The sequence below is a fragment of the Acetobacter sp. DmW_125128 genome (assembly GCF_008704325.1).
GTDB lineage: Bacteria > Pseudomonadota > Alphaproteobacteria > Acetobacterales > Acetobacteraceae > Acetobacter > Acetobacter oryzifermentans.
In genome coordinates, this window is record NZ_VHOP01000008.1 from 56,882 (window position 1) to 114,552 (window position 57,671).

General features: G+C 56.1%; 49 protein-coding genes and 1 tRNA gene (1 of these 50 cut by a window edge). 22 read left to right on the top strand and 28 right to left on the bottom strand.

Annotated features, from left to right (window positions below; genetic code table 11):
• Positions 1-23 carry the beginning of a DNA-directed RNA polymerase subunit omega gene (gene rpoZ, locus FKW19_RS03225; protein ID WP_003622533.1) on the bottom strand. It extends 349 nt beyond the left edge of the window, so 23 of the gene's 372 nt are visible here — the first part of the coding sequence; its start codon is at positions 21-23; the stop codon falls past the left edge of the window.
• A gap of 90 nt (positions 24-113) precedes the next feature.
• Positions 114-626, bottom strand: a complete 513-nt coding sequence (gene folK / locus FKW19_RS03230; protein WP_089178697.1) for a 2-amino-4-hydroxy-6-hydroxymethyldihydropteridine diphosphokinase — start codon at positions 624-626, stop codon at positions 114-116.
• Between the two features lie 157 nt (positions 627-783).
• Between folK and FKW19_RS03235 the strand changes: the two genes are divergently transcribed.
• From FKW19_RS03235 to FKW19_RS03245, 3 genes are all read left to right on the top strand, one after another.
• Entirely contained in the window at positions 784-1,407 is a 624-nt protein-coding gene (locus FKW19_RS03235; protein ID WP_006116363.1) for an NYN domain-containing protein, read from the top strand.
• Between the two features lie 160 nt (positions 1,408-1,567).
• A complete protein-coding gene (locus FKW19_RS03240) occupies positions 1,568-2,254 on the top strand; it encodes a carbonic anhydrase (RefSeq protein WP_006116364.1) in 687 nt (228 codons plus the stop codon).
• A complete protein-coding gene (locus FKW19_RS03245; RefSeq protein WP_089178696.1) occupies positions 2,187-3,152 on the top strand; it encodes an endonuclease/exonuclease/phosphatase family protein in 966 nt (321 codons plus the stop codon). Before FKW19_RS03240 ends, FKW19_RS03245 begins: the two co-directional genes overlap by 68 nt.
• A 73-nt stretch (positions 3,153-3,225) precedes the next feature.
• Here the strand turns inward: FKW19_RS03245 and FKW19_RS03250 are convergent, their stop codons facing one another.
• The 10 genes from FKW19_RS03250 to FKW19_RS03295 all read right to left on the bottom strand — a co-directional run bounded on the left by FKW19_RS03250 (position 3,226) and on the right by FKW19_RS03295 (position 15,544).
• Positions 3,226-4,548 (bottom strand): DEAD/DEAH box helicase, encoded by a 1,323-nt coding sequence (locus FKW19_RS03250; protein ID WP_035354133.1) that lies wholly within the window; start codon positions 4,546-4,548, stop codon positions 3,226-3,228.
• A gap of 456 nt (positions 4,549-5,004) precedes the next feature.
• Entirely contained in the window at positions 5,005-5,610 is a 606-nt protein-coding gene (metW, locus tag FKW19_RS03255; RefSeq protein WP_035354136.1) for a methionine biosynthesis protein MetW, read from the bottom strand.
• Positions 5,610-6,785 carry a homoserine O-acetyltransferase gene (locus FKW19_RS03260; RefSeq protein ID WP_035354139.1) on the bottom strand — a complete coding sequence of 392 codons (1,176 nt, stop codon included), beginning with the start codon at positions 6,783-6,785 and terminating at the stop codon, positions 5,610-5,612. The genes metW and FKW19_RS03260 overlap by 1 nt, the downstream gene beginning before the upstream one ends.
• Positions 6,786-6,911: 126 nt before the next feature.
• A complete protein-coding gene (gene lepA, locus FKW19_RS03265) occupies positions 6,912-8,717 on the bottom strand; it encodes a translation elongation factor 4 (RefSeq protein WP_012812615.1) in 1,806 nt (601 codons plus the stop codon).
• 125 nt (positions 8,718-8,842) lie between these two features.
• Entirely contained in the window at positions 8,843-9,487 is a 645-nt protein-coding gene (locus tag FKW19_RS03270) for a helix-turn-helix transcriptional regulator (protein ID WP_006117151.1), read from the bottom strand.
• The gene (locus tag FKW19_RS03275; RefSeq protein WP_089178695.1) at positions 9,484-9,738 is read right to left on the bottom strand and encodes a hypothetical protein; all 255 of its coding nucleotides are present in this window, start codon (positions 9,736-9,738) and stop codon (positions 9,484-9,486) included. Before FKW19_RS03275 ends, FKW19_RS03270 begins: the two co-directional genes overlap by 4 nt.
• A gap of 110 nt (positions 9,739-9,848) precedes the next feature.
• Entirely contained in the window at positions 9,849-12,263 is a 2,415-nt protein-coding gene (locus FKW19_RS03280; protein WP_089178694.1) for a membrane-bound PQQ-dependent dehydrogenase, glucose/quinate/shikimate family, read from the bottom strand.
• 204 nt (positions 12,264-12,467) lie between these two features.
• A complete protein-coding gene (locus FKW19_RS03285; protein ID WP_089178693.1) occupies positions 12,468-13,574 on the bottom strand; it encodes an energy transducer TonB in 1,107 nt (368 codons plus the stop codon).
• Positions 13,575-13,654: 80 nt separating this feature from the next.
• Positions 13,655-15,100, bottom strand: a complete 1,446-nt coding sequence (gene glnA, locus FKW19_RS03290; protein ID WP_003622499.1) for a type I glutamate--ammonia ligase — start codon at positions 15,098-15,100, stop codon at positions 13,655-13,657.
• Positions 15,101-15,205: 105 nt separating this feature from the next.
• Complete coding sequence (locus tag FKW19_RS03295; protein ID WP_003622497.1) at positions 15,206-15,544, bottom strand: P-II family nitrogen regulator; 339 nt, start codon at positions 15,542-15,544, stop codon at positions 15,206-15,208.
• A 238-nt stretch (positions 15,545-15,782) separates the two neighbouring features.
• On the opposite strand from FKW19_RS03295, the gene FKW19_RS03300 reads away from it, so the two are divergent.
• Together FKW19_RS03300 and FKW19_RS03305 are read left to right on the top strand one after the other, a co-directional pair.
• Entirely contained in the window at positions 15,783-16,958 is a 1,176-nt protein-coding gene (locus FKW19_RS03300; RefSeq protein ID WP_089178692.1) for an aminotransferase, read from the top strand.
• A gap of 72 nt (positions 16,959-17,030) precedes the next feature.
• Positions 17,031-17,106 (top strand) — tRNA-His (locus tag FKW19_RS03305).
• Positions 17,107-17,318: 212 nt separating this feature from the next.
• Here FKW19_RS03305 and FKW19_RS03310 read toward each other — a convergent pair.
• A complete protein-coding gene (locus FKW19_RS03310) occupies positions 17,319-19,436 on the bottom strand; it encodes a hypothetical protein (RefSeq protein WP_089178691.1) in 2,118 nt (705 codons plus the stop codon).
• A gap of 384 nt (positions 19,437-19,820) precedes the next feature.
• On the opposite strand from FKW19_RS03310, the gene FKW19_RS03320 reads away from it, so the two are divergent.
• The 4 genes from FKW19_RS03320 to FKW19_RS03330 all read left to right on the top strand — a co-directional run bounded on the left by FKW19_RS03320 (position 19,821) and on the right by FKW19_RS03330 (position 23,681).
• Positions 19,821-21,041: an NADP-dependent isocitrate dehydrogenase gene (locus FKW19_RS03320; protein WP_063353682.1), complete on the top strand. Its 1,221-nt coding sequence runs from the start codon at positions 19,821-19,823 to the stop codon at positions 21,039-21,041.
• 164 nt (positions 21,042-21,205) lie between these two features.
• The gene (locus tag FKW19_RS03325; RefSeq protein WP_006117144.1) at positions 21,206-22,222 is read left to right on the top strand and encodes an NAD(P)/FAD-dependent oxidoreductase; all 1,017 of its coding nucleotides are present in this window, start codon (positions 21,206-21,208) and stop codon (positions 22,220-22,222) included.
• Positions 22,223-22,243: 21 nt separating this feature from the next.
• On the top strand, positions 22,244-22,414 hold the full coding sequence (locus tag FKW19_RS15340; protein WP_166442465.1) for a hypothetical protein: 171 nt from the start codon (positions 22,244-22,246) through the stop codon (positions 22,412-22,414).
• 10 nt (positions 22,415-22,424) lie between these two features.
• The gene (locus tag FKW19_RS03330) at positions 22,425-23,681 is read left to right on the top strand and encodes a D-amino acid dehydrogenase (protein ID WP_089178690.1); all 1,257 of its coding nucleotides are present in this window, start codon (positions 22,425-22,427) and stop codon (positions 23,679-23,681) included.
• A gap of 257 nt (positions 23,682-23,938) precedes the next feature.
• Here FKW19_RS03330 and FKW19_RS03335 read toward each other — a convergent pair whose 3' ends face one another.
• Together FKW19_RS03335 and typA are read right to left on the bottom strand one after the other, a co-directional pair.
• On the bottom strand, positions 23,939-24,247 hold the full coding sequence (locus tag FKW19_RS03335; protein WP_063353680.1) for a hypothetical protein: 309 nt from the start codon (positions 24,245-24,247) through the stop codon (positions 23,939-23,941).
• A 353-nt stretch (positions 24,248-24,600) separates the two neighbouring features.
• Positions 24,601-26,418, bottom strand: coding sequence for a translational GTPase TypA (gene typA, locus FKW19_RS03340; RefSeq protein ID WP_035354155.1), 1,818 nt, complete (start codon positions 26,416-26,418; stop codon positions 24,601-24,603).
• Between the two features lie 141 nt (positions 26,419-26,559).
• Between typA and FKW19_RS03345 the strand changes: the two genes are divergently transcribed.
• Both FKW19_RS03345 and FKW19_RS03350 read left to right on the top strand, forming a co-directional pair.
• Entirely contained in the window at positions 26,560-27,060 is a 501-nt protein-coding gene (locus tag FKW19_RS03345; protein ID WP_081461462.1) for a hypothetical protein, read from the top strand.
• Between the two features lie 64 nt (positions 27,061-27,124).
• Positions 27,125-28,285 carry an MFS transporter gene (locus FKW19_RS03350; RefSeq protein WP_089178689.1) on the top strand — a complete coding sequence of 387 codons (1,161 nt, stop codon included), beginning with the start codon at positions 27,125-27,127 and terminating at the stop codon, positions 28,283-28,285.
• A gap of 13 nt (positions 28,286-28,298) precedes the next feature.
• Here the strand turns inward: FKW19_RS03350 and FKW19_RS03355 are convergent, their stop codons facing one another.
• The 4 genes from FKW19_RS03355 to FKW19_RS03370 form a co-directional block, all read right to left on the bottom strand.
• The gene (locus FKW19_RS03355) at positions 28,299-29,513 is read right to left on the bottom strand and encodes an SMP-30/gluconolactonase/LRE family protein (RefSeq protein ID WP_035354156.1); all 1,215 of its coding nucleotides are present in this window, start codon (positions 29,511-29,513) and stop codon (positions 28,299-28,301) included.
• Positions 29,514-29,656: 143 nt separating this feature from the next.
• Positions 29,657-31,117, bottom strand: coding sequence for a pyruvate kinase (gene pyk, locus FKW19_RS03360; protein WP_006117137.1), 1,461 nt, complete (start codon positions 31,115-31,117; stop codon positions 29,657-29,659).
• 32 nt (positions 31,118-31,149) lie between these two features.
• Complete coding sequence (locus FKW19_RS03365; RefSeq protein WP_089179889.1) at positions 31,150-32,151, bottom strand: SH3 domain-containing protein; 1,002 nt, start codon at positions 32,149-32,151, stop codon at positions 31,150-31,152.
• A gap of 279 nt (positions 32,152-32,430) precedes the next feature.
• Positions 32,431-33,243, bottom strand: a complete 813-nt coding sequence (locus tag FKW19_RS03370) for a molybdopterin-synthase adenylyltransferase MoeB (RefSeq protein ID WP_006117135.1) — start codon at positions 33,241-33,243, stop codon at positions 32,431-32,433.
• Positions 33,244-33,436: 193 nt separating this feature from the next.
• Here FKW19_RS03370 and FKW19_RS03375 point away from each other — a divergent pair, with 193 nt between their 5' ends.
• Positions 33,437-34,048, top strand: coding sequence for a DUF2939 domain-containing protein (locus FKW19_RS03375; protein ID WP_089178688.1), 612 nt, complete (start codon positions 33,437-33,439; stop codon positions 34,046-34,048).
• A 124-nt stretch (positions 34,049-34,172) separates the two neighbouring features.
• Here the strand turns inward: FKW19_RS03375 and FKW19_RS03380 are convergent, their stop codons facing one another.
• Positions 34,173-34,403: a DUF3126 family protein gene (locus tag FKW19_RS03380; RefSeq protein ID WP_006117133.1), complete on the bottom strand. Its 231-nt coding sequence runs from the start codon at positions 34,401-34,403 to the stop codon at positions 34,173-34,175.
• A 231-nt stretch (positions 34,404-34,634) separates the two neighbouring features.
• On the opposite strand from FKW19_RS03380, the gene FKW19_RS03385 reads away from it, so the two are divergent.
• The 3 genes from FKW19_RS03385 to FKW19_RS03395 all read left to right on the top strand — a co-directional run bounded on the left by FKW19_RS03385 (position 34,635) and on the right by FKW19_RS03395 (position 39,392).
• Positions 34,635-35,135, top strand: a complete 501-nt coding sequence (locus FKW19_RS03385) for a hypothetical protein (RefSeq protein ID WP_238331325.1) — start codon at positions 34,635-34,637, stop codon at positions 35,133-35,135.
• Positions 35,136-35,381: 246 nt separating this feature from the next.
• The gene (locus FKW19_RS03390; RefSeq protein ID WP_089178686.1) at positions 35,382-37,244 is read left to right on the top strand and encodes an alginate export family protein; all 1,863 of its coding nucleotides are present in this window, start codon (positions 35,382-35,384) and stop codon (positions 37,242-37,244) included.
• Positions 37,245-37,421: 177 nt separating this feature from the next.
• The gene (locus FKW19_RS03395) at positions 37,422-39,392 is read left to right on the top strand and encodes an OPT family oligopeptide transporter (RefSeq protein WP_089178685.1); all 1,971 of its coding nucleotides are present in this window, start codon (positions 37,422-37,424) and stop codon (positions 39,390-39,392) included.
• Positions 39,393-39,559: 167 nt separating this feature from the next.
• Here the strand turns inward: FKW19_RS03395 and FKW19_RS03400 are convergent, their stop codons facing one another.
• Both FKW19_RS03400 and FKW19_RS03405 read right to left on the bottom strand, forming a co-directional pair.
• Positions 39,560-41,884, bottom strand: coding sequence for a hypothetical protein (locus tag FKW19_RS03400; RefSeq protein WP_089178684.1), 2,325 nt, complete (start codon positions 41,882-41,884; stop codon positions 39,560-39,562).
• 59 nt (positions 41,885-41,943) lie between these two features.
• Positions 41,944-42,759 (bottom strand): universal stress protein, encoded by an 816-nt coding sequence (locus tag FKW19_RS03405; RefSeq protein ID WP_006117128.1) that lies wholly within the window; start codon positions 42,757-42,759, stop codon positions 41,944-41,946.
• A gap of 248 nt (positions 42,760-43,007) precedes the next feature.
• On the opposite strand from FKW19_RS03405, the gene FKW19_RS03410 reads away from it, so the two are divergent.
• On the top strand, positions 43,008-43,805 hold the full coding sequence (locus FKW19_RS03410) for an alpha/beta fold hydrolase (RefSeq protein ID WP_089179888.1): 798 nt from the start codon (positions 43,008-43,010) through the stop codon (positions 43,803-43,805).
• Between the two features lie 13 nt (positions 43,806-43,818).
• Here the strand turns inward: FKW19_RS03410 and FKW19_RS03415 are convergent, their stop codons facing one another.
• The gene (locus tag FKW19_RS03415; RefSeq protein ID WP_089178683.1) at positions 43,819-45,477 is read right to left on the bottom strand and encodes an NAD(P)/FAD-dependent oxidoreductase; all 1,659 of its coding nucleotides are present in this window, start codon (positions 45,475-45,477) and stop codon (positions 43,819-43,821) included.
• 205 nt (positions 45,478-45,682) lie between these two features.
• Between FKW19_RS03415 and FKW19_RS03420 the strand changes: the two genes are divergently transcribed.
• From FKW19_RS03420 to FKW19_RS03445, 6 genes are all read left to right on the top strand, one after another.
• Positions 45,683-46,870 carry a cation diffusion facilitator family transporter gene (locus FKW19_RS03420; RefSeq protein ID WP_089178682.1) on the top strand — a complete coding sequence of 396 codons (1,188 nt, stop codon included), beginning with the start codon at positions 45,683-45,685 and terminating at the stop codon, positions 46,868-46,870.
• Positions 46,871-46,929: 59 nt separating this feature from the next.
• A complete protein-coding gene (locus FKW19_RS03425) occupies positions 46,930-47,895 on the top strand; it encodes a cation diffusion facilitator family transporter (protein ID WP_089178681.1) in 966 nt (321 codons plus the stop codon).
• A 124-nt stretch (positions 47,896-48,019) separates the two neighbouring features.
• Positions 48,020-49,429, top strand: a complete 1,410-nt coding sequence (locus tag FKW19_RS03430; RefSeq protein WP_050793164.1) for a chloride channel protein — start codon at positions 48,020-48,022, stop codon at positions 49,427-49,429.
• Positions 49,430-49,516: 87 nt separating this feature from the next.
• Entirely contained in the window at positions 49,517-50,521 is a 1,005-nt protein-coding gene (locus tag FKW19_RS03435; RefSeq protein ID WP_063353668.1) for a GTP-binding protein, read from the top strand.
• Entirely contained in the window at positions 50,518-51,573 is a 1,056-nt protein-coding gene (locus FKW19_RS03440) for a WD40 repeat domain-containing protein (protein ID WP_089178680.1), read from the top strand. Before FKW19_RS03435 ends, FKW19_RS03440 begins: the two co-directional genes overlap by 4 nt.
• Before the next feature lie 134 nt (positions 51,574-51,707).
• Positions 51,708-52,991 (top strand): NAD(P)/FAD-dependent oxidoreductase, encoded by a 1,284-nt coding sequence (locus FKW19_RS03445; protein WP_063353666.1) that lies wholly within the window; start codon positions 51,708-51,710, stop codon positions 52,989-52,991.
• Positions 52,992-53,245: 254 nt separating this feature from the next.
• Here the strand turns inward: FKW19_RS03445 and FKW19_RS15345 are convergent, their stop codons facing one another.
• The 5 genes from FKW19_RS15345 to FKW19_RS03470 all read right to left on the bottom strand — a co-directional run bounded on the left by FKW19_RS15345 (position 53,246) and on the right by FKW19_RS03470 (position 57,463).
• Positions 53,246-53,422 carry a hypothetical protein gene (locus tag FKW19_RS15345; protein WP_162870722.1) on the bottom strand — a complete coding sequence of 59 codons (177 nt, stop codon included), beginning with the start codon at positions 53,420-53,422 and terminating at the stop codon, positions 53,246-53,248.
• Positions 53,423-53,463: 41 nt separating this feature from the next.
• Positions 53,464-54,018: an Hsp20/alpha crystallin family protein gene (locus tag FKW19_RS03455; RefSeq protein WP_170315330.1), complete on the bottom strand. Its 555-nt coding sequence runs from the start codon at positions 54,016-54,018 to the stop codon at positions 53,464-53,466.
• A 203-nt stretch (positions 54,019-54,221) separates the two neighbouring features.
• On the bottom strand, positions 54,222-55,388 hold the full coding sequence (locus FKW19_RS03460; RefSeq protein WP_089178679.1) for an acetoin dehydrogenase dihydrolipoyllysine-residue acetyltransferase subunit: 1,167 nt from the start codon (positions 55,386-55,388) through the stop codon (positions 54,222-54,224).
• A gap of 3 nt (positions 55,389-55,391) precedes the next feature.
• Positions 55,392-56,420 carry an alpha-ketoacid dehydrogenase subunit beta gene (locus FKW19_RS03465; RefSeq protein ID WP_063353664.1) on the bottom strand — a complete coding sequence of 343 codons (1,029 nt, stop codon included), beginning with the start codon at positions 56,418-56,420 and terminating at the stop codon, positions 55,392-55,394.
• Between the two features lie 47 nt (positions 56,421-56,467).
• Complete coding sequence (locus tag FKW19_RS03470) at positions 56,468-57,463, bottom strand: thiamine pyrophosphate-dependent dehydrogenase E1 component subunit alpha (RefSeq protein WP_035354178.1); 996 nt, start codon at positions 57,461-57,463, stop codon at positions 56,468-56,470.
• Between the last annotated feature and the right edge of the window lie 208 nt (positions 57,464-57,671).

Consider the following 57,671-nt stretch of genomic DNA (forward strand, 5'->3'; position numbering starts at 1 on the left):
TCTTCAACGGTGACGCGGGCCATTGCGGAGAGCCTCCAGACAAGTTTCAGCTTATAGATGCTTACAGGAACAGAAAGAGTATATTACCGCATCCGCCCCGCCTACGGAAGAGTTTATTCTTTTACGGGCTGTATTTCCTGCCCCGCAACGCCTTGCAGCAGGGCATCCAGCCCCTTGCCGGTTACGGGGTCTTTCCACTCTGGCGCCACATCATGCAAGGGGTACAGCACAAAAGCGCGCTGGGTAGCTCGGGGGTGGGGCAACATAAGGCGCGGTGTGTTAATTTGCAGAGTGTCTATGGAAATAATATCCAGATCAAGCGTGCGCGCAGCATTTGGCACGGAACGTACGCGCCCCAACCGCGTTTCCACCCCCTGAAGCGCATCAAGCAGAGCCAGAGGCTCCAGCGTGGTGCGGCAACGCACAACCCCATTAACGTAAGGAGGTTGCCCAGATGGAGGCACAGGCGCACTTTCATACCAGCGGGAAACAGCTTCAACTTCTAGTTGGGGCAGATTTTTCAAGGCCTGCACGGCTTGCTCACACGTCTGGCGGGCGCTTAAGCGCAAATGCGGAAGATTCGCACCTATCGCTATCAGCACTGATCTGGTATTCATTTCCGGCATCGTTATAAACCCGTTCCGCAGCGGCTAATTCTGCCACATTTTATGGATATAGTTACCAAATGATCTTACCATTCTTTCTATCAAAACCGAAAAGACCCCAGACCATTTAATAGTAACGCCCAAAACAGCACACCAAAGTATTTAGAGGAAACCAACTATGAACCTTCAGAAAACCGAAAAGACCTGCCTTTTCATTGATGGCTCCAGCCTGTATTCTACATCCCGTAGTCTTGGTTTTGATGTGGACTATAAAAAGCTGTTGGATTTCTTTGCCGCCAAAACGCATATTATCCGCGCTTATTATTATGCCGCCATTTTGGACACAGAAGATTACTCCCCCCTTAAGCCACTTACAGACTGGCTCTCCTATAACGGGTATTTTCTTGTTACCAAGCCTGCGCGGGAATTTACCGATTCTACCGGCAAGCGCCGCGTAAAAGGCAATATGGACATAGAAATTGCCGTGGATATGCTGGAAATGGCCCCACATATCGACCACGCCATTCTGTTTAGCGGTGATTCCGATTTCCGCCGTGTGGTGGAAGCCGTGCAGCGGCAGGGCACGCGGGTTTCTGTTGTATCCTCCATGCGCTCCACCCCACCGTTGATTGGGGATGATTTGCGCCGGCAGGCAGACCAGTTTCTGGAGCTTTCCGCTCTGGCAGGCAACTTTACCCGTAGGCAGACAGAAAACCCCCGCCCCGTGCGCACCAATGCCCCGCCCGTGCGCCACCCGGCAGACCAAATGAGCGAACCGGATGAAGATGATCCGCTAAGCTAAGCGCGCAACACGCAAAATGCCACCTTCCAACAGAGGGTGGCATTTTTTTTCATCTGCGTGCAAAACTCTTAAGGTTGTCTTGCCGTTATTTAACCGTCACCATTGTTGAAGCCCTTTGTTTCAAGGGTGAACCGACATAATAATTTGCCGGAGTTTTTATATGCCCTCATGTTCTGAAGCCAGAAGCAGCCTTCTTTCCCTGCTGCGTGGGGTTGAGCACTTCAACACCGAAATTTTTCCTGCCAAAAAAGAACTGTTTACCAATCTGGCAAAAGGGCAAGCCCCGGAAGCTTTGTTTATTGCATGCGCAGATAGCCGCATTAACCCCAACCTTATCACCCAGACAGGGCCGGGTGATCTGTTTATTTTGCGCAATATTGGCAACCTTGTACCTGCATATGGTGAAATGCTGGGTGGTGTGTCCTCCGCAGTGGAATACGCTGTTCTGGGCCTTGGGGTTTCTACCATTATTGTGTGCGGCCATTCTGATTGCGGCGCCATGAAGGCCCTGCTGGAACCAGAAAAAAACGGGCTGGATAAAATGCCCACCGTGCGCAAATGGCTGCGCAATGCAGAAGCCGCCCGTGCGGCCACCCTGCACACCTTTACGGGCGAAGATGTTGGCCCCGCCACCGTGCGTTCTGTTGCAGAACAAAACGTGCTGTTGCAGTTGGCCCATTTGCGCACGCACCCTGCGGTAGCTGCTGGGCTGGCAAAGGGCACACTGTTCCTGCAAGGGTGGTTTTATGATATCGGCTCCGGTGAAATTACGGTGCTGGATGAACAAACACGCAAAAGCCTGCCGATTAAAGCCGTTATTACACAGATGGAAGAAAAAGCCGCCTAAAAGCCCTGCTCTTTTCTTTTGTGGTTTTGTAATTGCTGCGTGTTGCCTGTGTTTTACTTCGGCAACCGCAGCAGATACACTTAAACTCAGCACATGGAATCTGGACTGGCTGCTTGATCCGGCTCACCCCGGCTATGCACAGGCCCCGCCAGATATCCCCCACCGCACCCCTGCTGATATTTCCAGCCTTGCCAGCTATGCCACCCATTTGCATGCCGATGTTGTGGCCTTGCAGGAAATAGAAAGCCCCGCCAGTGCCGGGCAGCTTTTTCCATTGGCGCGTTATCATCTCTCCATCAGTCAAGACCATGTATTGCAACACACGGCGCTGGCTGTGCGTGCGGATATTCCGTTTGAGCAAAACCCGGATGTTACAGCGCTGGATACCTATGCAACAGCCCCGGCCACCCACCATCATTTACGCAGTGGGCTAGATATTACGCTGCACCAGAACGGGCAAACCCTGCGTATTCTGGTTGTGCATCTTAAAGCCGGATGCCCGGATAATCTGCCCCATGCTACACGCCCCACCTGCGCAACCCTTTGGCAGCAATTTGCCGTGCTGGATGATTGGGTAGCCACACGCACCCAACATCATGAAGCCTTTGCCATTATGGGAGATTTCAACCGCCACCTTACGGTGCATGACCCACTATTTCTCACGCTTTTACGCATTGCACCGCTAGATTTGGTAACGGCAGGCACAGCAAGCCCCTGCCAAAACGGCAGCTACTTTATAGATCATATTATTCTGGGCGGAGCCGCACGGGCATGGAAAATACCAAACTCCCTACGTGTAACTCCTTTGGCAGAAGAAGCCGGTCAAACACTCTCTGACCACTGCCCCGTTTCCATCACGCTGCAATTGCCGTCCGCCAAAGGGCAGCCGCAGCCATAGCGCCCGGAAACAAAAAAAGCTGCCGCACCCAAAGATGCGGCAGCCTTATTTTACAAGCTATCAGCCTGAAATATTACATGCGGCCAGCAGGCGCACCGGAACGGCCACCATTACGAGCACCACCACCGGAACGACGCGGGCCACCACGGCCACCACCCGGAGCCCCCCCACGAGGCGCACCGCCACCGCGCGGGCCGCCACGGCCTCGGCCACCGCCACCCAGAACAGGCGGACGCATGGTGGAAGCTTCTGCTTCATCAGAGTGCCAAGGATGATCCCGAACCACCGGCACGGTTTTGCCAATGGTGCGTTCAATATCGCGCAGCCAAGCCCGCTGTTCTGCATCACAGAAGGAAACAGCCCAGCCATCACGCCCGGCACGTGCTGTACGACCAATGCGGTGCACGTAGCTTTCCGGCACGTTTGGCAGATCGTAATTAAACACGTGGCTGACATCGTCCACATCAATACCGCGGGCGGCAATATCCGTTGCCACCAGCACTTTAACAGAACCAGAACGGAAGCCCTTCATGGCCCGCTCACGCGCACCCTGAGACTTGTTGCCGTGAATGGCTTCTGCCACCACGTTGTTCTTGTTCAAAAATTCTGCAACCTTGTTGGCTTCATGCTTCATGAGCGTGAACACCACAGCGCGAGAAACCTTGGGTGATTCCACCATGTTCAGCAGCGCATCGCGCTTATCACCCGCGCCATTTACAAACATGACGGCCTGCTGAATACGATCCACCGTGCTGGAAGGCGGCGCCACTTCAACGCGGGCCGGATCATTCAGCAAAGATGCTGCCAGATCTTCAATGCTGCGCGGCATGGTGGCGGAGAACAGAAGCGTCTGGCGCTGTTCTGGCACAAAGGTCATGATACGGCGGATATCGCGCACAAACCCCATATCCAGCATGCGGTCTGCTTCATCCAGCACCAGAATTTCCAGACCAGACAGATCAATAAAGCCTTGGCCCATCAGATCAAGCAGACGGCCCGGCGCTGCCACCAGCACATCTACGCCACGGCGCATGGCTTCAACCTGTCGGCCCTGCCCCACGCCACCAAACACCACGGCCTGCGTAAACTTCATATGGCGTGCGTAAGCTTTAAAGCTATCGCTAATCTGGGCCACAAGCTCACGCGTAGGCGCCAGCACCAAAACGCGCGGCTGTTTGGGCGTGTTTGCACGTGGGTTTTTAATCAGATGTTCCAAAATAGGCAGCGCAAAAGATGCAGTTTTGCCTGTGCCTGTCTGGGCCAGGCCCAGCAGATCACGCCCCTGCAACAGATAGGGGATGGAACGTTCCTGAATAGGAGTGGGTGTATCATAACCCTGCTCTGCCAATGCCTTCAGCAGTGGTGGAGCAAGAGCAAGATCGGAAAATTTAGTCATCAGGGCCAACCTTATTTGTGCAGCCTGAAAACGAGATCGAGAGACCGCACCCTTTTCAGTTATGCACTGTATGTTTTGTGGCGCACACGGAACATTTTTGCACCGGCTTGTAGCTGAGCGCCCACAAAATTTTGAACACATCAAGATCCATAAAGGAAATTTTTGAACTGCGTTCGTTCCTTATAAACCTTGTAAAGCTGTATATAAGGGGACTTCCCAAACCTCGCAAGGCTTCCGTACCATATTAGTCCTAAAATGATGTTCGTGTAATGTTGAGGAATTTTTAGAAATCGGGTGAAAAATCGTTATAACATTGCGGCATTTGAAAGTTTATTGCAGATATCTTAAAGGTATTTTTGAAATATTCCTATTTAGGAAATTCCGGAAGATCTTCACAAAAAAGGCATAAATCTAACATTATTTTTAGGCAACTTATTGGCAGCAAGCCTTCAAACCTTAGTCATTTCGGCGCCGGAGCAGGAAAAGAGCTTGCTCGCCAAACAGGTTTGCCATTCGGATAGAGCGCCGCCACGGGGCACGCTCCCCTTCCTCATCCACAGCCATCCATTGCTCTACAATGTAGCCATCCTGCTTACACAGTTCTAGAAAATCCCGGATGGTACAGGGGTGGATGTTTGGGGTTTCATACCACGGTGTGTGCCACACAGATGTCATGGGCATGCGGCCGCTCAGCAGCAGTTTAAGCCGCAACTGCCAATGCCCAAAATTGGGAAATGAGACAATAGCGTGCCGCCCAATACGCAACATTTGCCGCAGCACTTCCCGCGGGCGCGCAACAGCCTGCAAGGTGCGTTGCAGCACCACATAATCAAACGCGTGGTGCGGATAATGCGCCAGATCGTGGTCGGCATCCCCATGCACCACGGGCAGCCCATGTGCGACAGACTTGGTAACAAGCTCCATGTTCAGCTCAATACCGCGCGCATCACACCCACGGTAGCGGAACAGATGGTCAATAAGCGTACCATCTCCGCTGCCAATATCCAGCACACGGGTGCCGGGGGCTATCATTTCGGCAATAAGCCGCTGGTCAAGGCGCATCAGGCAAGCCCCGCATGTTCGGCCACACCACACAGAAAACCACGTACCGTGCGGTCAAAATCCGGTTCTTCCAGCAAAAAGGCATCGTGCCCTTTGTCTGTTTCTATTTCTACAAACGAGACATTGGCCGCCGCCCGGTTGAGCGCACGCACCAGCGTACGGGCAGCCGATGTGGGAAACAACCAATCGGACGAGAACGACACCACACAAAACCGCACCGGCGTACCCGCAAAAGCGTGTGTAAGTTCGCCATCATGGTCTGCGGCAATATCAAACCAATCCATCGCACGGGTAATGCTGAGGTAGGAGTTGGCATCAAACCGCCGCACAAAGGTAGAACCCTGATAACGCAGGTAGGATTCCACCTCAAAAATATCGCTGAACATGGAAACAGGGCCTTCTGGCCCCTGCCCACCAACAGGCCCGCGCCGCATACGGCGGCCAAATTTGCGCGTTAAGGCTTCTTCCGAAAGATAGGTGATATGGCCCATCATGCGGGCCACAGCCAAACCACGGGCAGGCACAACATCATCCGCCCAATAGCGGCCACCGCGCCAGTCTGGGTCTGCTATAATAGCCTGCCGCCCCACCTCGTTAAACGCAATGTTCTGGGCGGAATGGAAGGGTGCTGTAGCAATGGGCATGGCTGCCAGCATCATCTGTGGGTAGGTCACTGTCCATTCCAGCACCTGCATGCCACCCATGGAACCGCCAATAACGGCAAACAGTTTTTCTATGCCCAAAGCCCGCACAAGTTTGTGCTGCGCGCGCACCATATCGCGGATGGTAATGGGCGGAAACGCCGTACCCCAAAGCTCCGTGCCATTGCCTTGGGCATCTGTGCGGGTAGAGCGCGGGCCGGTGCTGCCCATGCAGCCCCCCAGCACGTTGGAGCAGATAACAAAAAACCTGTTGGTATCAATAGGCTTTCCCGGCCCAACCATCCGGCTCCACCAACCGGGTTTGCCCGTAAGCGGGTGTTCTTCCGCTACGTACTGATCCCCCGTAAAGGCATGGCAGATCAGGATGGCGTTATCCCGCTTTTCTGAAAGCGTGCCATAGGTGCGGTAGGCAATATCAACAGGGGCAAGGGTAACGCCGCAATCCAGCCCCAGCCCTTCGGCAAACCGGACATGCTGCTGTTCACCAATGGCCAAGGGTGTTGTGCTGTTCATAAAAACGCCGAATGCTCCAAACAATCCCCTCCGGCATACGGACGTTTACAGGACAAGGCAAGTCCGGTTTCCAACGGCCCTGCCCTGTTACGCCCGATGTGCTGGAAAGTTCCGCCCGGTTCTGTTTCAGTGTTCCATTTTAAGCGCAGCCAAGAAGGCGCTTTGCGGAATTTCCACCTTACCAAACTGCCGCATGCGCTTTTTACCTTCCTTCTGCTTTTCCAGAAGTTTGCGCTTACGGGAGATATCACCACCATAACACTTGGCCGTTACATCCTTGGAAAGTGCGCCAATGGTTTCACGCGCAATCACCTTACTGCCAATAGCGGCCTGAATGGCGATTTTAAACAACTGGCGGGGGATAAGATCCTTCAAGCGTGCGCAAATCGAACGCCCGCGAGATTCCGCCGCCGTGCGGTGCGCAATAAAGGACAGTGCATCCACTGGCTCCTGATTAACCAGAATGGAAATACGCACGAGGTCACTCTCCTCATACCCATCCATCTGGTAATCAAAGCTGGCGTAGCCACGGGTAAGAGATTTCAGGCGGTCATAGAAATCAAACACCACTTCGTTCAGTGGCAGGCGATACACCGCCATCGCACGGCTGCCCACATAGGTCAGATCTACCTGCACGCCGCGCCGTTCTGTGCACAGCGTGAGCACCGCGCCCAGATATTCATCCGGCACCATGATGGTGGCTTTAATCCACGGTTCCTCAATGGTTTCAATCAGAGAGGAATCGGGCATATCCGCCGGGTTGTGCAGTTCTTCCCGCTCACCATTGGTGCGGGTGATTTTGTATACCACGGAAGGCGCTGTTGCGATGAGATCCAGATCGAATTCGCGCGACAGACGTTCCTGAATGATTTCCAGATGCAACAGGCCAAGGAAGCCACAACGGAACCCAAAACCAAGGGCTGCGGATGTTTCGGCCTCATAGTGGAAGGAGGCATCGTTCAGGCGCAGCTTGGCAAGGCTATCGCGCAGTTTTTCAAAGTCATCGGCCACAACGGGGTAGAGGCCACACCACACCACGGGAATGGAGGGTTTGAACCCCGGCAAGGGCTTTTCTGCCGGGCGGCGATCATCTGTAATGGTATCACCCACATTACAGTCTGCCACGGTTTTAATAGCCGCGTTGATAAAGCCCATTTCACCCGGACCAAGGCTTTCAACACTGGTCATGCGCGGGGCAAACACGCCCACCTGATCCACCTGATGCACAGCGCCGGAGGACATCATGCGCACTTTCATACCGCGCTTGAGCCGCCCTTCCTTAATACGCACCAGCACGATCACACCCAGATACGGGTCGTACCAGCTATCAATCAGCATGGCCTGCAAGGGCTTTTCCGCATCACCTGTTGGAGGTGGCAGGCGGGTTACAACGGCTTCCAGCACGCCTTCAATATTCAGGCCGGTTTTGGCAGAAATTTCCACCGCATCATCAGCCGGAATACCAATAACTTCTTCAATCTGGGCCTTTACGCGCTCAGGCTCTGCTGCGGGCAGATCCACCTTGTTGAGCACGGGCACAATTTCGTGGTTGGCATCAATGGCCTGATACACGTTGGCCAGTGTTTGCGCTTCCACCCCCTGAGAGGCATCCACCACCAGCAAAGAACCTTCGCACGCCGCCAAAGACCGGCTGACTTCGTAAGCAAAGTCCACGTGTCCGGGGGTATCCATCAGGTTCAGCACATAGGTGTTGCCATCCTTGGCCGGATAGGTCAGCCGGACGGTTTGCGCCTTAATGGTAATGCCACGCTCACGCTCCAGATCCATGTTGTCCAGAACCTGATTGGTCATTTCACGCGCGGTTAGGGCACCGCACGCCTGAATCAGGCGGTCAGCCAGAGTGGATTTCCCATGATCGATATGTGCGATGATGGAAAAATTGCGGATGAGCGAAAGGGGTGTATCGGTCATGCTGCTCCTTTAAGCGAAACGGAAAGAAAAGTCAGCCGCTTCCGCACGGGCTTGGGCCATTATCAGATAAATTTTTTCCCTATTGCGCACACTGCCGCATTTGGCACCAGCCCGCAGCCTGTTTTTTAGCCAGATATCAGCACAATACGGTGCAGCCATACGCCAGCAGCGGCCGCGGGCACAGGTTGCAAGGCGCTGCGCCCAAAGGGCTGAATGGCCCGCACAGGTTTTTCTTGCAAAATGCCCACCACCGGGGCTTGCCCTGCGCGTATCAGCACCACGCGGTCTGCCCCACGCGGGTGCAAGGCAGGTTGCACCACCAAGGAACAACCCAGCCGCAATATGGGTTCCATGCCTTCCGTATCTACCCGCAACATATAGGCCGAAGATGACGGCAGGCTGAAAAATGTTTCCTCCTGCTCCCACAACCCTCCGGCGGGCAGGCCTGCACGGTCCAGCACGCCGCCCTGATCCAACCATGAAAGTGGCAAGCTGCGCATAAAGCATGGTGCCGGAGTTTTTGCCCCATCTGGTTGTTCATACCCCCAGAGATGGGCCTCAAACTGAGCGAGGGAAACACGCAATACATCCAGCGCACGCAGCAGGCTTGGCAGCGCAGGCCAGCGCCACACGCCATGCCCCGTATGGCGGCGCGAGGGGTTAAAGGTCGTGGCATCCAGCCCCGCCGCCCGCGCCAAGCCAGAGGGCGTAAGCCCTCGCTCCTGCGCCAGCGTATCCAGTGCGTGCCATATGCGCTCTGCCGGTATCATGGTTTTTTGGTGTGGAGCCTTTCCTGCTTCAGCACATCGCTGGCGTGGCGGGCTGTGCCTTCATCGGTAATAAAAAAACGCCCCTGTGCATTCTGCTGCGCAAGGCCCTTACCAGCCAGACGTGTCAGGCAGGGATCATCCTTCATGCCAGTTGGGCGGCCTGCTTCCCCCGCAAGGCAAAGCCTGTGCAGTGCAGCGCGGCAACATGTTTCAAGGTAGGGTTCGTTCCACATGAATGCAGGATCACGCATCCCGCACGCGGCGGCAAGAGGATGTTTTCATGCAAAGCCGCCCCCCCAAACACAAAGCGGGCACACGCATGATACGTGTACCCGCCAAAGCCTGCCCAAACAAAGCAGAGTTAGTGTTTTACCTGCGCATCTGGCAGCGCATAGGCCACCACGTAATCCCCCAGCTTGGTGCCAAAGGAACCGTGGCCGCCATCTACCGAGAGCACATATTGATGGCCGTTTTCTTCATACGTCATGGGGGTGGATTGCCCCCCTGCTGGCAAACGATCCTGCCAGAGCTGCTGGCCTGTCGTCACATCATAGGCGCGGATATACATATCCAGCGTGGATGTCAGAAACGCTACACCACCTGCGGTAATGATTGGCCCACCCAATGAGGGCACCCCAACACGAAAGGCCAGTGGCACGGGGGAGCTATCACGCGTGGTGCCATTGCGGTGCTTCCACAACACCGTGTTGGTGCGCAAATCCAACCCTGCCACATAGCCCCAACCCGGCTGTTTGCACGGAATACCAATGGGGGACAGGAATGGGTGCAAATCCACCCCAAATGGTGTGCCATATTGTGGCTGCAAACCAGCCTCTCCACCAGAAGGGCCTGCATTCTGCGGCGGCTCTGCCGGGTTATTTGGCCCACGCGGCACAAGCCTAGAAACAAACGGCACGGCAATGGGGTTGGTAAACGCTACCTCCCGTACCGGATCTACCGCCAAGCCGCCCCATTCAAACATGCCCAGATTACCGGGGAACACCAGCGTACCCTGCGTGGAAGGCGGCGTGAATGGCCCCTCATACCGCAGGCGTTTGAACATGATACGGCAAGCCAGTTGATCAAACATGGTTGCGCCCCACATATCCGCATCCGTGAGGTTGTTTTTGGGGCGGAATGTAAGTGCGGAGAACGGCTGGGTAGGAGAAAGGTGATCCCCCGGAGCAGCCCCCTGCGGCACAGGCATTTCTGGCGCGGGCACCAGCAAATGGCCATTGCGCCGATCCAGCACAAAAATATTGCCTGTTTTGGCGGGTGCATACAATGCGGGCACAACGGCGCCATCGGCCTGTTTTATGTCTACAAGGCTGGGTTGAGATGGCACATCCATGTCCCACAGATCATGATGCACTGTCTGGTAAAACCATATTTTGCGCCCGGTATCTGCATCCAACGCCAGAATGCCAGAGGCATAACGTTCCTGATCTGGCGTGCGGTGGCCACCCCAGATATCCGGCGTGGCAACACCCGTGGGAATGTAAATCTGGTTCAGCCACGCATCATAGGCCGACGTAATCCATGAATTGGGAGAATTGGCCACATAATGATGGGTGGCGGAGGGCAGTTCATTGGGGTTCGGGTTGCCCGGATCAAACGCCCATATCAGCTTGCCGCTATACAGATCATACCCACGCGTAACGCCTGAAGGTTCGTGCGTGGAGTAGTTATCTGTAACTGCGCCAGAAATAATAGCTACCTTGGAGGTAATAACCGGCGGGGATGTGGGCTCGTAAAACCCCGGCGTGCGCATGGGCATGCCATCTGTAAGATCCAGCGCGCCATCACGCCCAAAACCACGGCACAGGGCGCCGGTATCGGCATTTAGGGCAAACAGGCGACCATCATTGGTGGGCAGGAAAATACGGTGTGCGCAATCATCCGCCACGGCAACATCGTGGGCCTGTTCTTCCGCCACCGGCGTTTCTGCGTAAGACACGCCACGGCATGTCATGTGCTGATAAGAGGCGTTGTAGGTAATTTTGGGGTCAAAATGCCAGCGCTCATGCCCGGTGGCGGCATCTACAGCAAACAGGATCTGGTGTGGTGAGCACAGATACAGCGTATCGCGCACCTTTATGGGCGTGGCTTCATCTGTAATTTCTCCCGGATCATCCGGGCGCTTCAGATCATGCGTGCGGAACACCCATGCCACTTTCAGATCCCGCACATTGCTGGCTGTAATCTGAGAAAGTGGGGAGTATCTGTCCCCCGCCTGCGTGCGGCCATAAGCGGGCCAATCTGCTGCGGGCACAACCGTATTATCCCCCGGCAATGGAGAGGATGAGGCCTGCACACCAGCCCGAGGCAAAACACCCGCAACATCCTGCGGGTCTTGCGTAAGGGCATAGCCATACACACCGGCCCCGGCCACAACACCGGCCAGCAAGGGCGCGCTGTTCCAGCCAGAAGACGGCAACAATCGAGAAGAAACAAAAGGCAACACAAGCCACAACCCCAGTGGCAACAGCACATCACCACGCGGGGCCAAGGCCCAGAAATCAAACCCGGCTTCCCCAACAGACCATACAAGGGTGGCCGCAACCAGCACCGCGTAAAGCCACAGAGCCTCGCGCCGCCGCCGCCATAGCAGCACCGCCGTAGCCAGCAGCACAACGCCGCACACCACGTAAAAACAGGAGCCGCCCAGCAGGGCCAGCCAGATGCCCCCACCTGCAAGAAAAACGCCTAATATTGCAAAAACTGCTGCGGTAATCCGCAATACAATATCGGGCCGGTGACTATTTGTTTGTATCATGTTGCCTATTTTCTGCCCTGCACACGTTCACATCCAAATTTTTCTGCACAAGAAAAACCGTTTCAGAATAATCAATACAACAGCGCGGCATTGCATCCCAAGAAAATACTGTAAAACACACAAAAAACCGCCTGCATTTTTATAAAACACAGGCGGTTACAGAAGTTTCCACTTCAATACTTTTGGGCTTGATACTTGGACGTATCAGTCCAGCTTAAAGCGCACAGTAAACACATGGCCTTTAACACCATCTGCAACATTGTTACCCGAAAGAGCAAAACGCACCTGCTGCAAATATGTTAGCGCACTTTTTGTAAAATTTGCGCCGCCCATGGTTTTAAGCACCACGCAGTTGGTGGGAGCACCTGCCGCCGTAATATCGCACCGCGCCATCACGCGGCCTTCCAGATTTTTGTTTTCTTCCGCTGCCGGGTAAACGGGGGCTGCCGTGTTGATACGGTTAAGCCGCACAGTTTTATCTACGGCAGACATGGCGTTGATAACGGCGTATTCGTCCTTATCTTCCGTGGTATGACGCCAGTTGTACAAGGTTTCCAAACTTCTGGATAAACCTTCTGTGCCATAATTGAGTGTATAAGCTGCTTGGCCCGGCACCTTAACTTTCACGCTCAACCGAGGTGCCTTGGCAATCTCCTGTGCCGTGGCAATTGGCAGAAAGATACCGAACACTTTTTGCGGCGTGTCATTCGCAAACACCAAGGGAAAATTATAGTGCTGCTTGTTTGGCGTATCTGCCTGTAACTGCACAGAAACACCCGCTGTTGGCTGGTTTTTGGGCCACTGCAAGCCAAGCAGGAACCGGCTATATGTTTGGGAATTGAAGGAAAGCGCCGCAGTATCTGCCAGATCCGCCCCTGTAAGCACATACATGCTCATTACCACCAGGCCATTACTTTGCCCATTTGCCGTCAACAGCGGTTGCGTAGGTGCGGGTGCAGGGCGCGAGTAAATAAAGCACGCCTGTAGCGTCTTGGCGTTTTTCAGGCTTTTGGCAATATAATCCTTATCATCCTGCTGAAGCGGCAGTTGCACAGCCAGCTTGCGAATATCCTGCGCACAGTAAACCTCGCCCCATGAGGGAGACAGCGAAGTAACATTGAGCAAGGAAGGCTTATCTGCCGAAAGCGCAGGATTACCTGCACCAGAAGCTGTTGCAGATGCCGGGGGCTGCACCGGCGCAATGGCTTGCGGCGCAGTAGCAACATGCCCACCGGGCACAGAACCAGAAGTTGCACACCCCGCCAGACACAAAAGCCCGAGCGCAGAAAAAATGCGTGTTTTCAATACCATTCAGCAATCCAATACAAAAAAGCGCGGCCCCTAAGGAGCCGCGCCTTTTATTTCCGATATCTTCCCTAAAGGAAAGAAAATCAGACGGAGTAATACATTTCAAATTCAACCGGATGCGGTGTGTGTTCGAAACGGTACACATCATCCCATTTCAGGGTGATGTAGCTTTCGATCTGATCTTTGGTGAACACGCCACCAGCCAGCAGGAACTCATGATCCGCAGCCAGAGCTTCCAGAGCTTCACGCAGGGAGCCTGCAACTGTCGGAATCTGCTTCAGTTCTTCCGGCGGCAGGTCATACAGATCCTTGTCCATGGCATCGCCCGGATGGATCTTGTTTTTAATGCCGTCCATACCAGCCATCAGCATGGCAGCGAATGCCAGATACGGGTTGGCTGTGGGGTCTGGAAAGCGCACTTCAACGCGCTTGGCTTTGGGGCTTGTTGCGTACGGAATACGGCACGAAGCAGAACGGTTGCGGGCGGAATATGCCAGCAGCACAGGTGCTTCAAAGCCCGGAATCAGGCGCTTGTAGGAGTTGGTGGATGGGTTGGTGAAGGCGTTCAGCGCCTTGGCGTGCTTGATAATGCCGCCAATGTAATACAGGGCTGTATCGGACAGATCTGCATAACCATTGCCAGCAAATGTGGGCTTGCCGTCTTTCCAGATGGACTGGTGAACGTGCATGCCAGAGCCGTTATCACCATAGATAGGCTTGGGCATGAATGTTGCTGTCTTGCCGTAGGAATTGGCAACATTGTGCACACAGTATTTGTAGATCTGCATGAAGTCTGCTGCGCGCACCAGCGTTTCAAACTTGGTGCCAAGTTCGTGCTGAGACTGCGCCACTTCATGGTGGTGCTTTTCAATCGCCAGACCCATTTCGCCCATGGCTGCCAGCATTTCTGCGCGCAGATCGCTTTCGCTATCCACTGGCGGCACGGGGAAGTAACCACCCTTCACACCCGGACGGTGGCCCATGTTGCCTTCAGGATATTCCTTCAGGGATGCATCGGGGCCTTCAATGCTGTCGAGCTGGTATTTGCCATAGTTCGGGCCGGTGCCAAACAGCACGTTATCGAAAATGAAGAATTCAGCTTCCGGACCAAAAAATGCCGTATCACCCAAACCGGAGGACTTGAGGTACTGCTCAGCCAGCTTGGCGGTGGAGCGCGGATCGCGGTTGTAAGGCTGCCCGGTGGAAGGTTCAATAATATCGCAGAACAGGATCAGCTGCGGACGAGCAGAGAACGGGTCCATCACTGCGGATGTCGGATCCGGCAGCAGAACCATGTCGCTTTCGTTAATGGCTTTCCACCCGCCGATGGAAGATCCATCAAACATGAAGCCATCGGTAAAGCTATCTTCCTCGATGGTGCTGACATACTGGCATGTATGATGCCACTTGCCCTTTGGGTCCGTAAAACGCAGATCCACCAGTTCCACAGAGTGTTCCTGAATCAGATCAAAAACCTTGGCAATTGCAGCAGCCTTGCTGTCACCCGCCGGAGCTGTTTTCTTTACCATGCTCTCTTCACCTAAGCTTTGTCAGCATGCCGCACTTTGCGGGCACGCGGTCTGCGGGAATAATGTACGCGCATCTTAGCGCCCCATACCTACGCATGGAGCGTGTTAGATTGCGTCTTCCCCTCGTTCTCCGGTACGGATTCGCACCACGTCATCCACCGGACTCACGAAAATCTTGCCATCGCCAATGCGGCCTGTGCGGGCCGCTGCGGAAATGGCTTCTACCGCCCGCTCCACCATGGAAGCAGGGCAGACAACTTCAATCTTCATCTTGGGCAGGAAATCAACAATGTATTCCGCGCCGCGATAAAGCTCCGTATGCCCCTTTTGCCGACCGAAACCCTTGGCTTCGATTACGGTAATACCCTGCAATCCAAGCTCATGAAGGGCTTCTTTCACCTCATCCAGCTTGAAGGGCTTGATTATGGCCTCGATCTTCTTCATCGCGCGTCGTCAACACACCATTGTTGTGCCCGTATTTTGGGCCTGTCCGTTCATGATGCCACCCTGCCCCTATAGGCAGAAGGCACCCCATACCGTTACACTTGCACGGCTTGCCCGTGCGGGCAATCAGGCAGATGCAAATTTGTATCGATAAAGCACCAAATCAACTGTTTACGCCAAATGTTTCGGTATCGCGTCTTATTCGCCTCTTTCCGCCAGCGGGGCAAGGAACTTTGTAATGACAAAATTGCTTAACAGGCAGATTGCAAACCAGCCTGTCACTATTTTTACGCTTATGTCCGAGCTGGCGCGCAAGCATAACGCCATCAATCTTGGGCAGGGTTTTCCTGATACGGAAGGCCCGCAAGACATGGTGCAACTGGCCGCAAATGCCTTACTGGATGGGCGCAACCAGTATGCGCCCCTTACAGGCCTGCCAGAACTGCGCGCCGCCGTTGCGGATGCCTCCGCCCGATTCCAGAACATTTCTGTAAATGCCGAATCGGAAGTGGTGGTGACATCTGGCGCTACCGAGGCCCTGGCGGCATCCTTTATGGCGCTGATAGAACCGGGCGATGAAGTGGTGCTGATAGAACCACTTTACGATACCTACCTGCCTGTTGTGCGCCAGCTTGGCGGCATTCCGCGCCTTGTACGGCTGGAAGCGCCAGATTGGGCGCTCCCGCAAGAGGCCTTAAAAAACGCCTTTAGCCCCCGCACCAAAGCCATTGTGCTAAACACCCCCATGAACCCCACCGGCAAGGTGTTTAACGCTGAGGAGCTGGCCTTTATTGCCGACCTTATGCGCCAGCACGATACCTACGCCATTTGCGATGAGGTGTATGAGCACCTTGTGTTTGATGTGCCGCATCTCTCGCTCATGGCCCTACCGGGCATGCGCGAGCGGTGCATTCGTATTGGCAGCGCAGGCAAAAGCTTTTCCTTTACCGGGTGGAAGGTGGGTTACGTTACCGCCCCTGCCCCGCTGGCTGCGGTGGTGGCCAAAGCGCACCAGAACCTTGTGTTTGCCACAGCCCCCAACCTGCAACGTGCCGTGGCCTTTGGGCTGAACAAGGATACCGCCTACTTTACCCAACTGGCGCAGGAGATGGATACAAAACGCCAGATCCTTTCTGCCGGGCTGGCGCGGGTGGGCTTTGGCGTGCTGCCCTGCCAAGGCAGCTACTTTGTGATGGCGGATATTACCCCGCTGGCAAACGGGTTGGATGACATGGCCTTCAGCCGCCTGCTCACAGAACAGGCCGGTGTCACCACCATTCCCGCCTCTGCTTTTTATGATGCGCAAAGTGGCACGCCCCCGCGCAACCTGATTCGCTTTGCCTTTTGCAAGCGTGAGGAGGTGCTGATTGAGGCTGTGGCCCGTCTGGAACAATGGAAAAGCCGCCAGAGCTGATTTTTCTATATAAAAACGCCAGAAGTGATTGACGAACGACGCAGTTTTCTCTAAACGTCCGCTTGCTGTGCGGCGGACGTAGCTCAGCTGGTAGAGCGCCGGTTTGTGGTACCGGTGGTCGCGGGTTCAAGCCCCGTCGTTCGCCCCAGCATTTTTCCCTTGAAACTTAAAATACCTTACGCACAGCCCCGCATACTGCGTGCACGCTTCCGCCTTATGCTTGCATCTGCGCAACTACCCTGCTGGCTTGCACCTGCTACAACCGGCTGAAGGTTCTGCCGCAGATATTTCCTTGCAATTAAACCCCGAACAAAAAAGCCGATCAGACCAAGCTGACCGGCTTTTGCCAAAACACCCTAATTAAGCGTTGTCCTGCATAAACTGGCGCAGGTCTTGCTCCGAAACCGCGCCATCGTGTTCTAACAGTGCATCCTTGCCGCCTACATGGTGTGGCATCACCATTAGGGGCGTGCCCTCATCCATGAAGCGTATCCGCAAGTCATTCCAACGTGGTGCAACAAAGCGAGAATAAGCCTGTGCCAGCGCGCACTGGTCAATACACCAGTTGCTTGGATTTTCCGGGCTATATGTCCGCTGAACATAATTGTGCAGATACCGCCCGATCTGGGGCAGAAGTTCCGTTTCCCCAAAATAGGACAGGCCCGCCCCAAAACCCCACGGTTCTCCGGCTATCTGTTTGCCTTCATGATTATACGCATACAGCCGGAACCCGTAATCCGAACCGGATTTGAGTTCCTGCCACAAAGCAGGGAAATCGTGCGGGAAGTAGCCATCACAATCCGCTGTCAGCACTGGGCAATGCCACTGGCCCACAATATGCGGCAGCATAAGGTAACGGATGCACGTATAGGCGGCCTTGTTCGCATGGTTAAGCTGCCCATGCGTGAAGGAGACATCCATCCCTCTGTCTTTTTCCGAGAAAAAGGCCACCAGATCCCGTATCAAGGTCAACTGCTCATCCGTTGCCCGATCCACCCCTAAACAAAGGCGGAAGCGCCCCTGTTCTGGATGAGCCTGACACACCCGCATTAAAGACATGACAAGCTTGGGCACAAAGCGGAAATACGCACTATCGCACCCAAAAACCAAACAGGCATCTGGGGCATCTGCCTCTGCCCGACCGGGCGCCACACTGGAATGCCAGCTCCAGCCCGCAATGCCCAACTGGTCTGTTACCTGTTGTTCATGCAGGTTATATGCGGCGGCTTCCGGCAGCCATGTGTAAACACCGCAATTGTAATCAACAGCCTTGATACCGGAATCTTTGGAAAGCTTGCGGGCCGTAACGTAATGTGGGTCTGCGCTGGCCCGATCCTGATTGAGCCATGCGTAATGGCCTGCCACAACTTGGTTCCAGTATTGCGCCCTGTTCTGGGCCTGATCGGCCTGTACCAGTTGCAGCCGCTCTTCCTGCGTGCTGGCAGAAGCCACTTGCTCAAACTGATATGAATACGCCTGCCGCACATCTTCTGCCCGCAGCATAGAAGCAGGCAAAGGCACCATTAAAAAGTTAAAGGCGGGGTCAAACTCTTCTGTATCCGGCAGTTCCTTCAAGGCAGAAGGCAGCAAAAGCAACGCAGCCTCTCCCTGTGCTGTCCGCTGTACCAGATGTGTGAGCTGTTCGGGTATGGGGGCATCACCAAACCGGCCTTTCAGCGCCAGATTGGCTAAATCTGCGGCCTGCTGGGTCTCACCTTCCCGCAATGCCAGAATAGCGGAAAAGAGATATAAATCTGGCCGGAAATCCTGCAACGCGGCACACAATACCGCCGTGCGCGCCAAACCGAATTGCCCAATTTTGGCGCAATTTTTTGCCAGATCCAACAAACAGCCTGCATCTTCTGGGGCTACAAGCAAACGTTGGCGGGCGGCCTGTGCGGCTTGCACAAATGGGCTTTCACCCATTGCCTTTATCTGCGCCGCCAACGCCACCATAAAGGTTTTTTGCACAGGCAATGGGCTTGGTTGCAGAACACTTTCCGGTTCCCGCCCATCGGAAATAATAATGGCATCACCTTTTTCACGCAGGAAAAGCGTACGCAAATCCCAATTATGCTCGCCAAGGCACAGCTTGAAATAAGAAAACGAAACCCGCTCGGCGGTCTGCTTGCCCGCAATAAGCCATTTCCCCTGCGCCAAACGGGCCAGCAATGGCACATGCTGGCTGAGCACTGGTGCAAAACGCTCCCAATTCTGGTTGTGGGGCACCCAACCCAACAGGCCATCTGGTTGGTTCCACATAAACTGCGTACCATTTTTTAAACTTACCAGACCTTTTGCTTCGCCACTTTGTTCAACCTGAGGCCGGATATCTGCAAACCCAAGCAGGCTGTTTCCATCAGCCGATAACTGAACCACGTTCCACTGCGGAGAAACGGCCTGTGCAACCGGAATACCCATAAGATAAAAATCACGATGTGCCAGAATGTGCCCGTGAAATGATATAAAAGAAAACATGCCTCAGCTTACCCCGGCTGCCCGTTCCATATGCGGAATCATGATTTTGGCTGACACTTGCATACAGGCGGCCAGCCATTTTCCTTAATGATGCACATAGTTAGCATAACATCTCCCGCGCGGGCACCTCTTGAGCGGTATGGGATAATCCGCCATCCCAACCCTGACATGTTTGTGATAACAGGGCCTACCCCGCAAAAAACAAAGATTTTTGCCCGCGCATAAGCGCCATTGCGCCTGATAGCGGCAGTTCTGTCCTGATCGTGAACAGCGCTGTGTTGCATCCCCGCTTATGGTCTCAATTCGCGCACTGCATGATGCCTATGCGTATTCCGCATCTGCGCGCAACGAATGCAAGACACTCTTCGAATCGGATGCAGTATTATGGCTAAAATCAAGGTCAAGAACCCGGTGGTGGAAATGGACGGGGATGAAATGACCCGTATCATCTGGCACTTCATTCGTGAGCGCCTGATTCTGCCCTATCTGGATATTGACCTGAAATATTACGATCTGGGCATAGAAAACCGCGATGCCACGGATGACAAGGTAACAGTAGAAGCCGCAGAAGCCACCAAGCGCTACGGCGTGGCCGTAAAATGCGCCACCATCACCCCGGATGAAGCACGGGTGAAGGAATTTGGGCTGAAAAAAATGTGGCGTTCACCCAACGGCACCATCCGCAACATTCTGGATGGCACCATCTTCCGTGAACCCATTATCTGCTCCAACGTACCGCGCCTTGTGCCGCACTGGACAAAGCCAATCGTGATCGGCCGCCATGCCTATGGGGATATCTATCGCGCTGCGGAAACCAAAATTCCCGGCCCAGGCAAGGTGACGCTCAACTACATTCCCGAAGATGGCGGTGCGCCCATTACGCTGGATGTGCATGACTTCAAAGGCCCCGGTGTGGCGCTGGGCATGCACAATACCCGCGCCTCTATTGAAGGGTTTGCCCGTGCCTCTCTCGCTTATGGGCGAGACCGCAAGCTGCCAGTGTATCTGTCCACCAAAAACACCATCCTGAAAGCCTATGATGGCATGTTCAAGGATGTGTTTCAGGAAGTGTACGAAAAGGAATTCAAGGCCGAGTTTGAAAAGTTGGGCCTCACCTACGAACACCGCCTGATTGATGACATGGTGGCCAGCGCCCTTAAATGGCCGGGCGGTTATGTATGGGCCTGCAAAAACTACGATGGCGATGTGGAAAGTGACATTGTGGCACAAGGCTTTGGCAGCCTTGGGCTGATGACATCCGTGCTGCTGAACCCCACGGGCGATGTGGTGGAATCCGAAGCCGCGCATGGCACCGTAACGCGCCATTACCGTGAGCACCAGAAAGGCAAGCCCACCAGCACCAACCCCATTGCCTCCATTTTTGCATGGACACGCGGGTTAGCTTATCGCGGCCGCTTTGATGATACGCCAGACGTTGTGCACTTTGCCGATACGCTGGAAAAAGTGTGCGTGGATACGGTTGAAGGCGGGCAGATGACCAAGGATCTGGCACTGTTGGTTGGCAACGGCACCAAATGGCTGGACACGCAGCCTTTCCTTGATGTGCTGGATGAAAAACTCAAGCAGGCTTTAACCAAAGGCTAAGCTTTCTGCCGCACATCTTTATTGTTTTGTCATGTCTGCGTACCCCGAAGCAATTTTTTGCTTCGGGGTGTTGCTTATTCTAGGCCATTGCGCACCAGCCCGTGCTGGCGCAAAACAGAAACTGTATTTTAATGTAACCAGATAAGGGAGCATCACGCCACGCCATGACTGATACGCCAGCAGAAACAGACGTAGCCATAATTGGCGCTGGCCCAGCCGGGCTTTTTGCCGCTTTTCAGTGCGCCATGCTGCGGCTGAACTGTGTATTGATTGATGTGCTGCCAGAAGTAGGCGGCCAATGCGCGGCCCTGTATCCGGAAAAGCCAATTTACGATATTCCCGCCTGCCCCGCTGTAGAAGGCGCGCAGCTTATTGCCCGGCTGGAAGAACAGATTGCCCCGTTTAACATCCCACGCCTGCTAAAACACCGGGTAGAAAGCCTTACAGGCAACCGGGGCAACTTTACACTGGGTACCAACCAAGGCACCACGCTAAAAGCCAAGGCCATTATTATTGCCGCTGGTGCGGGGGCATTTGGCCCCAACCGTCCGCCGCTGGATGGTTTGGAAGCGTTTGAAGATACCGGGGCCGTGCAATATTATGTACGCCGCAAAGCCGATTTTGCAGGCCGCCGTATTGTTATTGCAGGCGGCGGCGATTCCGCGCTGGATTGGGCGCTTTCCTTAAAAGACAACGCCGAAAAGCTCTACCTCGTGCATCGGCGGGACAGGTTCCGTGGTGCGCCAGAAAGCCTGCGCCAGTTGGAAGAGGCTGTAGCTGCCGGGCAGATTGAAAAGGTTGTGCCCTATCAACTTCATGCCCTGCACGGCCAGAATGGCGCGCTAAAAGGTGTAGAAGTAGCAGACCTAGATGGAGCCACCCGTATGCTGGAAGCCGATGTGCTGCTGCCTTTCTTTGGGCTGGCAACAGATCTGGGGCCTGTGGCGCGGTGGGGGATGGATACCATGCGCTCGACTATTCCCGTCACACCTTCCAGTTGTGAAACCAGCCTGCCGGGCGTGTTTGCCGTGGGCGATGTGGCCACCTACCCCGGCAAGCTCAAGCTGATTTTGCAAGGGTTTAGCGAAGCCGCCATGGCCGCCCATGCCATTTACCCCATTGTAAACCCGGATCAGGCACTGCACTTTGAATATTCCACCAGCAAAGGCGTGCCTGCCTAAAACCAACATCCTTATGGCGGCATGGCTCAAACTGGGCGCAACATGCCGCCGTTTTTTTTAAATCATTTTTTGCTCAGCCCCACTTACGCATACCTCCTTACAGTGTGCGCCATGACCGTTTCCTTACAGGTTCTGGCGTGGTGGGGCGCAGCAAGCTATGGTGGCCGCCTGATCTATTTACCTTTTTTGTAAGGATAAAACCGTGCAAGTCATCATTCTCGGCGCTGGCGTTATCGGGGTGACATCGGCCTGGTATCTGGCCAGCCTTGGGCATGAAGTCACGGTTATAGACCGCCAGCCCGCCTCAGCGCTTGAAACATCGTTTGCAAATGCGGGGCAGGTTTCACCGGGGTATTCCACACCTTGGGCTTCTCCCAGCCTGCCACTTCAGGCAGCCAAGTGGATGCTGCACCCCAAAACCAGCCCGCTGGTTATTCGCAAACGGTTTGATCTGGCCATGCTGCGCTGGATGGAACAGCTTTTAAAAAACTGTAACGCCCATGCGTATGACATCAACAAATCCCGCATGTTGCGCATTGCCGAATACAGCCGCGATTGTCTGGATGCCCTGCGTGAAGAAACCGGCATTACGTATGATGACAGACAGCGCGGGCTGATCCAGCTTTTCCGCACCAACAAACAAATAGATACCGCCCAGCACGATATGCGCCTGCTGGCAGAAGCCAACATTCCGCACCAACTTTTGGCGGTGGATCAAATTCTGGAGCACGAACCCGGCCTTGCCCATGCCAAACATCTGCTAACGGGTGGGCTGTTCCTGCCCGGTGATGAATCGGGCGATGCGCATGTTTTTACCCAAAGATTGGCCCGCATGGCGGAGGCCAAGGGGGTGAAATTTGTGTATAACACCACCATTTTGGGGCTGGATGCCGCAACGGACAAAATTATGTCTGTGCGCACCAGTGCTGGGCACTTCCGGGCCGATGCCTATATTGTGGCCATGGGCAGCTATAGCCCGCTGCTGCTGCACCCGTTGCGCGTGCATCTGCCGGTTTACCCCGTAAAAGGCTATTCCCTCACCCTACCCCTTACGGATGAAACCCACGCCCCCATGTCCACCGTGAATGATACATCTTACAAGCTGGCCATTACGCGGCTTGGCAACCGTATCCGGGTAGGCGGCACGGCGGAGCTAACGGGTTACAGCCAGAAGCTCAGCCCAGACCGGCGTGAAACTCTGGAACTTTCTTTTTCAGAACTGTTTGGTGGGGGAGATCTTTCCGCCGCAACATATTGGACAGGCCTGCGCCCCTGCACGCCAGATGGCACCCCCGTTATTGGCCCTGTGCCCAATTTTAAAAACCTGTGGCTCAACACCGGCCACGGTACGCTGGGCTGGACAATGGCCTGTGGTTCTGGCCGCCTGATTGCAGACCTTGTGCATGGCAAAAAGCCCGATATTCCGGCGCTGGATCTTTCCATCAGCCGGTATAACTAAGCGCACACCGCGCTTATGTGCCACTGCGGCGCAAACCCCGATGGCAGCAAGCTGAATACGCGTGGGCTGGCCCCCATAAAGCTGCCTGCACGCCATGCTGATAATCTAGCCCATTCCTAAAAAACACCCTTTGCATAGCACACAAAAAAGGCCGCGGTGGCAGATACCACCAGCGGCCTTTTTGTATTCCGCAGCTTTACGCCACAGCAGGCAGGGTGCACCACGCCTGTAACGCAGTACCCCTTTCTACCGGGTGATTACTGAGCAGATTCGGAAGAAGAAGAGTCAGCAGTTGCGGCCTTCTTTTTACCGTGGTGCTTGCCACCTTTGTGCTTGCCTTTGTGGCCTTTGTGCTTGCCCTTATGAGTAGCTGCACCTTTGCCTTCTTCGGTTGTTTTACCAGCTTCTTCAGCAGCCGGAGCAGCACCTTCTGGGGCCGGAGCGCCAGCTTCTGGGGCGGCGGCAGCAGCCGGAGCCGGAGGAGCAGCTTCCTGAGCGAAGGAAGGAGCAGCAACACCCAGCAGGGCAACGGTGGACAGAGCCGCAAGCAGACGACGAGAAATCATAAAATATCTCCAAAAACCTGTGGTCCAATCCGCCTCATGCAGGACAACCCCGCATCCAGCACATAGACCGGTTTATGTGTTGATTGTTATCACGGCAGAAGCATAGCGTCTTGAGCTAAAATTTGTGCAATCTTCGCACATATCATCGCCCCGCCACTTGACAGCCGTAAACTAGCCATATTGGCGCTGGCAAAACCTAAAAAACCGCCCGGTAACAGGCGGTTTTTATAGAAAAAAGCACTTTAAACGCTCTGTATGTGACAAAATGATGTAACCGAAAAAAATACACCCACACCACAAACGCGCCACACTTACAGGCTGCCCAAACGCTGGACAGCCCACAAGTTACAGAATCAGTCTGCTTTTTTGCCACGCTTCTTGCGTTCGTTCGGGTCCAGATACCGCTTACGCAGACGGATGGCAGATGGCGTTACTTCCACCAGTTCATCGTCTTCAATGTAAGCAATTGCCTGTTCCAAAGACATACGGCGCGGCGGGGTCAGCAGCAGGGCTTCGTCCTTACCGGCAGCACGCATGTTGGTCAGCTTCTTTTCACGGATCGGGTTTACTTCCAGATCATTCTCACGCGAATGCTCGCCAATGATCATGCCCTGATAAACCGTTTCACCCGCATCTACGAACAGCGTGCCACGATCCTGCAATGAGAACAGGGAATACTGGGTGGTTGCCCCGTTTTCCGCAGAGATCAGAGACCCGTTGCGGCGGCCTTCCACGGTGCCTGCATAAGGCCCGTAGTGGGAATACAGACGGTTCATAATACCCGTGCCGCGCGTGTCGGTCAGGAACTCACCATGATAGCCGATCAGCCCGCGGGATGGGATGATAAACGTCAGGCGCACCTTGTCACCACCAGAGGGGCGCATGTCCTGCATCTGGCCTTTGCGGAGGGACATCTTTTCCACCACAACGCCGGAATAGGGTTCGTCCACATCAATGGTGACTTCTTCGTAAGGCTCTTCGCGCTCACCCGTTTCTTCATTGGTGCGGAACAGCACGCGCGGGCGGCCGATTGTCAGCTCAAAGCCTTCACGGCGCATGGTTTCAATCAGCACACCAAGCTGAAGTTCGCCACGGCCAGCCACTTCAAACGCTTCACTTTCCGGGCTGTCTGTGACGCGAATAGCAATGTTGCTTTCGATTTCCTTGAACAGACGGTCACGAATCTGGCGAGACGTTACCTTCTTACCTTCACGGCCACCCAGTGGGCCATCGTTCAGGCGGAAGGTCATGGACAGTGTTGGCGGATCAACCGGAATAGCTTCCAGCGGGGCGTCTACTTCCGGAGCAGCAATGGTGTCTGGAATAGTGGCTTCGGACAAACCAGCCACGGCCACAATGTCCCCTGCTTCCACTTCTTCCACACCCACGCGGTCCAGACCACGGAAGGAAAGCAGCTTGGTCAGGCGGCCTGTTTCCACCACGGAGCCATCGGCCCGCAGCACCTTAACAGGCATGTTCACCTTGGCGCGGCCCTGTTCCACACGGCCTGTCAGCACGCGGCCCAGAAAGTTGTCACTTTCCAGAATTGTGGCTGTCATGGCGAAGGGCTTGTTTTTGTCCAGATTCGGGGCGGGCACATGGCGCAGGATCAGCTCGAACATCGGGCTCAGATCTTTACGTGCACCATCCAGCGTTTCATCTGCCCAGCCCTGACGGCCAGAAGCAAACAGCATCGGGAAGTCAAGCTGTTCATCATTTGCGCCAAGGGCTGCAAACAGATCAAAAATTTCGTTGTGCACTTCATCGGGGCGGGCATCGCCACGGTCAATCTTGTTCACAACCACAATGGGCTTCAGGCCACGGGCCAGTGCCTTGCCAACCACAAACTTGGTTTGCGGCAGCGCACCTTCGGCGGAGTCCACCAGCACAATGGCGCCATCCACCATGCTCAGAATACGTTCCACTTCCCCGCCGAAGTCGGCGTGTCCGGGTGTATCAATAATGTTGATACGGGTATTGTTCCAGACAACGGAAGTGCACTTGGCAAGAATGGTAATGCCACGTTCGCGTTCCAGATCGTTGCTGTCCATTGCGCGTTCGGCAACGTGCTGGTTTTCGCGGAACGAACCCGACTGCTTGAGCAGTTCGTCAACCAGAGTCGTCTTGCCGTGGTCAACGTGGGCAATGATGGCGATATTGCGGATATCCATGTAAAGGCCTGATATTCCCTGCGGGCCACGCCACCGCTTTCTGCCTGAAAGGGTGGAGGATGGCTTTGCTAGTGTTTGCTTGGGCAGACAAATAGCCGCCCGCGCGCAGGAATGCACGCAAAATCCTCACCAGTGCGTATCATGGCTGCCACCGGGGGTGGCCGCACAAGGGCCGCACAGCTTGCATTTACCCCCTTATGGTGGTGTGCTTCCGGCCTTGGAACACATTATATTGAAAGGGTTTTTAGCATGGATATTCAGGCCATAGATCAAACTTACAACCAGTTTCAGGCACAGGCCCAACAATCTGCCACGGCCCTGCAAACACTGTGCGGCAAAATGCAAACTGCTGCCGATGGCGGGGATATGCAGGCGCGTGAATGGTTGCTGGATCTGAAAGAACTGGCCCTTTCCCTGCGGGATGAGCAATCTCAGATTATCAATTTGCTTCAGGCTTTGCACACGGCCCTTGCCACGCAGGTGCAGCAGAATGTGGCCCCGCCGCAGCCCTCCGCCCTAAGTTCCGTTAAGCCGGAAGTAGAAAATGTGCTGGATGATGTCATTAACTCCGGCTTTGCGCATTCCTTGGCATCTGGCGCGGGTTTTGGCATTGGCAACACACTTATCAATAAACTGTTCTAAATACGCGCACGCCTAAGGGTGTGAAGGCTGGCTCCGACGCACGCAACCCGCTACAAGCCAGCCTATGCTGCTTCACCCTCCTGCGCGCTCTATTGTCAGCGCCGCCCCTACTCTTTCCCTTACTGTTGTAGGGCTAATGTTTGGGCTGGTTATGGGGCTGGGTGCACCCCTGTTTACGCTGGAAATGGTGGATCTGGGGTTTGGCACCGGCATGATTGCCGCCAACACCATGATGCACGCTATCGGCTCCTTGGCCATTGCGCCATTTATTCCGCGCATCAGCATAGCTTTAGGCCCCAAACGGGCTGTTACGCTGGCTTTGCTAACAAGCGCTGCCACGCTGGCCCTTTTTCCGCTGTTGCCGTCCATCTGGGTGTGGTTTGGCCTGCGCGCCGTGCTGGGGGCCGCGTGCGAGATTATTCTGGTGCTTTCTGAAAGCTGGCTGAACCAGATTACGCCAGACCACGCCAGAGGCCGCGTGATGGGGCTTTACAGCACGCTGCTTTCCGTTGGCATTGCCGCAGGCCCTGCCTTGCTAACGGTAACGGTAACAGGCCGTACCAGCGCCCTGCCCTTTGCCTGCGCCAGTATTGCCCTTTTGGTTACCACCTGTTTGGTTGCCGCGCCGTGGCTGCCACATCCGCCTCTTACGCCCCCGCAACGCCCCAGCCTGCTGCGCTACCTGCCTTTGGCCCCCATAGTCATTGCCGCCACGTTGCTGATTGCCATGCTGGATTCGGCAGCCACCTCTTTTCTGGCCCTCTACGCCATGCACTCCGGGTGGTCAGAACATGCGGCCACGCTGTTGCTGAGCATCATGCTGCTGGGGGCCACGGCGTTTCAGATTCCCATTGGTTGGATAGGAGACCGCACAAGCCGCCGCTGGCTTCTGGTCTCATTAGCTGGGTTGGCTGCGGGGGGCGCGTTGTTGTGGCCGGTCGCCATTCACCACATTGGGTTTGCCCATGTGCTGCTGTTTGCGTGGGATGGCGTGTTTGCCAGTATTTACACAGTAGCCATGTCTGTGGTGGGAGACCGCTATAAAGGGGGCGATCTGATAGCCATTTACACCCTCAGTTCCCTGGCATGGGGCGCGGGGGCGTTTGTTGGGCCTGCGCTGGCGGCCAGTTCCATGGCGATAACCCCAGATGGCTTGGCATGGTTTGCCGCCGCTGCCTGCGCGCTGTTTGGCCTGCTGCCCTTACTGCTGAAAAAAAGCGCTTAGCCCCTCTGTTTTCTCAGGCTGGGGCTGCGCCTTGGGTGTTCACCTGCAAGCGATAGAGCGAATCCCCCGCGCACATAAACAGCCAATCCCGCTTGGGGCCGCCAAACGTAAGGTTAGAAACGCTTTGCGGTAGGCGAATACGACCAATAAGGTGCCCTTCGGGGTTGAACACAAACACCCCGCACAGCCCCACCGGCCCGCTAACGCCGCACCAGATATTGCCATGCACATCGGCCTTCATGCCATCTGGCCCCATCTGCACGCCTTCAAAACGCATGTTGGTAAACAGGCGCGGGTTGGAAAGTGGCAGTTCTTCCTTGTGCAGATCAAACACATGCACGGCCTGATCTCCATCATGCCCATGCCCGCCCGGCTGCTTGCCTGAGGAAACAACATAAAGCCGTGAAAAATCGGGCGAGAAGCACAAGCCATTGGGGTTGGGCAACTGTGCCTGCGTAAGCACCACATCAAGATGGCCCATTGCATCTACACGGAAGGTATGATCGGCCTGCCGCCGCGTGCCACCCAATGTTCCAATAAGTTCTTCCCCTATTTTCCAGCGGATATGCCCATCTGGGTTGGCCTCACCACCCGGCATGTCGGCATGGCCCTCAGCCACGTTGTCTCCATACCCCGGATCGGTAAACCAGATGCTGCCATCGGGGTGGGCTATCACATCATTGGGGGAGTTGAGGGAGTGGCCCTCAAACTTATCTGCCACCACATGGGCAGACCCATCATGTTCCCACCTAATCACGCGGCGCAAAAAGTGCTCGCACGTAATCTGGCGGCCCTGATAATCAAACGTGTTGCCGTTAGCGTGGTAGGATTCCGGGCGGAAAACCGTTACCTCTCCCGTTTCCCACAAATAGCGGTATTGCTGGCTTGTCACCACATCGCTGAACAGCAGATACCGCCCTTGAGAGGACCACGCAGGCCCTTCCAGCCATGTGCCTTTATTCCATACCCGATGCAGGCCAGCATTGCCGTACAACAGATCCCGAAAAGAGCGATCAATCACCAGCACATCGGGGTCTGGCGTGTAAACGGGAGGAGCATTTGCTCCCCATTGGCGTGGTGGATTGGTGGTAACATCGGGCGGGCGCACGGTATCGGGCAAAATCTCATCCGCCCCACGGGCCAGCACCGGGGCCGCCACGGTTGCAGAAAGCGCGGTTATGCCTTTAAGCATTGCACGTCTTGCCAGCCTGCTACGTGGGGGTGCCATTATGCCTCCTGCGTTTACCGGACAATCTTTGCCGTATGGAGCGGGTGCATACTGCCTTGGCCCTGCACTGTCACCCCTTTGCTGTGGCAACCCCTTTGTGCAAAGGCAAAGGGCCATTGCAAACCCTTTGCCCTACACGGGTTTCAACCAATACGCGCTACACGCAAAAGGTTGGTAGAACCGCTTACGCCAAAGGGCACGCCAGCGGCTATCACGACGGAATCACCTTCCTGCCCTATGCCTGCACGGTTCACGACATCCAGCGCTGCTTCCACCACATCTTCTACCGTGGTTGTGGGTTTATGCGGCGCGCTTACAAAGGCCCGCACGCCCCACACCAACGCCAAGCGCCGGGCAGATGTGTGCGTGGGGGTAATACCCAGAATGGGGCATGTGGGCCGTTCACGCGCAATACGCAGCGCCGTGGGGCCACGGTGCGTATAGGCCACAATGGCCGGAGCCTTGAGCGTATCCGCCACCTGCTGCACGGCGCTGGCAATGGCATCGGCCACATAATCTTCTGGGGCCAGACGGGCGGCGGCCATGTGGGCCTGCCAACCGGCATCTTCTTCCACCCGCCATAAAATACGGTTCATAATCCGCACAGCCTCACGCGGATATTTGCCCGCCGCAGATTCGGCAGAAAGCATCACCGCATCTGCACCATCAAACACGGCGGTTGCCACATCCGATGCCTCGGCCCGTGTGGGGGTTGGGGCGGAAATCATGCTTTCCAACATCTGGGTGGCCACCACAACGGGTTTGCCCAGCCTGCGGGCCGCACGAATAATGCGCTTTTGCACCAGCGGCACGGTTTCGGGCGGGAGTTCAACGCCCAAATCTCCACGCGCTACCATCACCGCATCAGACAGCGCCAGAATGGCATCCAGATTTTCAACGGCCTGCGGTTTTTCCAGCTTAACCAGCACGGCAGCGCGTTCACCCACCAGCGCGCGGGCCTGCGCCACATCCTCGGCCCGCTGCACAAAGGAGAGCGCCACGTAATCCACCCCCAGATCCAACGCAAAAGCCAGATCCTTGCGGTCTTTTTCTGTAAGAGCGGGAATAGGCAGCGCCACATCCGGCACGTTCACACCTTTATGGTCAGAAAGCGGGCCACCTACATCCACCCGCGTTTCTATCCAGTCTGGCCCTACCTTTTCCACCACAACAGCCAGCTTGCCATCATCCATCAGCAGGCGGCTGCCGGGGCGCACGGCACTGATAATTTCTGGGTGTGGCAGATTAACGCGGTGTTCATCCCCCGGTGTGTCAGACAGATCAAACCGAAAGGCCGCACCGGGCTGTAGGGTTACACGGCCTGCGGCAAAACGGCCCACACGCAGCTTTGGCCCCTGCATATCAGCCAGAATACCAATGGGAGTGCCCAATTCTGCCTCTACCTGCCGCACAATGGCGTGGCGGGCGGCATGATCTTCATGCGTGCCGTGAGAAAAGTTAAAGCGGAACACATCCGCCCCGGCCAAAGCCAGATCACGGATGGTTGCATAATCTGAAGAAGCCGGGCCGAGTGTGGCCACAATTTTAGTACGGCACGTTTGCGCCTGTTCTGCACCCGCACCCTGTTGTGTGGATTCAGCCATGTCTGTTTCTCCTTCTAGTCCGCCGGGGTCTTTCAGGAGGGGTTCACGGCCTCATCAGCATCTACACCCCAGATGGCCTTACGCGGCACCCAGCCATTATACTGTTTGACGGAAACCCTGCACCACGCAGACCCCGCCGCACATTCCTTAACAGAGCCTACCGCACCGGGTTTCAGCACCGCTACAACGGGGGCATCATCGCTGGCACTTGCGCGGAGCATAACGGCACCCGCAATGCTTTTGGCATCATCCAACGTGGGCACTGTTTCTACAACGCGCGTATCCATGTGGCCGGATGCGGGAATTTTTTCACCATTCTTGTCTAGCTTGGGGGCAATAGGAGTATCATCCCCCAGTGGTTCACCCGGCACCAGAAAATCTCGCCCGCCCGCAAGGGTGGCCTGCTGCATCCAGCCTTTCTGGCCTGTGGGGTCTTCTACCAAACGCCACACATCAAATTCACGCTCAATACGCATTGGCATCCCACGGCGATGATACACCCAGATAATGGGGAAGCGCTGCCCCGGCCCGGCACGCATGTTCACTTCATCCGCCCGCAATGCCGCATAACGTGGCAGCGGCAGGCCCGTTACGGTGCCTTTTGGGGGTTCTGGCGCGGCATCTGCCGGAGGTGTGGCCGGGTTTGCGGCATCTGCTGCGGCAGTGCCAGCGGCTACGGCACCCGCCCCCACTGCGGCACCGGCAGCAACCGTGGCGGCGGGGTGGTGCTTGGCGGCTGCCGTGTGCGCGGCCTCGTGCCCTGCGGCATGGTGCTTTTTATGATGCTTGCTCTTTTTAGCGTGCTCGGCCTTAGCATCTGCGCTGTCTGACTTGGCGGAAACCTTTTTTCCGGCTTTGGCAGAAGCACCCTCATGCGTGGCTCCGGCATGATGAGCGTGGTGGCTGTGCGCCGTGGTTTTTTTCTGCTCTGCCGCATGGGCAGAAACCGTGGGAACACTGGCAAAAGCCACGGCACAGCCTGCCGCACAGGCCAGCAGGTGAAGCCGGAAAATAGAAGAGCGTGTGAACATCATGCCTGCATCCCTGCCAAGAGAGACGCGCCGGGGCAAGAGGCATCGCTTCTTATCCCATGCGCGAAGGCAGATAAGGTGGCATACCCTGCCCTGCCAAAGCTGCGGCAAATCTAAGCCAAACCTTACATTCCCGCCAGACATGCCCTGCATACACGCCCTATGCCCAACATGCCATGCTGGTGCAGCCCTAGTGTGTCAGATCTGTGTTTTTTGCCGCTGTAACGTGCCGCGCATGCACGTGGCATCAGGAGTCGCAAGCATGTGTGCCGGTGCGCCGGTTTACCCGGCTGAAGGTGTAGCCTGTTGCTGGGGCGTGCAGGCCTGTTCCACCCCCATGCCGCCGCAAACAGGGCAGTTGGGGTCTGCCTCCAGCATAATGGTGGTAAAGCGGGTGCGCAGGGCATCCCACATAAGCAAACGCCCGGCCATGCTTTGCCCTATGTTCAAAAGCTCCTTCAGGGCTTCTGTGGCTTGCAGCGTGCCCATAACACCCGTTACGGCCCCAAATACCCCGGCCTCACCACAGCTCAGGCCAGAGGCTTCACCATCGGTTTGTGGGTAAAGGCAATGGTAACACGGGCCGCCACACCACGGGCGAAAAGTGGAAAGCTGGCCCTCAAACCGCTGCACGGCGGCAGAAACAAGCACTTTGCGGGTTTTTACGCAGGCCGCGTTTACCACGTAGCGGGTGGCAAAGTTATCGCACCCATCACACACCAGATCGTACTGGCTTATCAGCCCTTCCGCCGTGGTGGCATCCAGCCGCTGGGGGTATGTTTCTACTACAATACCGGGGTTAAGCGCCTCTAGCGTGGCGCGGGCGGAATCTATTTTCCTACGCCCCACATCAGCCGTGGCATGCAGGATTTGGCGCTGAAGGTTGGAAAGCTCCACCACATCATCATCCACCAGCCCGATGCGCCCCACACCAGCCGCTGCCAGATACAACGCTGTGGGTGACCCCAAGCCCCCCGCACCAATAATCAGCACGGAAGCCCCTTTCAGCGCCATCTGCCCGATTCCGCCAACCTCAGGCAAAAGAATGTGGCGAGAATAACGCTGGATCTCGTCTTCAGAAAACTGCGAAATCATGGTGGGGCGTCCTGAAAAAAGTAAAAAAGACAGTGAACCGATCGGTCAGAATGGCGTTAAACAGCCAACATGCTTCGTGTTGCGGCAAAAATCACGTTTTTGTAATAACAACAAAAACATGACATGTTAGTGTGCATCAGAGGTATGCTTCTGTTATAGTAACCTGCAAAATCAACATAAGAGGAATGCAAACATGATATCCCTTCCTCAGTTCGGGCAGTCTGCCCGAGCAGCCAGTCTGACCCCGCGCCAGACCGCGCGGGGGATATGTGTTGCCTCAGCCGTAGCGGCACTGGGTGTATATCTGGCTTCCCCTTTTGTAACGCTGTGGAGTGTGGGTTCTGCCCTGCACACCCACGATATGGCGGCCCTTGGGCAAGTGATTAACTGGGGGGCGTTAGATGCCTCCATCAAGCACCAAACGCTTAATGGCCTGCACCTTATCCCTGCATCGGACGATCTGCCCGAATTTGGTGAATCCTTTGCTGCCACGGCTGTTTCCAACGCAGTGGATACCACGGTAACGCAAAACAATCTGGGCATGCTGGTGGATCAGGCCATTCCGGCGGCTGTGCCTGTCAGCCAGCCCAATATTTCCTTCGCTTCTCTGGCGGCTCATGCGTCCGTAAGGTTTGCACGGCTTGATCAGTTTGTGGCGGAAGTGCCCCTGCCAGGGCATGAGCGTGAAACACCCCTGCGCATTGAAATGCGGATACAGGGTTGGCGCTGGAAAATTACCAATGTGGAATTCCCCACGGCGCGGGCTCCAGTGCTTCAGGCCTCTGCTGCGCCATCCAACGCCTGAACTCTAACCCGCCTGCACCCTAGCGTATATGTGGGTGGCCCTTATAAAAAAGGCCACCCACCCGTAGGCGGCAGCGTACTGCCTGCCTACGTATGAAGTGGCCTTGCAAGCCGTTGCGCCAGATTTATTTGGCAGCGGGCAGGTCTTCTTCCAGCACCACAATATTTACGGCGTAGGACACATCACCATCTTCATCATCACGATGGATGGTGCCAATCACTTCACCATCTGCTGCCAGTTCAACAGACATACCTGCACGAGGTGCGGGGTTGATTGTCAGCTTTTCGGAACCCAGCAGCCTGCGCAGAGCTGTCTGAAGCCGGGTGATTTCTGAAGGAGATATGGAACCGCTCATGTCATTCTTTTCCTGCTGGCATAACTTTGCGCCAAAATAAGGCAAACCGCGCAGGCATGGGCCACTCCGCCCGAAAACGGTGGAGCAACCGGGCACTGGCGCGGTCGCCTTTCCGATCTGTGGCCCCGCTATAGGACAACCACCCACGCTGCCGCAACCTTTCCGCAGCATTGCCCTGCCGCCGCCACTTTCTGCTGTGCATGTGACTTACTGGTTAGAGGAGGATCTGCCTTGCGTTTCTTGCGTGCTCTTGTGCCGATGCTTTCTGCCTGCGTGCCTGTTGGAGTGTGCCTTTTTGCCCTGCAACATGCGCCACCGCCCCCGATGCAACCAGAACGCACAGCCCATATTCTCAACATGGTGGCACATGATGGCGCTGCCCAAACAGCTCAAGCCCTCTCTCGCCAAAAAGGCTGGGCGGATGTGCAGCACGCCGTAACCTCTGGCCAGCCCGATGCCGCGCGCCTTGTGCCCGCGCTTTTGCCATCCGCAGATTCGCACACAACGCGTACACTTTACAAAACCATGCAGGCCGCCCTGCCCAAGCACCCGGCTGTTGTGCTGGCTGCTACCAAGCAAGGTACATCCATACAGGCAGATTTGCAGGCTGTATGTTCCCCCATAGGCATGAGCCACACATGGCGCCAACAAGCCCGCCAAGCAGTGGCCCATGTGCATGATGTTCATCTGTCTGACCGTGCGCAACGGTGCCTGAACAGACTGGATGGCTGAACACTTTTTTGTTTATTTCTTAAATCAGTTTTTATGAAACCCTGAAGCTGGCACAAAAACCCAAGAAATACTGCCAGTTTCAGCCGGTCTATGCGCGCCTTTTCAGCCGCAAATGCTACACAAGCCAGAAATGCACAACACGCAATTTAGATATGACCTGAGCGCGTGAAGTGATAACATCCAAATATTAGATATTCATTATTAGAATATCTCCCAAAAAAAATAACAAGAAGCGAACCCCGGCCCATGACCGCATACCCCGGATTTTCTCGTCCCGGACAGGCCATTGCCGCCGTTTACTGTCCGGCTTTTTCTTCTCCTGCTCTCCCTGCCCGCACGCCTGTTTATTGGCCTGCCTTTGGCCTACACGCCCTGCTTGCAGCCTCTGCCGCCGGATTTGCGGTGTGTCTTGCCCCCTACGCTACGGCGGCAGAAACAGCCCCTAACGCCGCGCATCTGCATTACCCGCACACACCTGCCGTTGTGCGCACAACACCAACCACTGTTGTGCCCGCCAAGGAAGCCCCAGCAGAAGTCACATCCTCTGCCACTCCTGCCGCCAAGCCGGGGTTTTGGGATAATGCACGCCTGCTGCCCCCGCTCACCAGCCGACCAGAAGCATATGGTCAGCCCCAATCTTTGGAGCTTTCCCCCTTATCTACCGCCCTGCTGCACCAAGGGCCGTGGGGGGTATTTAACGCCAATACCGGGGCTGCCGCAGGGTTTGGCACCGTGGGGTATTATGCTGTTTCGCGGTGGGCGGAGGATTGGTCCAGCCTGCGGGACAAGCGCAACCGCATAGATGCCATGGATGCGCTTAAATACATTCCCTTCAATCAGGAAGGAGATATCTACCTGTCCTTCAGCGGCAACTTCCGCCAGCACAACTTTTATGATCAGCGCGCAGGATTTGGCACCACCAAAAAAGATCCTGCCTATCGCAACAACTTTCGCTGGAATCTGGGCGCAGACCTGCACCTGGGCGAGCACGTCCGCCTGTATGGGGAGCTGATGAGCGGGCAAGCCGCAGGTGTAAACTACTATGGCTATGCCGGAGGCCGCTGGCGCAGCAAGCTGGATGCCCAGCAGGCGTTTGTAGAAGTGCGCGGCAAAGTGCTGGGCGCCACCGTAGGCGGCATGGCCGGGCGCATGACCTTTTTGGATGCCCCCCCATATTTTACGGCAGGAAGCGTGTACCCCACCCTGCCGTATTCATGGAACGGCCTGCGCGGCTATGCCTTTTGGAAGAACTTTCGCGTAGATGGTTTTTATCTAACCCTAACAGATAACAGCCCGCCCATTGCCTTCCATGATACCGTGGGGTGGAGATCTCGCCTGTTTGGGGCTTACACATCCTACGCGCTGCCCAAGTTCTCGTTTCTGGGCAAAAACAGCCAAGTGTTTGTAGATAGCTTTTACTACGGCATTATTCTGGCCAGCAGCGCTCTGCCCACAGCAGCAGGTGGCAGCATTGCGGGTTCTACCCACCGTGATACGCCGGGCATGCGCGTATGGGGTAACGCCGGGCCTGTTGAATTTTCTGTTGGCGGCATGTGGCAGGGGGGAGAATTCCGCGCGGCCAAAAGCGGCCCCACACGGCCTGTTTCTGCTTATTCCATCAACGCCACACTCTCATGGCGCTTTGCCAAATGGGCGGGGCATCCGGCTGTGGGGATTCAGGTGGATGATGTTTCTGGCGGCAACATGAACAAAAGCCAGAGCAGCAGTTGGGGCAGCTTTCTTTCACCCTACGTGCCCAGCGCCTACTACCTGGATATCAGCACCTATATCGGGCAATCCAACATTATTGATGTAGGGCCTATTGCCACGGTTTCCCCCACCCCCAACACCACCTTGCTGATGAAGGTGCCCGTGGTGTGGCGCAATAGCAAACAAGATGCCATTTATGCCAGCGGCACAGCCTTTTATAACCTGCGCCCACATGGGGCCTATACGGCCACTATGCCGCAGGCCAGCTTTACGTGGCGTGCCACGCGCCACATTACGCTAAGCATTGATGGCGAATATATTTTTGCTTCCAAAACCATGATTAACGCGGGCGCATCCTCCGGCGCGTTCGTGCAGAGCAACTTGGAACTTACCTTTTAACCCTCGCTTTTGTGCCCATTGGGCCACAGCGGTACAGACAAACTGCCCCGTCCATCGTAATGCTTGCAGCATATACAAACCAGACGGGGCAGCCCCATGCGCCACGCATGTCCTGCACATGCATCCATCGGGCCGCCTTGCCACAGCCAGACCAAGCAAGCAGCCCGAGGCCCCAGCATGACGCCATCCCCCACCCGCCAAGAACTCACCCTGCGCGGGCTTGTGCTGGGCGCACTCATCACCATCGTTTTTACTGCTTCCAACGTGTATCTGGGCCTGCGTATTGGGCTTACGTTTGCATCCTCCATTCCCGCTGCGGTTATTTCCATGGCTGTGCTGCGGATGCTGGGCGGTGGCTCCATTTTGGAAAACAATATGGTGCAAAGCCAAGCCTCGGCAGCGGGCACGCTTTCTTGCGTGTTTGCCACCTTTCCGGGGTTGGTTATGGCGGGGTATTGGCAGAACTTTCCGTTCTGGCAAACGGCGGGGCTTTCACTCGCCGGGGGCATATTGGGCGTGCTGTTTACAATTCCACTACGGCGCGCACTGGTTACAGAAAGCAGCCTGCCTTACCCAGAGGGCGTGGCTGCGGCAGAAATTTTGCGCGCCGGGGCAGAAAAAGGCCATAGCCACGGGCTGCGCGCCCTTATTGGCGGCGGTGTTATTGCCACGCTTTTTTCATTCGCCAGTGCTGGGCTGCGGCTTTTGGCCGATACACTCACCCTTACAGCCACCGCTGGGGCTGCGGTGTTTCAATTTTCCGGCGGGCTTTCCCTCGCTCTTGTTGGGGCGGGCTATCTGGTGGGGATAGCTGGCGGGTTGGCCATGCTGCTGGGCTGCATTCTGGCGTGGGGCATGGGTGTGCCATGGTTAACGGCCCATTTGCCCAACCCGGAACATCTAGCCCCTGCCGCCTTTGCGCATGATGTATGGCTGCACAAGGTGCGCTTTATTGGTGCGGGGGCCATTGCCGTGGCCTCACTCTGGACATTGGTGGAACTTATGCCGCCTGTGCTGCGTGGCCTGCGCGCCATGTTTACAGGCCGCGGCCAAACGCTGGTGCCCGATACAGAGCGCGATATGTCTGGCCGCAGCATGGGGCTGTTGCTGCTGCTTTCCGCCGCCATGCTGGCTGGGCTGTTTGCGTATTTTCTGGCCCCTGTTGCGGTGGGGTTTTGGCCTGTTGTGGCCGCTGCTGTGCTGTTTTGCATTGTGTTCGGTTTTATTATGGCGGCAGCCTGTGGCTATATGGCGGGCATTGTGGGGTCTTCCTCCTCCCCCATATCGGGCATTATCATTATTGGCGCTGTGCTTTCCGCCCTGATGATACTGGCGCTGGAAGCCTTGGGCCTTACCCCCACCAGCATGATGGCCGAGGGGCAAAAACTGGCCACGGCGTTTACCATTTTGGTGCTTTCGGCCATTACGGCCACGGTGGCCATTTCCAACGATAACCTGCAAGATCTTAAAACCGGGCAGCTTGTTGGGGCATCGCCATGGAAGCAGGAAGTGGCGCTGATTGTAGGCTGTGTGGTGGGGGCTGCGGTTATTCCACCTGTGCTAAACCTGCTTTATCAAGCCTATGGTTTTGCTGGCACCATGCCCCGCCCCGGCATGGACCCCACGCATGCGCTTTCCGCCCCACAGCCTGCGCTTATTGCCATGATCGCCAACGGCATTTTTACGCACTCGCTGGATTGGAGCATGCTTTCCATTGGCATGGCGCTGGGGGCTGTTCTGGTAGGGGTGGATCAGCTTTTGCGCCGCCGCCATATGGCGTTGCCACCTTTGGGCGTGGCGGTGGGGCTGTATCTTCCTGCCTCTGTTAGTATCACGTTGGCTGTTGGGGCTATTCTGGGTTGGGGGTTAAAACACCACATCAAAACCCGCAGGGCACAGAACCACCAAACAGAACCTGCTGCCAACGCCGCCATTGGCACCATGCTGGCTTCTGGCTTTATTGTGGGGGAAAGCCTGACAGGTGTTGCGCTGGCCGTGCTTTCTGGCGCGTTGGGGCAGGATGATGCGCTCTCCATCGCGCACTATGTGCCCGCAAACCTGCCGCCTGTGTTGGGCGCTGCTGCTTTTGTGGCTGTCTGCTGGTGGTTTGCGCGTAAAACCCTGCAAGCTGAAACACAGGGGCATTAAACGCGGCCTACGCAAAAGGCTTACCCCGGCAAGGGCGTACAACACGTAAACACCCTTTAAGATATGCGGCGGGTGGAGCGCGCTGCGTTCTGTTTGGCAAACCTGTAAGGCATTCAAAGGAACGTTACAGCCTTATTGGATTTTTTCTTTGTAGAATCAGGATTTTTTCATTTTTGTCTGCGCCTAAAGCCCAATCCCAACAACCCCAAGCCAAACACCAGCCCCGCCCAGCCCCACGCCATACCGGGTGGGGTAAAGGAAAAGCAAATATCCGCGGCCCCTTTTGGCAAAGTGATGCGCTGGAACAGGTTTTCTTCATACCCAATAGCGGCTTCCTGCCCGTTGATGCGCACATGCCAACCGGGCAGCATAAGTTCGTGCCGAATAAGTAGGGCAGCCGTGCGGCAATGTGTGCGGAGTACGGTGCGGGAGATTGGGTGGATCTCGCAGCCCTCTGCGGTCTCAAAATACGGGGCGGGATGAGGCAGGCGGTACAGATCATTCGCGGCACTGCTGTAAAGCAATTGCAGACGTTTTTCGGCGGGGGCCTCCTGCTGGCCCGGCAGCACCATACCATGCGGCACAACTGCCAGAGCCACGCCCAAGCGTTCCAGAACCTCCGGCTTTTGGCCCAGAACATCCTGCAAAAAGAAGTGCCCATTCGGGGTGTTAGGCGTAATGCCATCAAACGTAACGGGGTTAAGGTTTGCGCCAAAATCCTGCTGCAAACGGGCAATCCACGCAGCAGGCATGGGCACGCCGTTGTGGTTGAGAGAGGCCAGCCCAAAATACGCACCATAATTGGGAGCCAACCCGCCAAGAGATACAAACCTGTTCAGCCCGATTTGTGCCTTCATGGTGTTGATAAGCGTGGCATCTACCGGCAGCACGCTGCGGGTGGAGAGTAGCGGCACGCAAAACAGAAAAAGCGCTTCTGCCACCACGGCACTTGCCAGAACAGCACAGCGCCACCGCGCCAAAACCGGCAATAGCAACGCGGCAAGGCATAGTGCCACCAATGCACCACCTGCCAGCACAGAGCCAAAAGCATAAAAGCGGGAAGGCACAGGCCCTTGCGCAAAGCCCCATAAATCAGCCCGTGCGGGGGCGTTCCAGCGCCATACGGCATAGGTGGACAGCAGCAGAACACCACCGGCACACAGCGCAGGCCATGCGGATATCAGCCAGCTTTTGACACGTTGTTTTGCAACACCCGCGCCCGCCTGAGCACCAATATTGCGGCACACATCATCCAGCCCGAAGGCGGCCAGAAGAATAAGCGCCATTTCCTCCATCGGGTAGCAAAAGCGATGGAAAAACGTGAGGGCTATACCGGGTATCATATCCATAAGCGGGGCTATGCCGGGCAGGTTGGCCTGCTTGCCCACACAAGCCACAAAATAGGCCGCCAGCATAATACGTGCCGCCCGGTCTCGCCGCCCCCATAGGCCCAGAAGTGCCAAAAATGGCAGCACAGCCCCCCAATATCCGCCAACACTCCACCATGCCTCGTACCGAGAGGCCGGGCCGTAAAAAATGGGGCCATTGATGTAAGGAAACAGCGCCATAGCCCAGCATGTGATGGGCTGGGTGATGGAAATACCCGCTGCGTGGTCTCCCACCCACGCATGGGGCAAATAGGTGGCAAACGCCACAAGCTGCGGGGCAGCTAAAAGCAGGGCCGTGCTGCCGCCAACCGCAATGGCGGCGGCAAACGGTGCGCGTGCCCCCGCAGGCTGTTGCGCCAGACGCAAAAAAGCCCAGCACAATACCAATGTGCCCTGCAAAAACGCAGTTTCGGGAAAGCTGGAAAGCACCATGCCCCCCAAGCCAAGGGCCAGCAGGCCCCAGTTACGTATATCGGCCCAGCCATGTGCCGTGCCACGCAACACCTCCACCCCCAGCAAGGCCAAAGGCAAAAAGGCCAGCGGCTGGCTTGGCCCATCCGATGCCCACGCAAACGTGCCGTTAAACGCCCACAGCACAGCACCGGCCAACACCACGCGCGCATCCAGCCCCAGCTTGCGCAGCAGGGCGTACATGCAAAAACCTGCCAGAATTTGCAGCGCAATTTTAAGCAGCAACAGCCCACCGGGCAGGCCTAAAAGCAGCACAAAAGGCAAAAAGAACGCGCCGGGCTGATACTCCCCCGCCAACGGCATGCCCACGCCGCTATACGGGTTCCACCACGGCAAAACACCATGCCGCCAATCTGCTGCGGCCAAGTGGCCCAATGCCTGCACAATAACACCCGCGCAGCCATCTACCCACCCCGGCAAACCGGGTAACATGCCGCCTTCCAGCCAGTTGCGCCGCGTTTGCGTGCCTGCCGAAAGCACAGAAATAGGGTCGGACGTTGCGCCACCCCACAGCATCGGGCCCAGAAGTTCTGGCAGATGCACCAGCACAGGCAGCAATGCCAGCACAACCACGTGCCATACAGGCCAGTGAGCACAAAACCGATGGCGGGCAAAAAAAGAAAAAGCGGGCATATGCCCGCCTTAGCAAAGGGGAAGCCGTATTCCTACACAATACGCCCCTTGTATGTGCGTTAGTGCTGCAAAAAGACCGGCACATCCGGGTGGGCCAGAATATAATCCGTAGCACTGCCCATAAGCCGATTATACAGCATGCTGTGCTGATACCCGCCTATCACCAACAAATCCGCCCGCCGGGCATCTACCTCACCCAGAATGGATTGTGCGGCCTTGCTGGCATCATCACTTGGATTCATCTCCACCCGTTCGGGCGTAATGCCGGGCAAGATATCCATCGGCATGGGGGAAGCCGGTGTTTGCAATACATCCACCTGTTTGGCCTGCGCCAGCAATACGCGGGCAGAGGCAAACGCCTTGCGGCAACCCTCCGTATCTTTCCATGCCATCAGAATATGGTCCCCACTTGGGCGATCCCAAAAGGGTGGCACAAACAGAACGGGGCGGCCTGTTTGAAAAATGGCTGAACGGGTGGCCAGTTTTTTCTGGTCACTATCCCGGCTATCGGGAAAGTTCATAATCAGCAAATCGGCATCCTTGCCATAACCGCTGATAATTCTGTCCACCGTAATTTCGGGGTCCAGCCAGTTTACTTCCACCTTGCTTAACCGTTCTGCGCCAGAACCATATTCCTCCGCCAGCCAGCGGTGGAAAATTGTGTGCAGGCTATCGGCCCATTCACGCTGGTTTTCGCGCAGCACGGCAGCGCTTTCATCTGTCAGGCCCATATTGCCCAGCACCTGCGTAGGAGGCTCCCGCGCGGCCAGAACATCCATGCGGTTGCCGTTTACGCGGGCCAGAAACTGTGCGGCCATGTTCAGCAGCACTTCCGCCTGATCCTGCTGGCTGAGAATAACAAGACATCTCTGCATTGCTTGCGCTCTCCCGTTTTTATCTGTGGCGTGTCACCACGCACACCTATGGTGGGCCAGCGCCAGAAAGCATTCACACCAAACGTGCCCGCCGGCTAAAGGGTTGCCCATCGCCCCAACTGTGCCACGCCTGCCCTCTCTCTGGAAGGTGAAGAAAAAACATGCCGCCCCCTCTCGCATTTCGGGGCAAAGCGCGGCACAACCGCAAGGATAACACCAGCCCTTACGCAAAAAAGGATACGGCCACCGTGTTGCTGAACGTGATTGAACGCGGCCCCGATGCCCCCTCTCCCCTGCCGCCGGTTGTGCTGTTGCACGGGCTGTTTGGCCGTGCGCGCAATCTGGGTTTTGTGCAACGTAAGCTGGCCGCCTCCCGCCAAACGCTGGCAATGGATTTACGCAACCACGGCAACAGCCCCCACGGCCCCATGAGCTACCCCGCCATGGCGGAAGATGTGCTGGAAACCATGCACCATCATGGCATCAAAAAAGCCTTGGTGCTTGGCCATTCCATGGGTGGCAAAACCGCCATGATGCTCTCCCTTATTCACCCACAGGCCGTGCAAAGCCTGCTGGTGGTGGATATTGCCCCCGGCCAGGGTGGCTTTGCGCGGATGGATCTGCCGCCGGGGCTGGATAAGCTGGTTTTTCCCCCGCATCTGGATTTACGCAGCGCAGATGAGCTGTTGCGCCCGCTGATAAGCAATGATGCCGTGCGGCAATTGATGATCCAGAACATCCGCATGGGGGATAACCCCGGCTGGGCCATTGGCATGCACGACATTCTGGCCGGAATGCCCGCCATGATGGGCTGGCCCACATTGCCCCCTAGTGCGCAATATAGTGGCCCCACGCTGTTTATTCGGGGGGAAACATCACCCTATATTCAGCCCACCAATTACCCACAGATGCGCCATCTGTTCCCGCACTATCGGTTGGAAACAATCAACGGCGCAGGCCATTGGGTGCATGCAGATGCTCCGCGCCGGTTTATGGAACTGGTGGAAGAATTTGCCACCCAGACAGAAGACGCCTCCACACCCTGAAGGCGCAAAAAACCTAACGGGGTGGCAGTGTGGCTGGCTTGCCTGCCAGATTAAGGGCCACGGCCTCCGCAATGCGGATACCATCCATAGAGGCAGAGAGAATACCACCCGCATAACCTGCCCCTTCACCCGCCGGATACAGGCCCGGCGTATTGATAGACTGCCCGCCCTCATTCCGTGGAATGCGCAAGGGGGAGGATGTGCGGGTTTCCACCCCGGTCATCACCGCGTCTTCCATGGCAAAGCCGCGGATCTTGCGGTCAAACTTCGGCAGGGCCTCACGCAGGGCTTCCACCACAAAATCGGGCAGGCATTTTGAAAGATCGGTGGGGGTTACGCCCGGTTTGTAGGAGGGCACAACATCCCCCAACGTGGTAGAAGGGCGGCCTGCCAGAAAATCTCCTACACGCTGGGCGGGGGCACGGTAATCTCCACCTCCCAGTTCAAACGCCTTGCGCTCCCATTGGCGTTGAAAGGCCATGCCCGCCAGCGGGTCATCCGGGTAATCCACACCGGGGCGCAGTTCCACCACTATGCCGGAATTGGCGTTACGCTCGGCGCGGGAATACTGGCTCATGCCGTTGGTAACCACCTGCCCTTCTTCCGAAGTAGCCGCCACCACGGTGCCGCCGGGGCACATGCAAAAGGAATACACGCCCCGCCCGTTGCTGGCATGGTGCACCAGCCGATATTCCGCAGCGCCCAGAAGCTCGTTTCCCGCGCTGGGGCCAAACTGCGCCACATCTATGACCGATTGCGGGTGCTCAATCCGCACCCCAATGGAAAACGGCTTGGCCTGCATGGCCACATCTTCGGCCTGCAACATGGCAAACGTATCACGCGCGCTGTGGCCCACGGCCAGAATAACGTGATCGGCGTGTATGGTCTCACCCTCAGCAGTGCGCACACCTTCTACCGCGCGGGTTTGCGGGTTAAGCACCAACCCATCCACACGGGTTTGAAAACGGTATTCCCCACCTGCTTCCTCTACCTCGCGCCGAATATGCTCCACCATGGAAACAAGGCGGAATGTGCCAATATGCGGGTGGGCCAGATACAGAATATCCTCCGGCGCGCCAGCTTTTACAAACTCCTCCAGCACCTTGCGGCCTAAAAAGCGTGGGTCTTTAACCTGGCTATACAACTTGCCATCAGAAAAGGTTCCGGCCCCGCCCTCACCAAACTGCACGTTGCTTTCTGGCGTAAGTTCAGAGCGCCGCCATAGGGCAAACGTATCCACTGTGCGCTCACGCACCACCTTGCCGCGTTCCAGCAGCAGCGGGCGCAGGCCCATGCGCGCCAGCACAAGGGCGGCCATAAAGCCGCACGGCCCGGCACCTATAACAATAGGGCGCTTGTAACTGGGCTGAGCAGCCAGTTCTGCCCCATTAGCAATAGGGGGCACCCATTCCATGTTGGGGGATGGCTGTACGTGGTTATCCTTGGGGTGGGCGGCACGGTAACGGGCCAGCACGGCGGCCTCGTCCCTTACGGTGCAATCCACGGCATAAACCAGCTTAATGGCCACCCGCTTGCGGGCATCGTGCCCGCGCTTGAACACGCTGTAATGCTCCAACGCATCTTGGGTAATGTTCAGCCGCTCGCAGATTGCCTGTGCCAACGCCTGTGGCGAATGGTCTAGCGGAAGCCGTAATTCGGTCAATCTGAGCATGCGCTGTGCCCTTACCTTTCAAACAGGCGTGAAAAAAATCTGCTCTTTCCCTAAGCTGCTCTGCCGTGTGGCGCAATATTGGCGGTGTGGGTCACAAAAAAGATGTTGCCCTTCCCTGCCATCCTTAGCAGACATAGATAAGACAGACCGGGTTGGTCCTGTTGGTTTGCCCCTGCCCAGCCATTATTGTTCCATTCATTCAGGAATGCTTCTTCCCATGCCTTCGCCGCACGATCATATGCCCTCTTCCCAGCCTGCGGATTCAGCCTGTGGTCATGCACACCACACGCCGGGCCAACCAGACGCGCACAGCCATGCAGAAGCCTGCACCGCAGAGCATGATCCCGCAGCAGATGCGCACACCCACGCGTATGAATGCAGCGCAGGAGAGCATGATCACGCCCATGATGATCACGCTGGGCATGATGACCATACCGGGCACAACCATGCTGCGGGTGGAAGTTGCGGGCACAGCCACGGTTTTGGGCACGCCCATGTGCATACGCCAGCCTCCTTCGGCAAAGCGTTTGCCATAGGTATTGCGGCCAACAGCCTTTATCTGGTGGCCGAAGCGCTGTGGGGCTTTTTCTCGCACTCGCTGGCACTGCTGGCCGATGCAGGGCACAACCTTTCCGATGTGCTGGCGCTGGCGGCGGCATGGATGGCCCAGCACCTTTCCCAACGCTCGCCCTCGCTGCGGTTTACGTATGGGTTGCGGCGCTCATCCATTCTGGCGGCACTGGCCAACGCGCTGGTGTTGATGCTGGTAACAGGCGGCGTAGCGTGGGAAGCCATTACCCGCTTGTTTGACCCCGCCCCCGTAGCTGGCAAAACCATGATGATTGTGGCCGCCCTTGGCATTGTGGTGAACGGCGCCACCGCCCTGCTTTTTGCCTCTGGGCAGAAGGGAGACCTCAACATTCGCGCGGCCTTCATGCACCTTATGGCGGATGCTGTTACCTCCCTTGCCGTGGTGATAGCAGGCGGTTTGGTGCTGCTAACGGGCCTGAACTGGATAGACCCTGCCATAAGCTTGGCCATTTCCATTGTTGTGGTGGCCAGCACATGGTCTTTGCTGCGGGATTCCTTGGATATGGCGCTGGATGCCGTGCCCCGCGCGGTGGATGCCGGGGCCGTAGAAGGCTTTTTGCGCACCCTGCCCGGTGTGGCGGATCTGCATGATCTGCACATCTGGCCCATTAGCACCACGGAAACAGCGCTAACGGTGCATTTGGTGCGCACCTCCGCCACGGTGCAGGAAAGTGATACCGCCCTGCTGGAAAAAGCCGCCGCCGCCCTGCGTGAACGCTTTGGCATTGTGCACCCCACCTTGCAGATAGAAGGCGCAGATTATGCCCCATCCTGCGCCTTAACAGACCCGCACACCGTCTGACACGCCTTTCCTTTTCCCGCGCATTTTATGCCGCCACGCCAGCCAGAATTGTTGTTTACGTGCCAGAACTTCCCCTGCCCTCCAGCAATCGTGGCATTGCTGTTGTTAGCCTTGGTGTTAGCTTTGTCGCACTGGGGCTCAAATACGCCGCCTATGCCACCAGTGGCAGCATTGCCCTGTATGCCGATGCGCTTGAAACCATTATTAACGTGGTAGCCGCCGCCGGAGGGCTGTGGGCGCTAAGCGTGGCTGAAATGCCAGCAGATACCAACCACCCCTACGGCCACCACAAGGCGGAATATCTTTCTGCCGTGGCAGAAGGCGCGCTGGTGGTTGTAACAGCTTTTGTTATTGGGGATGAAGCGGTGCATGGCTGGCTGCACCCCAACCCACCACAGGCCCCCTGGCTGGGGTTGGGGCTGAACGCCCTTGCCACCGTGGTTAATCTGGCATGGGGGCTTATTATGCTGCGGGTGGGGCAAAAGCGCCGCTCTCCCGCCCTTGTGGCAGGCGGGCAGCATGTGCTTTCCGATGTATGGACAGGCGTTGCCCTTGTGGTGGGTGTTACCCTTATTCCGCTTACCGGCTGGGTGCGGCTGGATGCTATTCTGGCAGGGCTTTTGGCCATAAACGTGCTGCGCGTAGGCTGGGAAGTCATGCGCGAATCTGTTTCCGGGCTGATGGATGAAGCCCCCGAACCCGAAACAATGGAAGAAATTCGCACCATTATTGCCGCCAACGGCAAAGGGGCGATTGAGGCGCACGATATCCGCACCCGCATTGTGGGGGCTGTTACGTTTTTAGAGTTCCATCTGGTGGTGCCCGGCGCCATGAGCGTTAACACCGCGCATGATATCTGTGACCGCATAGAAGCTGCCCTGCGCGCCAGCATGGGCAGCACGCTGGTGCATATTCATGTAGAACCAGATACGCACGCCAAGCACGAGGGCATTGTGTTCTGGAAAGGCCCGGCAGAAACCTACCCCACACCCGCTGCACGGCCCGATAATGGGGCCAGCGCATAATAAAAGCGGCGCGTGCCATAAATATTCGGCACAAAAGAACTATCGCCTCTTTCATGTTGTGTATGAAATGCTACACTCGGTTGCATCCTTTTTCCTACCCTTTATGCCTTTACGGATGCCGCCCATGTCTGCCAGCGTGTTCCCCACGACTGAATCCCTTCGTCATTTGCGAGAACACGCCAAAGCGGGCACCGTAAACTGGCGCAGAAAATTTATTTACTGGTCTGGCGCCATTATGGTGGGCGTGGTGGCCGTAGGCTTTGCCGCACTGGCCGATGCCGCCGCCCATGTGCGAGACCATATTTTAAAAATAAGCCCGTTGCTGATGTTGCTGGTAACCCCCGGCGGGCTGGCACTTTCTACGTGGCTAACGCGCACATGGTTTAGGGGCGCACAGGGCAGCGGTATTCCGCAGGCCATTGCGTGCATGCACCTTAATAACAATGCCATTGTAGATAAGGTGCTGGCGCTGCGCATTGCCTTTGCCAAAATTCTGCTAACATGCCTTGGGCTGCTTTCTGGCGCATCCATTGGCCGAGAAGGGCCAACCGTGCAGGTGGGGGCTTCCATCATGCATACGGTGGGCCATTATATGGGCATTACAGATATTACCCGCCAGCGTGCGCTTATTAAAGCCGGAGGGGCCGCAGGTGTGGCCGCCGCCTTTAACACTCCGCTGGCTGGCATTGTGTTTGGCATTGAGGAACTGGCCCACTCCTTCGAACAACGCACCAGTGGCACCATGCTGACATGCGTGGTGATTTCCGGCGTGACAGCTATCGCACTTGTGGGCAACTACACGTATTTTGGGCACACCTATTCCTCCGTGCCGGTGGGTACAAGCTGGCTGGCCGTTCTGGCGTGCGGCATTATTGGCGGGCTGTGCGGGGGTGGGTTTTCTGCCCTGCTTGTACGCATATCTCGTGGTATTCCGGGGGCTTTTGGGGCGTTTATTACGCGCCATCCGGTTGCGTTTGCAGCCCTGTGCGGGGTGTTGCTGGCCCTTATCGGCCTGATTTCTGGCGGCATGACATACGGCACAGGCTACGTGCAGGCGCGTGACATCATTATGGGGTCAGACCAGTATTCGGCCTCATTTTTTGTGCTGAAACTGCTGGCCACCATTGTATCTTACTGTTCGGGCATTCCCGGTGGGCTGTTTGCCCCCTCGCTTTCTGTGGGCGCGGGCATGGGTGGCTGGGTGGCGCAGTTTTTGCCCCACACCGCACCGGGGGCCGTGGTGCTGCTGGGCACCGTGGCCTATTTTGCAGCGGTTACGCAATCTCCGCTTACCGCCACGGTTATTGTCATGGAAATGTGCGATAACCAGCAGATCACCCTTGCCCTGCTGGCCAGCGCCTTTCTGGCCTTTGGCGTTTCCCGCACCCTGTGCAGCCATGCCTTGTATGGTGCGCTGGCCGTGCGTTTTGTGCGCACCACCGCCCCCAAACAAAACAGCGCATCTGTTGTTACGGCCACAGATACCGCACGCCAGGCCTCTCGCGGGCAGTCTTCCCCCTCAAAGCAAGGCTGATCCGCCGGTTGGCTTAGGTTCTGGCCTAGAGCGCTATTGCACCCTATATGTTGCAACAGTTGTTTGTACTGGAAAGGTTCATTCCCGATGTCCGATGCATCTTCAGCGCCTGCAAGCGCCGCCGCGCCCGATAGCCGCATACCGGTAACCGTGCTGACCGGCTTTTTGGGCGCGGGCAAAACCACGCTGCTCAACCACATCCTAACTGCCGAGCACGGCCGCAAATACGCCGTGGTGATTAACGAATTTGGCGAACTGGGCGTGGATAACGATCTGGTTGTGGATGCAGATGAAGAAGTGTTCGAAATGAACAATGGCTGCATCTGTTGCACCGTGCGCGGAGACCTGATCCGTATTTTAAACGGGCTGATGAAACGGCGCGGCAAATTTGATGGCATTATTGTAGAAACCACTGGCTTGGCAGACCCTGCCCCCGTGGCCCAAACCTTTTTTGCCGATGAAGATGTGCGTGCAAAAACCAAGCTGGACGCCGTGGTAACCGTGGTGGACGCCAGCAACTTCCTGACCACGCTAAAGGAAAGCCCCGAAGCGCACGAGCAGGTTGCTTTTGCAGATGTAATTATCCTGAACAAGACAGACCTTGTAGATGCCGCCGAGCTAAAAACGGTGGAAGACGCCATACGCAAGATCAATGCCGCAGCGCCCATCTACCCCGCCAAAAAAGGCAACGTAAAGCTTACAGACGTAATGGACCGCGGCGGGTTTGATCTAGAACGCATTTTGGAAAACGCCCCGGATTTTCTGGAACACACGCCTGAACATCACCATGAAGGGGATATCACCAGCGTTTCCCTTACCGTCAAGCAGCCCTTAGATGCCGGGCGCTTTCAGGCATGGGTAAGCGCATTGTTGCAGGAAAAAGGCGGAGATATCCTGCGCACCAAGGGCATTCTGGATTTTGCAGGCCAGCATGATCGTTTTGCTTTTCAGGCCGTGCACATGATGGCGGATGGAGACAACATCGGCCCGTGGAAGAAAGATGAACCGCGTGAAAGCCGCCTTGTGTTTATTGGCCGCAACCTCAACCGGCCCCAACTGCGCCGCGGGCTTGAAAGCTGCATTGCCGCATGAGCACCGAGACACAAAGCCTACGCGGCCTTATTGAAAAACGCGGCGCCCATCTACAGGTGGAAGGTGAAATTACCGCCTGCGCCGCCACGCGGGATAACAGCCGCTTTGCCTTTACCACGGGTGAAGGTGATGTGGTGGTGGTACACCGTGAAGACCAGCTTACGCCAGAGGCATGGAACACCTATGCCGTGCATGATGGCCCTGCCCTTTGCCTTTCTGCCGATACGCTGCCCGATTGCTTTTTAACGGGGGGTGATGATGGCCGCCTGTGCCGCCTTGATCCATCTGGCGAGATTGAGGAACTGGGCAAAGGCCGCCGCTGGGTGGAACATATTACCACCTATGTAGATGCCAAATCTGCCGTAATTGCCGCCGCTGCGGGCAAAAATGTAGAACTGCGCGATGCCACGGGCCGCACTGTAACCCGTACGCTGGAACACCCCACCACCGTGGGCGGCATTGTGTTTGACCCCAAAGGCAAGCGCATTGCGGTTTCTCACTACAATGGTGTTTCTGTGTGGTTCACCCAATCCAAAGATGGCAAGCCCCGCCAGTTGGAATGGAAAGGCAGCCACCTTGATATTGCCATGCACCCGGCGGGTGATGCCGTTGTAACCGCCATGCAGGATAATGACCTGCACGGTTGGCGGCTGGCAGATGGCCACAACATACGCATGAGCGGATACCCTACCAAAGTGCGCTCGCTCTCCTTTTCCAAAAACGGCAAATGGCTGGCCACCAGCGGTGCTGACATCGTTGTGATGTGGCCGTTTTTTGGGGGTGGCCCTATGGGCAAACCACCCATGGAACTGCCGGGCGCAGGCGGTGCGCTGTGCACCCGCGTAGCCTTTCACCCAGAGCAAGAGGTTGTGGCCGCTGGCTTTGCAGATGGTACCGTTGTAATGATGGAACCATCTACCCAGCGGGTTTTGCCCGTATCACTGGGCAAGGCGGGGGCCATTACGGCGCTGGCCTATAGCCCAGATGGCTGCACGCTGGGTTTTGGCACCGAAGAAGGTGTAATTGGTGTGGTGGATTTAGCCGCTTCCTAATTACGCCCGCTTTGGGCATCAAAACGGCGCGTACCACGGTAGAACACAATAAACGGGTGCGTGAGATCAACAAGTAGTGGATTGCACGGCACTCCTCCGCACCGCATGGTGCGGAGCAAGGGGGATATTGTGGGATGAGTGATCGGTTTAGGGTGGTTATTGTTGGCGGCGGTGTTGCAGGCATGGCTATTGCAACGCGGCTGGGCAATAGCCTTGGGCGCTCCGGCAAGTTAGATATTACATTGGTGGACAAGGGCTTCAGCCATGTGTGGAAGCCCATGTTACACTGCTTTGCTGCGGGCACAGCCAGAAACGAGAATGACCGCATCACCTTTATCTCTCACGCTGCGGCGCATGGGTTCCGCTTTTGCTATGGTGAAATTGCCGGGATAGACCGCGCCGCCAAACGCCTGAAGCTGGCCCCGCTGGAAGAAGAAGACCACGAGGTGCTGCTGGATGAGCGGTATCTGGATTACGATGTGCTGATTTTTGCCATTGGCAGCCGTGCGAATGATTTTGGCACGCCGGGCGTGGTGGAAAACTGCATCTTCCTAGACAACATTGTAGAAGCCAATAACTTTAACGAGCGCTTCCGCCATGCGGTTATTCAGGCCTATGGCCGAGGATCTCCGCTAGATATTGCCATTGTTGGCGGAGGCGCTACAGGCGTACAGCTTGCGGCTGAACTGCACAAGGCGCTGGATATTGGCTCTTTGTACAACTTCACGCCTGTTACGCCGGAAATGCGCGTAACATTGTTAGAAGCCGGGCCGCGGATTTTGCCTGCCTTCCCCAAAAATGTATCTGCCGCCGCGCAAAAGCAGCTTGAAGCACTTAAGATCAAGGTGCTTACCAGCACAATGGTAAGCGGTGCGGATGAACACGGCTTTATGCTTAAAGATGGCACCCGTGTAGATGCACAGTTTCGCGTTTGGGCGGCGGGCGTAAAAGCCCCCGATGTTACCCGCCAAATGGATGGTTTGGAATGTGGGCGTGGCGGCCAGTTTTTGGTGCGCCCCAATTTGCAGACCACGCTGGATGACAGCATTTTTGCTGTGGGGGATTGCGCCTTTATTAGCGATAGCCCGTTGGCCCCTACCGCACAGGTGGCCCGCCAGCAAGCACACCATCTGGCACGCTATCTGCCGGGCTTTATCTTTAACAAAAAGCCCGTGCCTGCCTTTAAGTTCAGAAACCGCGGGGCCATTGTGGCCTTGGGGGATTACAACGGCTGGGGCGCATTTGCAGATGGCAAAACCTTTGGCGGCGGCTTTATGCACGGCCTTAGCGCGCGTTTGGGCCATATGGCGCTGTATCGGCAACATCAGTTTGAACTGTATGGGCCATTCCGCGGCATGATTGCCTGCTTTACGGATTGGCTGGATGGCTTTGTGCGCCCACCCGTGCGGATGGACTAAGCCACACTTTACACCGTTTATAAAAAAGCATTCCCGCACCGGCCTGTTGAAAACATCAGCCAGTGCGGGAACCTGATAACGCAAACCTGCCACACAGGGGCGGCCCACCCGTATAAGGGCCAGACCAGGCAGGTTCACCGCATCCTGCCTGCCCCTGTATTTTTAAAGCGCCCGCTTTGTGTGTTGGGTAAACCCCACAATGCGGGCCTTTATACACCCTGCCAACAGCAACACCTTTCTATCCGGCTTCTTAATTAGTCCAGATACTTGGCCTTGCCTTCGTTCAACTGGGTAATGAAGGAATCACTTGTCATTTCCTCCACCTTGCCTGCGCTGTCCTTCAGCCGCACCTTGCTGTCACCATCATTGATAACGCCCAGCATTTCGTATTTGGTGCTGCCGATCTGTACTGTTTTGTTTTTCGTGCTCATAAATCTATCTTTCCTAGCGGGGTTTTAAGGTTCCGCTGTTTTCAGCCTGCCTTAATGGCAATCTGGCGTTCTGCCGGTTTGGCTTCTGCTTTTTTGGGCATGGTTACTGTCAGCACACCGTTTTTAATGCTGGCAGAAATTTTATCCACATCCACATCTTCGGGAATAGCAAAGGAATCTTCAAAAGCAGCAAACTGTCGGCCCGCAACGTGGTGCTTTGTGCCTTCTGCCAGTTCGGGCTTTTTCTTTTCGCCGCTAATGGTCAGCAGCCCGTTGGCTGTGCCCAGCTTGATATCATTTTCAGAACAACCCGGCACTTCCGTGGCAACCACGTAGGCGCTAGCGTTTTCTGTAATATCGGTTGCGCCCAAGCGGCTTGTAGCGGCGGCTGCCCCTTCTGGTGTTTTAAAATCTTCAAACAAACGGCTCATCTGCCGCTGCAGAACAGAAAACGGATCTGCCACCCGTACCGTGCCAACAGGAACACGCACAACTGGGGAGCGGCCTGTATTCACGTAACTGGTCATTTTATCCTCCTTGTTCTGGCACAAGGGCCCGGCACGCGGCGCCCTTGTGATCACGCTTAGGAGTATCACCGCTTTCTGATCGCCTCTCCCTTGATCCAGATCAATTTCATGCACCCGGATTCAGCGTGCCGGAAATGCGTGCATGTCATAACATGGCTTCCCATATCTAAAGAACAATGCAGCGTTTTTAACAAACAATATGCAGATGCCCTCTACACTTTATGTATAAAAGGCATCTGCATTACAGGGCATGTTGGGGAAAGCTTGGGGTATTAGGCTGTGGCGTCCATCCGGGCCATGCTCAGCGCGGCTTCGGGGTCTTTTACAAACACGGCAATGGCTTTGTTCATATCTGTTGCACGCTCAAGCTGCGGCAGATGGCCTGTTTCTTCAAACACTGTCACCGGTATGATATCCGGCAGGCCAGAGGCGTTGGAGGCAGAAAGAATTTCATCTTCCTTGCCCCAGAAAATCTGGGTAGGTGTTTCGGCTCCGGCCAGCACGGAGCGCAGATCATCTGCCTGATGCCCGTTAGGGAAGCACGCCTTGGCAATAACGTGCAGGGCATCCCGCGCGCCATCCAGCCTGCGGGCACGCAGCACGGCATCCACCATTTTGCGGCCAACAAGTGCTTTGTTATACACCAGCATTTGCAAAACAGCCTTCATATCCCGGCTGCTTTCACTATCCACAAAAGCGCTAATGAAATCTGCATTCACATCCTTGCCCAGCCCGGCGGGGGCCAGCAGGTTTAGGCTGGCAACCTGCTCTGGGTGGTCTCGCAGCAAGGTCAACGCTATGCCGCCCCCCAAAGAATGGCCCACCACATGGGCTTTTTCTATCTTGAGCGTTTGCAGCAGGTCACTCACCACACCGGCCAGAAACGCCAACGTGCCTGTGCCCACGTTTTTAGAGGAAGCCCCATGCCCCGGCAGATCAAATGCTATTACGCGCCTATCTGCCGCCAAAGCATCCTGCGTGAGCAGCCAGTTGCTGATATCTCCACCAAAACCATGCACCAGCACAATGGGCGTGCCCTGCTGCGTGCCAACATCACGCACATTCAACGTGTGCTCGCCCACCGTGATCTGCTTGGGTTCACCTGCGGTGGCATCCTGCGTTGCCGCGGCATCCTGCGGGTTGTCTGCATGAAAGTTTTTGATAAAGGCTTCAATATCCACATCTGGCGTTTCAGCATCTGCCAGAACGCCAATCAGTGCGCCCACGGGCAGGGTTTCCCCCGCTTCTGCCACCTGTTTGCGTAGCACGCCTGCGGCGGGGCTTTCATAACTGCTGGTAATTTTGGTGGTTTCAATATCCGCCAGCTCATCACCCTGCTGCACGCTTTGGCCAACAGATACTGTCCATGATGCCAGCTTGCCTTCTGTCATGGCCAAGCCAAACTTGGGCATTGTCAGTGCTGTAATGGTGTCTGTCATGGCTTATGCAACCTTCTGCTTCTGGCTGGAGGTAATGGAGCGCACAGCGGCGGCAATTTTGTTTGCATCCGGCATGTACAGCTTTTCCAGCGGGGTGGAAAACGGCACTGGCGTATGGGGTGGCACCACACGGCGGATAGGCGCTTTAAGGCTGAAAAACGCTTTTTCCGCCACAAGGGCAGAAATATCGCACGCCATGTTGCAGCGCGGGCTGGCTTCATCCACCACCACAAGGCGGCCTGTTTCGGATACGGATTCTAAAATGGTTTCTTCATCCAGCGGGGATGTGGTGCGCGGGTCTATCACTGTGCAGCCAATGCCCTGCTTTTCCAGATCATCTGCTGCGGCGTTGGCCATGCCAACCATACGGCCCATGGCAACAATGGTGACATCTTCTCCTTCACGCGTCACATTCGCTTCACCAAACGGGATGGTATAGGCCTCATCCGGCACGTCTTCCTCATCATCATACATCACTTTGTTTTCAAGGAAGATCACGGGGTCATCATCCCGGATAGCTTCTATCAGCAGGCCCTTGGCCTCGTAGGGTGATGACGGGATAACAACCTTAAGCCCCGGAATATGCGTAAACAGCGGGTAAAGCGCCTGGCTGTGCTGGGCCGCCGCACTAAACCCGCCACCATACATGGCCCGGATAACCAGCGGCGTGGTGGCCTTGCCGCCAAACATGTAGCGGAACTTGGCCGCCTGATTCATAATCTGATCCAGACAACAGCCCACAAAATCTACAAACATCAGCTCGGCCACGGGGCGCAGGCCGGTAGCGGCCGCACCTGCGGCAGCACCAATGTAGGAAGCTTCGGAAATAGGCGTATCCAGCACGCGGTCATCTCCAAATTCTTCCCACAGCCCTTTGGTTACGCCCAGCACGCCGCCCCATGCATCTGTAATGCCAGCGGTGCCGCCACGGCCCCCGGCAATATCCTCGCCCATCAGGATCACCCGTGGGTCACGCCGCATTTCCTGCCGCAGGGCTTCGTTAATGGCCTGTCTGAAACTCTTTTTACCCATTGTTCTGGTTCCCGTTTGCCTGTGTGGCTGAAAAACTGGTGGAAGGGTTAGTACCGCGCATACACATCGGCCATCAGGTCTTTGTCCTGCGGCCACGGCGCCTGCTTGGCGGTGACAACCGCGCTTTCCACCTCATCCGCCACGGCGGCGTCTATTTCATCCATATCGCCTTCGGGCAGCAGGTTTTCCGCCACCGCGCGGGCGCGAAACTTTTTGAGGCAATCATGATCTTTCTTTTGCTCGGCCACTTCCCCGGCCTTGCGATAGGTCATGGCATCGCCTTCAAAGTGCCCATACCAGCGGCTGAGATGCACATGCAGCATCACCGGCCCTTCGCCAGAGCGTGCGTGATCTATGGCGTTGCGGGCTGTTTCATACACTGCAAAAAAATCATCTCCTTCGCAGGAGAAATACGGCAGGCCAAACCCGGCGGCCCTATCCTTTTGCGTGCCTGCGCAGGCGTAAGATGCCCCTGTGGCCTCTCCATATCCGTTGTCTTCCACCACAAACACAGCGGGCAGATGCCAAACAGAGGCAAGGTTCATGCTTTCCAGCGTAGTGCCCTCGTTAGAAGCGCCATCACCAAAAAACGCCACGGCCACACCGTTATCCTTAAGCGTTTTATGAGAAAGAGCAGCCCCGCAAATAAGCGGTGGCCCGCCACCCACAATGCCATTGGCCCCCAGCATGCCTTTAGAAAGATCCGCAATATGCATGGACCCTCCCTTACCGCGGCACACACCGGTATGGCGGCCATAAATTTCGGCCATCATGCCGCCTACTTCCACGCCTTTGGCAATGCAGTGCCCGTGGCCACGGTGCGTACTGGCAATGGTATCGTTATCTGTCAGGTTAGCGCACACCCCCACGGCAGAGGCTTCCTCGCCGCAATAAAGGTGCACAAATCCGGGAATTTCCCCTGTGGCAAATTCCACGTGCAGGCGTTCTTCAAAAACGCGAATGGTACGCATGCTCCGATACGCACGCAGCAGGGCTTCTCTTGAAATCTGAACCGACATGTTCTGCCTGACCTTTCCATACATCTGCACAGCGTTACACGAGTGCCAACGTAGGGAGGAAAGGCGGCGTTCCGGCCTATAGAAGGTAATATATGTTTTTAACGCATATGTGATATTATTATTTCAATATAATAACATGTTTTCAGAGCGTTAGCCTTACTCTTTTGCGAGCGGTTCTCAACGTTTGTCATGAAAGCGTCACGCACAATAGGCCAACAAGGGGCTAAAGGAC

What these genes read in the sequence shown, in the direction of transcription:
- folK (WP_089178697.1), bottom strand. Translation starts at nt 626, where the DNA reads ATGCCGGAAATGAATACCAGATCAGTGCTGATAGCGATAGGTGCGAAT.
- FKW19_RS03235 (WP_006116363.1), top strand. Translation starts at nt 784, where the DNA reads ATGAACCTTCAGAAAACCGAAAAGACCTGCCTTTTCATTGATGGCTCC.
- FKW19_RS03240 (WP_006116364.1), top strand. Translation starts at nt 1,568, where the DNA reads ATGCCCTCATGTTCTGAAGCCAGAAGCAGCCTTCTTTCCCTGCTGCGT.
- FKW19_RS03245 (WP_089178696.1), top strand. Translation starts at nt 2,187, where the DNA reads ATGAACAAACACGCAAAAGCCTGCCGATTAAAGCCGTTATTACACAGA.
- FKW19_RS03250 (WP_035354133.1), bottom strand. Translation starts at nt 4,548, where the DNA reads ATGACTAAATTTTCCGATCTTGCTCTTGCTCCACCACTGCTGAAGGCA.
- metW (WP_035354136.1), bottom strand. Translation starts at nt 5,610, where the DNA reads ATGCGCCTTGACCAGCGGCTTATTGCCGAAATGATAGCCCCCGGCACC.
- FKW19_RS03260 (WP_035354139.1), bottom strand. Translation starts at nt 6,785, where the DNA reads ATGAACAGCACAACACCCTTGGCCATTGGTGAACAGCAGCATGTCCGG.
- lepA (WP_012812615.1), bottom strand. Translation starts at nt 8,717, where the DNA reads ATGACCGATACACCCCTTTCGCTCATCCGCAATTTTTCCATCATCGCA.
- FKW19_RS03270 (WP_006117151.1), bottom strand. Translation starts at nt 9,487, where the DNA reads ATGATACCGGCAGAGCGCATATGGCACGCACTGGATACGCTGGCGCAG.
- FKW19_RS03275 (WP_089178695.1), bottom strand. Translation starts at nt 9,738, where the DNA reads ATGCGTGATCCTGCATTCATGTGGAACGAACCCTACCTTGAAACATGT.
- FKW19_RS03280 (WP_089178694.1), bottom strand. Translation starts at nt 12,263, where the DNA reads ATGATACAAACAAATAGTCACCGGCCCGATATTGTATTGCGGATTACC.
- FKW19_RS03285 (WP_089178693.1), bottom strand. Translation starts at nt 13,574, where the DNA reads ATGGTATTGAAAACACGCATTTTTTCTGCGCTCGGGCTTTTGTGTCTG.
- glnA (WP_003622499.1), bottom strand. Translation starts at nt 15,100, where the DNA reads ATGGTAAAGAAAACAGCTCCGGCGGGTGACAGCAAGGCTGCTGCAATT.
- FKW19_RS03295 (WP_003622497.1), bottom strand. Translation starts at nt 15,544, where the DNA reads ATGAAGAAGATCGAGGCCATAATCAAGCCCTTCAAGCTGGATGAGGTG.
- FKW19_RS03300 (WP_089178692.1), top strand. Translation starts at nt 15,783, where the DNA reads ATGACAAAATTGCTTAACAGGCAGATTGCAAACCAGCCTGTCACTATT.
- FKW19_RS03310 (WP_089178691.1), bottom strand. Translation starts at nt 19,436, where the DNA reads ATGTTTTCTTTTATATCATTTCACGGGCACATTCTGGCACATCGTGAT.
- FKW19_RS03320 (WP_063353682.1), top strand. Translation starts at nt 19,821, where the DNA reads ATGGCTAAAATCAAGGTCAAGAACCCGGTGGTGGAAATGGACGGGGAT.
- FKW19_RS03325 (WP_006117144.1), top strand. Translation starts at nt 21,206, where the DNA reads ATGACTGATACGCCAGCAGAAACAGACGTAGCCATAATTGGCGCTGGC.
- FKW19_RS15340 (WP_166442465.1), top strand. Translation starts at nt 22,244, where the DNA reads ATGGCTCAAACTGGGCGCAACATGCCGCCGTTTTTTTTAAATCATTTT.
- FKW19_RS03335 (WP_063353680.1), bottom strand. Translation starts at nt 24,247, where the DNA reads ATGATTTCTCGTCGTCTGCTTGCGGCTCTGTCCACCGTTGCCCTGCTG.
- typA (WP_035354155.1), bottom strand. Translation starts at nt 26,418, where the DNA reads ATGGATATCCGCAATATCGCCATCATTGCCCACGTTGACCACGGCAAG.
- FKW19_RS03345 (WP_081461462.1), top strand. Translation starts at nt 26,560, where the DNA reads ATGGCTGCCACCGGGGGTGGCCGCACAAGGGCCGCACAGCTTGCATTT.
- FKW19_RS03350 (WP_089178689.1), top strand. Translation starts at nt 27,125, where the DNA reads ATGCTGCTTCACCCTCCTGCGCGCTCTATTGTCAGCGCCGCCCCTACT.
- FKW19_RS03355 (WP_035354156.1), bottom strand. Translation starts at nt 29,513, where the DNA reads ATGGCACCCCCACGTAGCAGGCTGGCAAGACGTGCAATGCTTAAAGGC.
- pyk (WP_006117137.1), bottom strand. Translation starts at nt 31,117, where the DNA reads ATGGCTGAATCCACACAACAGGGTGCGGGTGCAGAACAGGCGCAAACG.
- FKW19_RS03365 (WP_089179889.1), bottom strand. Translation starts at nt 32,151, where the DNA reads ATGATGTTCACACGCTCTTCTATTTTCCGGCTTCACCTGCTGGCCTGT.
- FKW19_RS03370 (WP_006117135.1), bottom strand. Translation starts at nt 33,243, where the DNA reads ATGATTTCGCAGTTTTCTGAAGACGAGATCCAGCGTTATTCTCGCCAC.
- FKW19_RS03375 (WP_089178688.1), top strand. Translation starts at nt 33,437, where the DNA reads ATGATATCCCTTCCTCAGTTCGGGCAGTCTGCCCGAGCAGCCAGTCTG.
- FKW19_RS03380 (WP_006117133.1), bottom strand. Translation starts at nt 34,403, where the DNA reads ATGAGCGGTTCCATATCTCCTTCAGAAATCACCCGGCTTCAGACAGCT.
- FKW19_RS03390 (WP_089178686.1), top strand. Translation starts at nt 35,382, where the DNA reads ATGACCGCATACCCCGGATTTTCTCGTCCCGGACAGGCCATTGCCGCC.
- FKW19_RS03395 (WP_089178685.1), top strand. Translation starts at nt 37,422, where the DNA reads ATGACGCCATCCCCCACCCGCCAAGAACTCACCCTGCGCGGGCTTGTG.
- FKW19_RS03400 (WP_089178684.1), bottom strand. Translation starts at nt 41,884, where the DNA reads ATGCCCGCTTTTTCTTTTTTTGCCCGCCATCGGTTTTGTGCTCACTGG.
- FKW19_RS03405 (WP_006117128.1), bottom strand. Translation starts at nt 42,759, where the DNA reads ATGCAGAGATGTCTTGTTATTCTCAGCCAGCAGGATCAGGCGGAAGTG.
- FKW19_RS03415 (WP_089178683.1), bottom strand. Translation starts at nt 45,477, where the DNA reads ATGCTCAGATTGACCGAATTACGGCTTCCGCTAGACCATTCGCCACAG.
- FKW19_RS03420 (WP_089178682.1), top strand. Translation starts at nt 45,683, where the DNA reads ATGCTTCTTCCCATGCCTTCGCCGCACGATCATATGCCCTCTTCCCAG.
- FKW19_RS03430 (WP_050793164.1), top strand. Translation starts at nt 48,020, where the DNA reads ATGTCTGCCAGCGTGTTCCCCACGACTGAATCCCTTCGTCATTTGCGA.
- FKW19_RS03435 (WP_063353668.1), top strand. Translation starts at nt 49,517, where the DNA reads ATGTCCGATGCATCTTCAGCGCCTGCAAGCGCCGCCGCGCCCGATAGC.
- FKW19_RS03440 (WP_089178680.1), top strand. Translation starts at nt 50,518, where the DNA reads ATGAGCACCGAGACACAAAGCCTACGCGGCCTTATTGAAAAACGCGGC.
- FKW19_RS03445 (WP_063353666.1), top strand. Translation starts at nt 51,708, where the DNA reads ATGAGTGATCGGTTTAGGGTGGTTATTGTTGGCGGCGGTGTTGCAGGC.
- FKW19_RS15345 (WP_162870722.1), bottom strand. Translation starts at nt 53,422, where the DNA reads ATGAGCACGAAAAACAAAACAGTACAGATCGGCAGCACCAAATACGAA.
- FKW19_RS03460 (WP_089178679.1), bottom strand. Translation starts at nt 55,388, where the DNA reads ATGACAGACACCATTACAGCACTGACAATGCCCAAGTTTGGCTTGGCC.
- FKW19_RS03465 (WP_063353664.1), bottom strand. Translation starts at nt 56,420, where the DNA reads ATGGGTAAAAAGAGTTTCAGACAGGCCATTAACGAAGCCCTGCGGCAG.
- FKW19_RS03470 (WP_035354178.1), bottom strand. Translation starts at nt 57,463, where the DNA reads ATGTATGGAAAGGTCAGGCAGAACATGTCGGTTCAGATTTCAAGAGAA.